We start from the raw sequence: 57671 nt of genomic DNA, 5'->3' as shown, positions 1-57671 counted from the left end.
ATGGCGTCCGCCACAATCGAAACCGATCCCGACAGCACGCCAATTGCACCCTTCGCAGCGCATAGCGCCACATTGGCGAGAATACACACCACACCCGCCAACGTGCCCACGCGCGCACGGTCGCCCTGCGCACGACGAACGATCCACTCGACCATCAATATCTGCCCCCAACAGTTTTACTCATACACCCGTTTGTCGAATAGCTCAGTAGTGTAGACCCTTTACCCCACCGATACAAAAAAGGCCGCAACCCTTAGGGCTGCGGCCTTACAAATCGCACTATCGAGCAAAAAGCTTAGAGCTTGATGTCGATGTCGACGCCAGCGGGGAGGTCGAGACGCATGAGCGAATCAACGGTGCCCGAGGTGGGGTCGAGGATGTCGATGAGGCGCTTGTGGGTGCGCATCTCGAACTGCTCGCGGGAGTCCTTGTCCTTGTGCGGCGAGCGGATGACCGTGTAGAGGTTGCGCTCGGTGGGCAGGGGGATGGGGCCGGAAACGCGAGCGCCGGTCTTCTGAGCGGTCTCGACAATGAGCTTCGCGGACTGATCGACGACCTCGTGATCATAGCCCTTGAGGCGAATGCGGATCTTCTGGGTAGCCAACTTAAACCTCCAAAGAGTGCGAGAGATGTTCTCGCGGATTACGTAACAGGGAGCTCGAACTTAGGCGTTCTTGCTCATGACCTCGTCCACGATGGACTTGGGCGCAGGCTCATAAGAGTCGAACTGCATCGTGTAGGATGCACGGCCCTGGGTCTGGGAGCGAAGGTCGGTAGCGTAACCGAACATCTCGCCCAGCGGCACCTTGGCACGGATGAGCTTGGTGTTCTTGCGATCCTCCATGCCCTCGATCTTGCCGCGGCGACCGGAGAGGTTGCCCATAACGTCGCCCATGTACTGCTCGGGGGTCTCGACCTCGACAGCCATGATCGGCTCGAGCAGCTGCGGATCGGACTTCTTGAGGGCGTCCTTGATAGCCATGGAACCGGCGATCTTGAAGGCGGCCTCGGAGGAGTCGACCTCGTGGTAAGAACCGTCGAACAGGGTGACTTTAACGTCGAGGACCGGGAAGCCGGCGATAACACCGGTGTTCAGGGCCTCCTGGATGCCCTTGTCGATGGACGGGATGTACTCCTTGGGCACGACGCCGCCGACGATAGCGTTGACGAACTCGTAGCCGAAGCCCTCCTCCATCTTCTCGAGCTTGATGACGGCGTGGCCGTACTGACCGCGACCGCCGGACTGACGGACGAACTTGCCCTCAGCCCTCTCGACGTCGTGACCAGCGGTCTCGCGGTAGGCAACCTGGGGCTTACCGACGTTAGCGTCAACCTTGAACTCACGGAGCAGACGGTCAACGATGATCTCGAGGTGCAGCTCGCCCATGCCGGCGATGATGGTCTGGCCGGTCTCGTGGTTGGTGGACACCGTGAAGGTCGGGTCCTCCTCGGCGAGCTTGGTCAGAGCCAGGGACATCTTGTCCTGCTCGGCCTTGGTCTTGGGCTCGATGGCAACGTCGATAACGGGCTTAGCGAACTCGATCTTCTCGAGGACGATCTCCTTGCCCTCGGCGCACAGGGTGTCACCGGTGGTGGAGTTCTTGAAGCCAACGCAGGCGACGATGTCACCGGCGCAAGCGTCGTCACGGTCGATACGCTCGGCGGCGTTCATCTCGAGGATGCGGCCGAGGCGCTCGCGCTGACCGTTGGAGGCGTTGACCACGTAGGAGCCGGACTCGGCGCGACCGGAATAAACGCGGACGTAGGTGAGCTTACCGACGAACGGGTCGGTCATGATCTTGAAGACCAGGCCGGAGAAGGGCTCGTCGAAGGAGGGATGACGCACGATCTCCTCGCCGGTTTCCGGATCGGTACCGGTGACGGCCTCAACGTCGAGCGGGCTGGGCAGGTAGTCGACGACAGCGTCGAGCAGCTCCTGAACGCCCTTGTTCTTGTAGGCGGAGCCCACAAAGACGAGGTTGAGCTCGTTGGCCAGAACGCCCTTGCGAAGAGCAGCCTTGAGCTCCTCGACGGTGAAGTCCTCCTCCATGAGGATCTTCTCCATGAGCTCGTCGTCAAAGCTGGCAGCGGCGTCGAGGAGCTCCTCGCGCTTGGTGGCAGCGATGTCGGCGAACTCAGCCGGGATCTCGTCCATCGGCTCGGGGTAGGTCATGCCCTTCTCATCGGCCTTGAAGTCCCATGCAGTCATGGTGACCAGGTCGATGACGCCCCAGAAGTTGTCCTCGGCGCCCATCGGGACCTGAGCGGCCACGGCGTTGGCGTCGAGACGATCCTTCATGGTCTCGATAGCGTTGAAGAAGTCAGCGCCCACGCGGTCATACTTGTTGATGAAGGCGATGCGGGGAACGTTGAAGGTAGAAGCCTGACGCCAAACGGTCTCAGACTGGGGCTGGACGCCGGCAACGGCGTCGAAGACGGCGACAGCGCCATCGAGGACGCGCAGGCAGCGCTCGACCTCGGCGGTGAAGTCAACGTGGCCCGGGGTGTCGATGATCTGGATGCGGTAGTCCTTACCGTCCTTGTTCCAGAAGCACGTGGTAGCAGCGGAGGTAATGGTTACGCCGCGCTCCTGCTCCTGAACCATCCAGTCCATGGTGGCAGCGCCCTCATGGACCTCACCAATCTTGTGGGTCTTACCGGTGTAGTAAAGAATACGCTCGGTCGTGGTGGTCTTACCGGCATCGATGTGGGCCATGATGCCGATGTTACGGGTATCGGAAAGCTTGTGCTTAGCCTTAGCCATGTTAGTTCCTTACCTTAACTTACCAACGATAGTGAGAGAACGCGCGGTTGGCCTCGGCCATCTTGAAGACGTCCTCACGCTTCTTGACGGAAGCGCCCAGGCCGTTGGAAGCGTCGAGAATCTCGTTTGCGAGACGCTCAGCCATGGTCTTCTCCTTGCGAGCGCGGGAGAAGTTGACGATCCAGCGGATGCCCAGAGCGGTGGAACGACGGGAGTTGACCTCCATCGGGACCTGATAGGTAGCGCCACCGACACGCTTGGGCTTAACCTCGAGCGTGGGCTTGACGTTGTCCATAGCCTTCTTGAAGGTAGCGAGAGCGTCGCCACCCTCGGACTTCTCGGCAACGATCTCGAAAGCGGTGTAAACGATGCGCTCAGCGGTGGCCTTCTTGCCGTCAAGAAGGACCTTGTTGATGAGCTGAGTCACCAGGCGGTTGTTGTAAACGGCGTCAGGCTGAACCTCACGACGATTAGCTGCTGCACGACGCGGCATGTGAAATCTCCTTAAGTGTCTACCGTGCGGCGCTTAGGCGGCACACGGCGAAAGTATCAAAACGTTATCTGTCTTATTTGGCCTTGGGGCGCTTAGCACCGTACTTGGAACGGGCCTGCATACGGTTCTGGACCGGAGCAGCGTCGTAGGCGCCACGGATGACGTGATAACGGACACCAGGGAGGTCACGAACACGACCGCCGCGGACGAGCACGATGGAGTGCTCCTGCAGGTTGTGGCCCTCACCCGGAATGTAAGCAGTAACTTCGATGCCGTTGACGAGGCGAACACGGGCAACCTTACGAAGAGCCGAGTTCGGCTTCTTGGGGCTCGTGGTGAAGACGCGGGTGCACACGCCGCGCTTCTGGGAGTTGTGCTGCAGAGCAGCGTTCTTGGACTTCTTGGGCGCGGAACGACGGCCCTGGCGAACCAGCTGGTTAATAGTAGGCAAAGCGTACTCCTTCTCGAATGATTCCAGCTTTCTGTAAAGTGCAACGGCTTGAATCGAGGGGTCAGCATCCCCCTACGAAACACGCAGTTCGATAGGATACGTGCCGTTAGCTGTGTCGTCAACAGACCACGCCGCCGGGCGTATCCTAAAATAGCCACATTTCCGCAAAGCCTACACAAAAGGAATCCCCTCCTGTGCGCGAGGGCGGATTCCCGGGACGGGCGGCATAGGGGTTAAGTTTGCTGTTCTACAGTCCTGCGCAAGACGGAAAGCACATTAAGTGCTTTCCTTTGCGTGCGGAACTCGCGACAAACTTAACCCCTGGGCCGCCCGTCCCGGAAATCCTACGTGCTCGTCAGGGCAACGTTCCTCAACAAAAAAGACCCGCTCCCCTGTTGGGAAGCGGGTCTTTGGAAGGGCGGTTAACGTACTGGGAAATTACTCCCCGTCGTTGTCCTTGGCCTCTTCGGCGTCGTCGGTGTCCACGAGCTGGTTGAGCAGCTCGTCGAGGGAAGCCATGTCCTCGTTGATGGCACCGTTGGCGGAAGCCTTCTTGTCGTCGATCGGGGCGCCCAGGAGCTCCTCGTCGGCATCGGCGTGATGCGTCGGAGCGGAGGTGCCCAGCAGGATGTCGTCCGGACCGTCGGGGCTAAAGACCATCTGCAGCAGCTGCGAGAGGTCTTCCTCGTCGGCAACGTCGTCGTTGTTCTCGAGGATGTAGAGCAGGTCGTGGGCCTCGAGGCCGTCGCGGAGCTCCTCGATCGCCTTGGCACCGATGCCATCGATGCGCAGCAGATCCTCCTCGGACTTGCCAACCAGGTCGCCGACCGTCTCGATGCCGACCTCGCTGAACTTGTTGGTCCAGCGCTGCGACACGCCCAGGTCGTCGAACAGGTACAGGCGAGCCTTCTCGGCGGAGATGGTGTGGCCGTTGCGGGTGAACGAACCGTCAGCACCGCCAAACTCGTCGTAGCCGGCCCAGTCGAGCTGCTGTGGGAGCCGCTCGTCCAGGTCCTTGAGCTCCACGGGAGCCCACTCGGGCAGCGACTTGGCGTTGGGCGAAGCCGGACCATCGATGTCCACGTAGCCGTCGGCCGTGCGATACGTCAGCTTGGCGTTAGCGTACGGCTTGAGGCCGGTACCAGCCGGGATCTTCTTACCGACGATGACGTTGGACTTAAGGTCGAGCAGGTGGTCGACCTTGCCCTCAATAGCAGCCTCGGTAAGGACGCCGGCGGTACGGATGAACGAAGCGCTCGACAGCCAGGAGTCGATGTTGGACGCAACCTTGAGCGTACCCAAGATGACGGGCTCAGCCACGGGAGCCTGACCGCCCAGACGGGCAACGCGCTCGACCTCGTCGGCGAACTCGTAGCGGTCGACGTACTGACCAAGCAGGTACTTGGAGTCGCCGGGGTTGGTGATCTGAACGCGACGCAGCATCTGACGTGCGAGCACCTCGATGTGCTTGTCGTTCAGGTCGACGCCCTGGCTGGTGTAGACGTCCTTGACGCTCTCGACGAAGGTGTGCATCGTCGACTCGATGTCGGTCAGCTTGCGCAGGTTGCGGAAGTTGACGAAGCCCTTGGTGATCTGGTCGCCGGCGCGAACCTCGCAGCCGTCCTCGATCTCGGGCATAAAGCGCACCGAAGCGGGGACGCGACGCTCGTCGAGGACACGGGTGTGATCCTCGGAGTCGGTGAGCGTCAGCACGTACTCGGACTTCTCGGGCTTAATCGAGAGGTGGCCGGAGTACGGAGCCAGCTCGGCCTCGCGACCCAGGATCTTCTCGTTGACGTTGCCGACGATATCGAACATACGGCTGACCGTAGGCAGACCCTGCGTAATATCGTCGACGCCAGCGACGCCGCCGGAGTGAATGGTACGCATCGTAAGCTGCGTACCGGGCTCGCCGATGGACTGGGCGGCAATAATGCCGACTGCGGTACCGATGGCGACCGGACGACGGGTGGAAAGATCCCAGCCGTAGCACTTCTGGCACACGCCGTACTTGGAGCGGCAGGTGAGCAGCGCGCGAAGCTTGACCTTCTTAAGGCCCGCATCGACCATCTTCTGGATGTCGGCGACCTTCTCGATATAGCCGTCCTGCTCAAAGAGCACGGTGCCATCGGGAGCCACGACGTCCTCAATAAAGCAACGGCCGACAAGATCGGTGTTGAGGTCGGTGGTGCCGGGGATGATGAGGTTGTAGGTGACGCCCTCGTGCGTACCGCAGTCCTCCTCGCGGACGATGACGTCCTGGGCCACGTCGACCAGACGACGGGTCAGGTAGCCAGAGTCCGAGGTGTGGGATGCGGTATCGACCAGGCCCTTACGGGCGCCGTAGGTCGAAATGAAGTACTCGAGCGGCAGCAGGCCCTCGCGGAAGTTCGCCTTAATGGGAAGGTCGATCGTCTCGCCGGACATATCTGCCATCAGGCCACGCATGCCGCCGAGCTGACGCAGCTGGGTCTTAGAACCACGGGCGCCGGAGTCGGCCATCATGTACAGCGGGTTCTCCTCGTCGAACATGTCGAGCATGAGCGCTGCGACCTTGTCGGTACAAGCGGTCCACTCGTTAACGACTTCGATGTGGCGCTCCGTCTCGTTGATGAAGCCCTCCTCGAAGTACTCGTTGATCTGGTCGACGTTGGCCTGGGCGCGGTCGAGCAGCTCCTGCTTCTCGGCAGGGATGAGAGCGTCCCACACCGAGATGGTGAGGCCGGCGCGGGTAGCGTAGTGGAAGCCGGAGTACTTGATAGAGTCGAGGATCGGGCCGACCTTGGCCTCGGGGTAACGATCGCAGCAGTCGGCAACCAGCTTGGCCACATCGCCCTTGACCATCTTGTAGTTCATGAACTCGTAGTCTTCGGGCAGGCACTGGCGGTTGAAGATGATGCGGCCGATAGAAGTCTCGAAACGTGCGGTCTTGTTACCGGTGACATCGTAGTCGACGAACTCGTTCTTGCCGTTCTTGACGCGGAAGATACGGGTGCCGTCCTCGTTGATGACGTTGGCGTTCTCGGCGGACACGCGGACCTGAATCTTGGCCTGCATGTCGACTTCGGAGCGGCAGTCATAGGCGTGCAGCGCGTCGTCGAAGCTCGAGAACACGTGGTTCTCGCCCGGCAGACCGTCGCGGACCTGGGTCAGGTAGTACACACCAATGATCATGTCCTGCGAGGGGATGTTGACCGGCTTGCCGGATGCCGGCGAGCGCAGGTTGTTCGCAGAGAGCATGAGCACGCGGGCCTCGGCCTGAGCCTGGCTGGACAGCGGCACGTGGACAGACATCTGGTCGCCGTCGAAGTCGGCGTTGAAGGGCGCGCAGACCAGCGGGTGCAGGTGGATAGCCTTGCCCTCGACCAGCACCGGCTCAAAGGCCTGGATGGACAGACGGTGCAGGGTCGGTGCACGGTTGAGCAGCACGACACGGCCGTCGATGACCTCTTCGAGGATGTCCCACACAAAGGTGGCACCGCGGTCGATAGCGCGCTTGGCGCCCTTGATGTTCTCGACCTTGCCAAGCTCGACCAGGCGCTTCATGACGAAGGGCTTGAAGAGCTCCAGCGCCATGGTCTTGGGCAGACCGCACTGGTGCAGCAGCAGCTTGGGGTCGGTAACGATTACCGAACGGCCGGAGTAGTCGACACGCTTGCCCAGCAGGTTCTGGCGGAAACGACCCTGCTTGCCCTTGAGGGCCTCGGCGAGCGACTTGAGCGGGCGACCACCACGGCCAGAGACCGGGCGCCCACGGCGGCCGTTGTCGAACAGGGCGTCCACGGACTCCTGGAGCATGCGCTTCTCGTTGTTCACGATAATCGCAGGGGCGTCCAGGTCGAGCAGGCGCTTGAGTCGGTTGTTACGGTTGATCACGCGACGATACAGGTCGTTGAGGTCGGACGCGGCGAAGCGGCCGCCGTCGAGCTGGACCATCGGGCGCAGATCGGGCGGAATGACCGGGATGACATCCAGAATCATGTTCGCGGGGCTGTTGCCGCCCTTCAGGAAGGCGTCAACGACCTCGAGGCGCTTGACGGCCTTCTCGCGCTTCTGCTTCTGAGAGTCCTCGTCGGCGATGATGGCCTTGAGCTTCTCGGCCTCGGAGGGGAGGTCGATGGCAGCGAGCAGGTCGCGGACGGCCTCGGCACCCATGCCACCCTTGAAGTACATGGAGTAGTAACGGGTCATCTCGCGGAACAGCGGCTCATCGGAGATGAGGTCGCGCTCGGTGAGCTTCATGAAGGCGTTGAAGGCGTCCGTGCGGAGCTGTTTCTCGTCCTTGCACTCTTCCTCGATGTCGACGATGCCGGAGGCGATCTCCTCGGGGGTCAGCGGCTCCTCGTCGGAGAACTCGTCAAAGTTCTCGGGGTTGCCCTGCTCCTTGAGGGACTCGATCTGGCGGGCGCACTCGGCATCGATCTCTTCCAGATCGGCGGCGAGCTCCTCACGCAGGTCGTCAGCGTCGGCCTCGCGAGCCTCGTAGTCGACCTCGGTGATGATGTAGCTGGCAAAGTACAGAACCTTCTCGAGGTCCTTGGACTTGATGTCGAGCATACGGCTCATCGGGAAGCTCGTGGGGCTCTTGAAGTACCAGATGTGGGACACGGGAGCGGCGAGCTCGATATGGCCCATGCGGTCGCGACGCACCTTGGCCGAGGTGACCTCGACGCCGCAGCGCTCGCAGACGATGCCCTTAAAGCGGATGCCCTTGTACTTGCCGCAGGAGCACTCCCAGTCCTTGGCGGGACCGAAGATCTTCTCGCAGAACAGGCCGTCCTTCTCGGGCTTGAGGGTACGGTAATTGATGGTCTCCGGCTTCTTGACCTCACCGTGCGACCAGGAACGGATCTGGTCGGCGGAGGCAAGGGAGATCTTTACCGAGTCAAATTCAGTAGCTTCGAAATCTGCCACAGTCAACTACTCCTTATCAGTGGTCGTGGCGGCGACAGCCTCGGGTGCCTCGGCGGTCTCGGCATCCTGGGCCTCGACGTCGGCGTCAACGCCGGCGAGCGCAGCCAGGTCATCGAGGGCAGAGGTCTCCTCGGCGGTCACGGGGGCGGAGGCGTCCTCGTCGGCATCGCGCATGGGCTCGATGTCCAGTGCGAGGGAACGGATCTCCTTGACGAGAACCTTGAAGGACTCGGGGATACCCGGAACCGGGACGTTCTCGCCCTTGACGATGGACTCGTAGGTCTTGACGCGGCCCACGGTATCGTCGGACTTGACGGTCAGGATCTCCTGCAGGACGTTGGAAGCACCGTATGCGTACAGTGCCCAAACTTCCATCTCGCCGAAGCGCTGGCCGCCGAACTGGGCCTTGCCGCCCAGCGGCTGCTGGGTAACCAGGCTGTAAGGGCCAGTCGAACGGGCGTGGATCTTGTCGTCGACCATGTGACCGAGCTTGAGGATGTAGGACGTACCCACGGTAATGGGCTCGCGGAACTCCTCGCCGGTGCGGCCGTCAAACAGGCGGGTCTTTCCGCGCTCGTCAAGCTGGGTGACAAACTCGGGGCGCATGTGATCGCCAAAGGCAGCGGTGGCCTTGTTGAGCATATTCTTGTTGGCACGACGGATGACCTCGGCGATCTCGTCCTCCTTGGCGCCGTCGAAGACGGGCGTCGCGGTAAAGAACGGACCGGGGACGTACTTGTCGGAATCGGCATCCTCGGTATCCCAACCGCAGGCAGCAGCCCAGCCAAGGTGGCACTCGAGCAGCTGGCCGACGTTCATACGCGAAGGAACGCCCAGCGGGTTGAGGATAACGTCGATCGGGGTACCGTCAGCCATGTAGGGCATGTCCTCGACCGGCAGAACGTTACAGATAACACCCTTGTTGCCGTGGCGGCCGGCAATCTTATCGCCCTGCTGGATCTTACGGCGCTGGGCGACGTAGACGCGCACCTGCTCGTTGACGCCGGGGGCCAGGTCGTCGCCGTTCTCGCGGCTAAAGCGGACGACGTCGATGACACGGCCGTAAGCGCCGTGAGGCATCTTAAGGGAAGTGTCGCGAACGTCATGAGCCTTGGCACCGAAGATGGCGCGCAGCAGGCGCTCCTCGGCAGTCAGAGCGCTCTCGCCCTTAGGGGTAACCTTGCCGACCAGGATGTCGCCAGGGCCGACCTCAGCGCCGATGCGGATGATGCCGTCCTCATCGAGGTTGGCAAGCATGTCCTCGGAGAGGTTCGGGATCTCGCGAGTGATCTCCTCGGGGCCGAGCTTGGTATCGCGGGCGTCGATCTCGTGACGGGTGATGTTGATGGTCGTCAGCAGGTCCTCGGCCACCAGGCGCTCGGACACGACGATACCGTCCTCGTAGTTGAAGCCTTCCCACGGCATGTAGGCCACGGTGAGGTTCTGGCCCAGTGCGAGCTCGCCGTGATCGGTCGAAGGACCGTCGGCCAGAGGCTCACCCTGCTCAACGGTGTCGCCGACGCGCACGAGCGGGCGGTGGTTGATGCAGGTGGACTGGTTGGAGCGCTGGTACTTGGCCAGGTGATACTCGTCCATGCCGCCGGCATGCTTGACGATAATCTTGGAGGCGTCGGCAAAGATGACCTCGCCGGCGTTCTTGGCCAGGGTGACCTCGCCAGAGTCCAGGGCGGCGCGACGCTCCATGCCGGTACCGACATAGGGAGCGGCGGGGTGAACCAGCGGCACGGCCTGACGCTGCATGTTGGCGCCCATGAGCGTACGCTTAGCGTCGTCGTGCTCGAGGAACGGGATCAGCGTGGCTGCGACGGAGAGCATCTGGCGCGGCGAGACGTCCATGTAGTCGACGTCCTCGACAGGCACGTCGGCGGGAGCGCCGAAGGAGCCGTCGAAGTCGCGGGTACGGGCGATCACGGAATGCGGACGGACGATCTTGCCCTCGGCATCGGTCGTGATGAACTCGTTGGTCTTGGGATCGAGCGGCGTGTTGGCCGGCGCGATAACGTGCTTCTCTTCCTCGTCAGCGGTCATCCAGTCGATCTGGTCGGTGGCAACGCCGTTCTCGACGCGGCGGAACGGGGCCTCGATGAAGCCATACTCGTTGACGCGGGCGTAGAGGGCAAGCGAGCCGATCAGGCCGATGTTGGGGCCTTCGGGGGTCTCGATCGGGCACATGCGGCTGTAGTGCGAGTTGTGAACGTCGCGGACGGCCGTCGGCACGTTGGTGCGGCGGCTGGAGCCCGACTTGTGGCCGGCAAGACCGCCAGGGCCGAGTGCGGACAGACGGCGCTTGTGGGTCAGACCGGTCAGAGGGTTCGCCTGGTCCATGAACTGCGAGAGCTGCGAGGAACCGAAGAACTCCTTGATAGAGGCCACGATCGGGCGGATGTTGATGAGCGACTGCGGGGTAATCTCGTCGATGTCCTGGGAGCTCATGCGCTCACGGACGACGCGCTCCATACGGCTCATGCCGATACGGAACTGGTTGGCGACGAGCTCGCCGACGGTGCGGATACGGCGGTTGCCAAAGTGGTCGATGTCGTCAACCTTGAAGCCCTGCTCGCCGGCAGCGAGGGACAGGAGGTAGCGCAGCGTAGCGACGATATCCTCGTCGGTGAGCACCGTGACCTCTTCCTCGGTGGTGAGGTTGAGCTTCTTGTTGACCTTGTAGCGACCGACGCGGGCCAGGTCGTAGCGCTGCGGGTTAAAGAGCAGGCCCTCGAGCAGGCTGCGGGAAGCATCCACGGTGGGAGGCTCGCCCGGGCGCAGGCGACGGTAGATCTCGATAAGAGCATCCTCGCGGGTAAGGGCGGTATCGCGCTCGAGGGTGCGCTTGATCACATCGGAGTTGCCGAGCAGCTCGATGATGTCGTCGTTGGTGACGGCGATGCCAAGGGCGCGCAGGAACATCGTGGCGCTCTGCTTGCGCTTACGGTCGATGGAGACCATGAGCTGGTCGCGCTTATCGACCTCAAACTCAAGCCAGGCACCGCGGGACGGGATGATCTGAGCCTTGTAGATCTGCTTGCCCGAATCCATCTCGGAGCTGAAGTACACGCCCGGGGAACGGACGAGCTGCGAGACGACGATACGCTCGGTACCGTTGATGATGAAGGTGCCCTGATCGGTCATCATGGGGAAGTCGCCCATAAAGACGAGCTGCTCCTTGATCTCGCCGGTCTCCTTGTTGGTGAGACGGACGTCGGTCAGAAGCGGAGCCTGATAGGTCATATCCTTCTCGCGGCACTCCTCGACGGTATGCGCAGGGTCGCCAAACTGATGCTCGCCGAAGGTTACCTCGAGAACATGGTTCTGGCTCTGGATGGGACTGGATTCCTTAAACGCCTCACGAAGGCCCTCGTCCTTAAAACGCTCAAAGGATTCTCTTTGAACAGAGATAAGGTTGGGGAGCTCCATGGCCTCCGGGATTTTCCCGAAGCTGACGCGCTTGCGCTCAGTGGCAGTGTATGCGTAGGTCACCAGGTTTTTCCTCCTTCACGGAAATGCTCGGTGGGTTGGCGAGGCATAGCTTCGCCAGTTATCGCAACCTAATAGTTTATCAGGTACCGACCGTTGGGCAAGAAAAGCCTTGACGCGATTGAGTTTTTGGAGTAGCAAAGTTTTTCGACAGAAAATGCGCAGGTAGATTGGTATGCATCGAACACCTGTTCATATATTTTCTGTGAACAGAGTTGCTGATGCGCGTCGCTGAATGGCGGAATGGCGGCGAAGGCTGATCGGGCGGAAACTGCGTCCCGTTTTGGGGCCTCAAACTGGGTCGCAGTTTCCGATTGAGCCCTGTTTGGGAAACTGTATCCCGTCCTGAGCCGATATTCTGGGATGCGCTTTCCGCTAGGGTCCTCAGCCGGAAAGCGCATCCCAAAATTCGACCAAATTGTGGGTCGCACTTTCCGGAGCTAAGCGGCAGTTCGCAAAAAAACGGGTGCAGACCGAAGTCCGCACCCGTAAGCGCTGTTTACTTGCGCATCAAGCCGCCTCGCTCGTCGATGGCATCCCAGAAGGCATCGGCAAAGCGAGGATCGCTTGCGGCCATAAGGGCGTTGGTGGCCATCCAGCCAGAAGGCGTGCCGGTGTCGTAACCCGACAGAGGATCGATGACGACGGCGTACATGGCCTCGCGGTCGAGCGAACGGGCCATGGCGTCGGTCAGCTGGATTTCGCCGCCCTTGCCGGCCTGCTGGTCGGCAAGCAGCTCCATGACCAGCGGGCTCAGCAGATAGCGTCCGACGATGTAAAGGTTAGAAGGCGCAGCCTCGGGAGCAGGCTTCTCCACCAAGCCGCCGATACGCCACACGGCGCCAGGCTCGGCATCGCCAACGCCCTCAGCGCCCTCGAGGGAGCCCACGCGCTCGCCGGCGATAACGCCATAGCGGCTGACCTCCTCGGGAGCACACGCGGCAACAGCGATAACCGAAGCGCCGCCATGCTCCTTGGAGACGGCAAGCATCTTGTCGCAAATGTCATGGTTGGGCACAACATAGTCGCCCAGAAGAACCAGGAAGTTCTCCCCCGCCACAGCATCGGCCGCCGAGCGAATGGCATGGCCGAGACCCTTGGGCTCGTACTGATAGCGGAAGTCGACCGGCATACCGCCTGCGTGGGCAACGGCATCGGCATATGCATCTTTGCCGCGCTCGCGCAGCAGATTCTCGAGCGAACGATCGGGCTGGAAGTAGTTCAACAGCTCGGGCTTGCCAGGAGAGGTGACGATGATAGCATCATCGACCTCCTCGGGAGCGAGTGCCTCCTCAACGACGTACTGGATAACCGGCTTGTCGAGAACCGGCAGCATCTCTTTGGGCGTGCACTTAGTGCCAGGCAGAAAACGCGTGCCTAGACCGGCGGCGGGGATGATTGCCTTCATATTATTCAAGGATCCTTTCGCAGGCGCAAAGCGCCCCAAGCGTGCGGCACGGCGGCCGCAGACCAAATTGCGATACCGAAGTATCTTACCGCCGGAGACATACGTCGCCGTAAGGCAAACGCAATTCTTCAGCAGGTCAACGCAAATTATTGCTCGAATGGTGCAATTTTATGCCCCAGCGGTAACGGGATTGGCACGGCGAAGACGGAGGTGTTCTGCGTGCCGAGCAATGGGAATGAGGGGCCAAAACAAAAAAGACGGGGCTCGCAATGCGAACCCCGTCTGCAAAGAAATCTGGCGAGAAAGCCTGATTACTTGAGGGTGACAGCAGCGCCAGCAGCCTCGAGCTTCTCCTTGGCAGCCTCGGCGTCCTCCTTCTTGGCGCCCTCGAGAACAGCCTTGGGAGCGCTCTCGACGACCTCCTTGGCCTCCTTCAGGCCAAGGTTGGTGAGCTCACGGACGGCCTTGATGACCTGGATCTTGTTGTCGCCGAAGCCCTCGAGCACGACGTCAAACTCGGTCTTCTCCTCGGCCTCAGCAGCGCCAGCAGCGGGAGCGGCGACAACAGCGGCAGGAGCAGCGGCGGAAACGCCGAAGGTGTCCTCGATAGCCTTAACGAGCTCGGAAGCCTCGAGAAGGGTCATTTCCTTAAGAGCATCGATGATCTCATCGGTGGTAAGCTTAGCCATTTCTAAGTCCTTTCGGTTTCCGTGTCTGTGCACGGAGATCAGTTAAAACACGGCGCGAATGCGCCAGGGGTGCGGCGTTGCCGCCGCGGGTGAAAACAGCGACTAGGCTGCCTTCTGCTCGGAGACCTGCTGGATCGAACGAGCGAGACCAGAGGAAACGCCGTTGACGCAGACAGCGATGTCGCGAGCGAAACCGGAGATGAGACCGGCGATCTGGCCGAGAAGCTGGTCCTTGGTGGGCAGCTCGGCGATAGCCTTAACATCATCAGCGGAAACGGCCTTGCCGTCGGAGATACCGCCCTTGATCTCAAGGACGCCCTTGGACTTAGCGGAGAAGTCCTTAAGGGTCTTAGCGGCCTCGACCGGCTCGGTCTCGTAGAACACATAAGCGACGGGGCCGGCGAGGATCTCGTCGAGCTCGGGCTGCTCCTGGTTCTTGAGAGCGATCTTGACCAGGTTGTTCTTGTAGACCTTCATCTCGGCGCCGCACTCGCGAAGCTGATGACGCAGCTCCTGAGCCTGCTTAACCGTCAGACCGTTGTAGTTGACGACGAACAGACCGGCATTCTCGGCGATACGGGACTCGATCTCTGCAACCTTGTCGATTTTGTACTGCTGGGGCATGAATTACACCTCCTCGAATTCTTTCCGGGCACGGTCCGCCACAAGGACGTGACGGGGGCATGTCCAAAAAGAAAGCCCCCGCGCTGCATGAGCGACGGGGGCGAGAAGACATATCTACTCGACCACCTCGGCTGGCGGGATATCCCATTGAGCTCGCGGGCAATGCCCGTTTGCACCGGCTGTCTCTGGCAGCGGATTCGTGCGTGAACCGAAAGTATTATGGCGGGGACCCCGGCGTCGGTCAACGGAAAACCGGGCTGCACACAATTCCACCATCTCGGTCGCGCCGCCAAAGGCCAGGCGCAAGGTTTCCGCTCGGTCAGGTCCTGGGCTCGCTCGGAAAGCACATTAAGTGCTTTCCGGCTCGTGCGGAATCTACGGAAACCTTGCGCCTGGCCTTCGGCGGAGCGTGCCTGCGTCAACTATGGGGCAGCCCGGTTTTCCGTTGAGCGACGCCCCCACGCATAACCCTTATGTCGGTGGGCTGATGTGTTGCGTCCCTGATGGTTATAGGGTTGAGACGAAGGTGGACAGGCGGCGGAGGCCTTCGTCCAGATCTTGGTCGGAGACGCAGTAGCTTAAGCGGACGTGGCCTTCGGTTCCGAAGCAGTCTCCGGGGACTAGGGCTACGTTGGCTTCTTTGATGGCTTTGATGCAGAAGTCTTCGCTTGTTAGGCCGAATTGTTTGATGCTGGGGAAAGCGTAAAAGGCGCCGGCTGGTTCCACTACGTCGAGGCCCATGGTGTCTAAGGCTGCGAGCACGCGTTCGCGGCGGGCTCGGTAGACTTTGAGCATGGGGGTTGGGTCGACGGTCAGGGCTCGGGCCGCGGCGTCCATCTCAAAGGAGACGGCGCTCGATACTAAGTATTGGTGGGCCTTTGCGATCTCGGCGATGACGGGGGCTGCAGCTGCGAGCCAACCCAGGCGCCAGCCGGTCATAGCCCAGGGCTTGGAGAAGCTCTCGATGACCACCGTCTGCTCGCGTAGCTCCGGGTGGCGCTGGGCAAAGCGCTCATAGCCATCCACATAGACCAGGCGGTTATATACGTCGTCGCAGATTACGTAGATGCCCGCTTGCTCTGCCACGTGTGCCACGGCGTCGAGCGATGCCGCGTCGAGGATACAGCCCGTAGGATTGTTGGGCGTGCAGATGACGATGGCCTTAGTCGCCGGCGTCACGCAGGCGCGAAGCGCTTCCTCGTCAATCTGAAATTGCGCGGGCTCCGTATCCAAAAAGACCGCTTTGGCGTGGTTGGCCACGACGATGCTCTCGTACAGGCCAAAGGCCGGCGTGGGGATAATAACCTCGTCGCCGGGGTTGAGCATGGCCATAAATGATGCCGACAGGGCCTCGGTCGCGCCGTCGGTCAGGATGACCTCGTCGGCCGAAAACGTAAGGCCCGCGTCTCCCATGTAGGTAGACAGCGCCTCGCGCAGGGCGGGACGGCCGTTGTTGGGCGGATAGTGCGTGTCACCGCGGCCCAGCGCGGCGGTCACCTCGGCGCTAATCACATCGGGCGTGGGAAAATCGGGCTCGCCAAGCGCGAGCGCGATGCACCCCGGGTGCTGGGCGGCGAGCGCGTTGATCCGGCGGATGCCGGAGGGCTTGAGCGTGGCAAGCGAGGTATTCATGGGTAGACGCATGGCGTTCCTTTCGTAAGGGTTGCACTAGGATAGCGCGCCCGCGCGCCACCAGACGGTGTAACCTAAACGTAAACCAACCGGAAAGGAGGCGGCATGGAGACAACTGCACGCGGCGATGTACCAAAAACGCTGCAAACCATTGCATATATCAGTATTCCCGAGAGCGCCGATCTTGAGTTTTTGCTTTGGGACCTGCAGGATGCCATCGCCGCCTATGCTCAGCTTTCCGACACCGCGCTCCCCCGTTCGGTCGACTTGGAGGCGGATGATGCCGGTGTAGTCGATGGCATGGTGTTCGCTGTTGATGATGCATTTGATGATGAGGCGATAATCGCTGTCGAGCAGATACTCGATCGCTTCGGGGATACAGAGACACGCGTCTATGTCGTCGTCCAGGCCCTGTCAAAAAACAACAAGCAGGCGGACGAAGTCCTCGACCACCTGTACCGGGCATGTATTCTACGCGACCTGCCATGGTGCGGTGGCGTTGTCATCTGCGCCGGCAGCGGTATTGCGGCGCTTCGCCACTCCCCGCGTATGGGCCTCTTACGCCGGCCATTTTCCGAAGCGATGGATAAGCTTGTAGGCGCCGTGCGCATGGGCTGCTCCATAGAGCATGCGCAGCTGCTTGGCGGCGGCGATGCCGATAGTGTCGATGTCGACGGCATGGTGCGCGTCAAGCCCGCCGTGCCCGCACCAATCTGGCATGCCATCATCAAACGCCTCGGCACCCATGCTCAATCAAGGATCTAGATTACCGTGCGGTCCAGTCAACTGCCTCGCGCCAGCGCTCGACAAGCCGCTCCAGGCGCCAGGCCGCGTTAGCGGGACTAGTTGACGGCAACACGACAGCGGACAGACCCGTCCGCTCCTGTAGATAGCGCTTATAGAGGCGCCCCGCCGTACCTCCGTTGCATACCACCCGCTCGATGGGCGCAGCTCCAGTGATGCGTTCGATATATGCCGGCACAACGTTTTTGATGCTCGCGTCGCTCGACCCCTTAATGTCGCAGCTCTCGACCACATCCCACAGGGCCACACCACCGTTCAACAGCATGGATCGCTTGGCGGCAATAGAGGCGTCGAGCGTCGCGGGCTCGCCGCCCACCAAAGGGTCGCCCTCGTTGGGCGGCACAGGCACACCGAGGCACGTGGCCATCACGCGCCAAAAGCGATTCTGAGGGTTGCCGTAATAAAAGGCATTGGCGCGCGAAAGCACCGAGGGAAACGACCCGAGCACCAAAACGCGCGAGCGCTGGTCAAACACGGGCTCAAACCCATGCTCAATATGTTGATAGCCCTCGTCTGACGCCGCCATGACCTAGGCCCTCAACAGATAGCGCACCTCGTAGGGCGCAAGTTCAAGGGAGCCCGGCAGCTCGACCGTGGGTGCATCGTCGGCAAGTAGGTCGACGAAGGAACCGTTGAGTTCGCCGGCTCCAAAGGTATAAGGCTCGTTCACGGCATTCACCGCCACGAGCACCGTCGCGTCGTCGCAGGTGCGCTCGAACAGCAGCTGCTTGTTCTGAATCACCACGTTGCGGTACGCGCCGTAGCTGAGAGCGCGTGCCGCCGCGTCGTCGGCCGAGCGCAGGTGCGTGAGCTGTGTGATGAACGCCGTCAGCTCGTTGGGCGCAGGCTCATCGAGCGCAGGTCGCAGCGCCCAGTCGCCATCGGGACCGCCCTTTTCGCCAGCAATTCCCCACTCGCTGCCATAGTAGACACACGGGATGCCCGGCATGCCAAAGAGCATGCCATAGGCGGGACGCAGGCAGGACTTGTCGGTGAGGATGCTCGCCAGGCGCGGCACATCGTGGTTGTCGACAAACGACAGCAGGTGCTTGCCGCGGTAGATGCACCACGGGTCGCCGCCAAACTGACGGTGCAGCGAGTGGGCGATCTCGAACATGTTGATCGAGTTAAAGCTGGAGTACAGTCCCTTGTAACACTCGTAGTTGGTGCAGGAGTCGAGCATCTCGTCGTTGACGATCTGGTTGTAGTCGCCGTGGAGCGTCTCGCCGATCAGCACAAAGTCGGGCTTGAGCTCACGGGCAAAGGCGTGCAGGCGGCGCATAAAGTCGCGGTCGAGCATATAGGCGACGTCCAGGCGCAGACCGTCGACGCCAAAGACATCGGCCCAACGGCGCACGGACTCGAGCAGGTAATCGACCACGGCGGGGTTTTGCAGGTTGAGCTTCACGAGCTCAAAATGGCCTTCCCAGCCCTCGTACCAAAAGCCGTCGCCGTAGCACGAGTCGCCGTCAAAGCTGATGCGGAACCAGTCCTTGTAGGGCGAGTCCCACTTGCGCTCCTGCACATCGCGGAAGGCCCAAAAGCCGCGACCGACGTGGTTGAAGACGGCGTCGAGCACCACGCGGATGCCGTGGGCATGCAGCGTCTCGCACACGGCGGCAAAGTCGGCATCCCCACCCAGGCGACGGTCGATGTGGCGCAGGCTGCGCGTGTCGTAGCCATGGCTATCGGACTCGAGCGGTGGGTTGATGAGCACAGCGCCAATACCTAGTTCCTGCAGGTAGTCGGCCCATTGGGCGATTTTCATGATGGGGGCATCGGGGTTGGGCGCGTCGTTGGCAGCCTGGGCAAGCTCATCCTCGGCAACGGGCGCGGCGTTTTCGCGCGGAGCTCCACAAAAGCCCAGCGGATAGATCTGATAGAACGTCGTCTCGTATGCCCACATAGCAGCCTCCCGGTAAGCCCAACACAACGACATCCATTGTATGCCCGGCAGGGTAGTCAATTTGGGACGGACTTGGCACGGCGTATGGCCGGGAACAGCACGGTGATGGCGAGATTCTTGCCAAATAAATGGTACTGCCCAGATGCCGCTGAGCGAATAGGGAGGTGTCCGCACGGGTGGCTATCCTATGATGAAGGCGGCATATTCCCACACCTGACCTACAAAGGTAGTTGAACGATGGCAGACATTAAAATCAAGATCGTCAGCAATCCATATCAAGAAACTGTTCGGTTCTTCCGATGGGATAACGGCTGGCAAGAAATAACGACATCTACAAATCCCAATAGCGCTCTCCATAGCACGAAGATCGTTAATGGTTTCTTCCCCTTTAAGGCCGAAGAGATCATCGACATCCTCGCCAAAGAGTTCGGCGGCGGCGATAAAATCGAATTGCATTTTGAAGGCGCGGATGACGAATGGCAGGAGTTGCTCGCCATCTGCACCGAAGGGCCACGCGCCAACACATACGAGGCCATACGAGACGAGCGTTATCTATCAAACGCCCGAGACGTCTTGCCAGAAATTGTCGAAGTCTTCAGGGAAATCCAGGGGCTTGTAGACGAATCAGTCTCCGAGCGAACAAAAGTCTCTGAGCAAATTAGAAAGTTCACCGATGTCTCGAGCGACATCATCCCGCTGTGTGTACTCGGCAGCTATAGTGCAGGCAAATCGACGTTCATCAACGCCCTCATTGGCATGGAGATCCTTCCCAGCGGCGACGAGCCTGTAACGGCCCGCATATTCCAAATCAAACGTTCAAAAGACCGAGATCGCTCGATGGTTCAATTCTCCTGTGGCAACAGGCGATTCTTGCTGCGCTTTAATCTTGATGGCCTCATGGAAAACAAAGAGCTTGTGGGGGAGCCCCTATACGACATGATCGCAGCCAAAGTCGCCGATTCCATGCCCGGCATGGCCTCCCATATGAACAGCGCTCTCAAGGTTCTTAACTCATATCATGCCGATGAAGACGACCGGACTATCTCCGATCTGATCAGAATCGAAGTCCCCTTTAGCGATACCGACCCGTGGCCCCATGACAGGGAGTTTGTCATCTTTGACACCCCGGGGTCAAACTCTGCCTCCAACGCCGATCACGCCCGAGTGCTCAAACAGGCAATGGAGGGCCTCTCAAATGGCCTTCCCATTTTCGTTGCGGAGTACAACTCACTCGACACGGAGGACAACAAGAACCTCTCCAACGAAATAGAGCAGATCCCCGCAATCGATGAACGCTTTGCCATGATCGTAGTCAACAAAGCAGATTCCGCCGACCTTCCCAAAGGCGGATTCGACGATGAAGCCGTCTCGCAAATCATGCGTTGGTCCATTCCGGCCAGCCTTTACGGACAAGGTATCTACTTTGTTTCTTCCATCCTCGGCCTAGGCTCAAAGAACTCCGGCGAGTTTATAAGCGACAACTATGCCGAAAAATTCGAAGACCAGCAGCGTAAATACACCGATCCGACAAGCCGCTTCTACAAAACGCTCTACCGCTACGATATCCTTCCGGGACAGATCTCGCGCAGAACCAACCGCGAATCCGAGGCTTGCAAGGACCTCCTTCTTGCCAACAGCGGACTCTTTTGTATCGAAAACGAGATACGCCTGTTTGCCGAGCGGTACTCCGCATATAACAAATGCAGCAGGTCGGAATCGCTCCTACAAGAAATTGTCAGCATAACCGAAGAAGAGATTGCCAATAAGAAAACCGACCTCGAACAAAAGAAAGCACAGCGAGAAGCCGAGCTCGAAGAGGATAAGCGCAATCTCATCAACCAGCTCGAAGACTGCAGAGAGCATGCAAGGCTGGACTCCTCGGCCAGCTATGCCGACGCCATCGACAGGAACGTTTCCGCCGAGCAGTGGAAAACCAACCTTGACACGCTTCAAGCACGTCAAGGCGCCATTACCGAAGACAAGCGAGAGCGCCTCGAATACTCAAAACGATCGAACGCAGCCGCGCAAGCGTTTGACTCAATCGCCCCTAACTTTTTCAATAGGCTCGGCGATTCGATAAAAGGAAGCCCGGCAAACACACAAAAGGACGTCGGCTCTCACCCAACATTTGGGTTAGCGGAGGTTGGCAAAGGCCTTTGTGATGACATCACCGATGCGCTCCAAAAAAGATCCGACGCAAAGGCTGCCGAAAGAACAGCCGACAAAGATGCCGCCGACCAGCTCTTTAACGAGGTCATCAATCACTATGACGAATGTACCGAGCAAATAGCTCGGACCATCGATGAGCTGTCGCAAAGCTATTGGAAGGATTGTGCGGAGCATAGCCGCGATGCCCTCTATCGCATCGCTACCAGCAGCGACAATCCTCTTTCCGAAGAGAAGCGCCGAGAGGTCGGCGATATCATTCTTAAATATCGTGGCCTCGCGCTCAATAAGACAAAGGGTCCCATTTTCAGCAAGGCAGACTTTACCGAACTGAAGCTCATGGACCGTGTCATCTTTAAATCTGACAAGCTGTTGCTTAGGAAAGTCGAAGACAAATTCAACCGCGAAATCTCACGGTGTTTCTGCGAAGCACGCGCCGAAACAGAGCGCGAGCATACCTACGGCTTTACCGAATGGCTCAACGAGCTGCTCGGCCAAATTACGAGCAATATCACCGACTACAACCCGGTGCTCCATGGCCATGTCGAAGACATCAACAGGCAAACCGCGGAGATCAACGCTCTCGAGGCAAAACTCGAGACGCTCAATAATCGAAAAGAGTACATTGCGCGCGTCATTAATTGGAAGGAATAGGCTGATCGCATGGGCATCAAAAACGCGATTATGCGCGCTGCCGATAAAGCCGGCAACGCGGTCGCAACCGTCTCGGTACTCAGCAGCTCCCAACTCGATGAGGTCGACAAAAAGCGAACAGCATACTTGTCAGAAAAGCCGAATCCGGCAGATGAGCAAGCTATCGAGCTCACCAATCGGCTCTTGGCAACTGCCGCCGTTGAGCTTCACAACGCCTATCTGCCGCAGCTACGAAATGTATACGCGCCGATTGACCCCTCTATCGAATACCCCACGGGTTTTAACGCCGACAACAACATCCGCTTCATGAATATCACGAAGTGGGTCGTCGACCCCAACGAGGACAGTCTCGAGAAGCTCGTAAATGTGTACGACGTTCTCTCTGACGAAGATTGCAACATTGCGCTGGTTTTTAATCGAACCAGCGCAAGCACCGAGGTATTCCTTGCAGTCGTCAACAGCGACAATGCCCGCGACAACATCGACGCCGATAATTTTTCCCGGCGCATGTCGGATGCCTTGAGGGGCAACTTCCCCGGTTCCGAAGTGGGACCCGCCAACCGCGGCCCCATTCCGTGTCTAGACAATCGACGCTCGTCTTCGGTTGCCGCCGTTTCGAATATTCCGGCCGAAAAGAACGAGAAGTTCGTCACGCAAACCATTGAAAAAGTTCTTGACGGCATTGTGCCTGGCAGGCCGAGCGAAGACTACACTATCGTGCTGCTTGCAACCCCGATCCATGATATCGAATCGCGCAAACTCCGTCTCGCCGAACTCCACTCACTGCTGACGCCCTATGCCTCATGGACGACCAACTATACCTACCACCAAAACGACTCCATCGGATCGTCCGCGACGGTTGGCATCAATGCAGGCGTGAGTGCCGGCAGGCAGGTGGGGAGCAATCAGGCTGTTGCTCAAAACTACAACGAAACGGACTCGACAAACGAGTCGACCTCGGAATCGAGCAGCGAGAGCGTAACCGACTCGTCCACATCGACCGAAAGCATCACGGATACGGTCACCGACGGCAGAAATGAATCCTCGAGCGGGAGCGTAAGCCTAGGTGTAGGCGCAGGCGCATCCGCAGGCGTATGCGGCGGCGGCAATCTCGGCGTATCCGCAGGCGTATACAGAGGCGGCAATCTCGGCGTATCCGCAAGCCATACCGAGGGCTCGTCACACTCCACATCTACGTCTAAAGGCACAAGTTCATCTACCGGCAAAGCCATATCAAACTCACTCGGCAAAGCCGTTACCAGCGGCGTTGGCAAGGCTGTCTCTAAGGGAGCGTCCGTAACTTCCGGCGTTTCGCAGGCCGTAAATCTTGGCGCCAACTTTGGCGGATCATTCGCGCGCTCAAGCACGGTCACCGCTACCATCGGCGCCGACGAAGGCATCACACAGACGTTCAAGAATTATTCCATCCAACACGCGCTCGAAATCCTCGAGTTGCAAATGAAACGCTACGACCTCGCCTCGGCACTCGGCATGTGGGACTTTTGCGCCTACGTGCTGTCAGAAGACCACAACGTCGCGAATAACGTTGCCCACACCTACCTCGCCCTCACCCAGGGCAAAGAGTCCTATATGTCTCAGGCTGCGGTAAACCTCTGGCGCGGAGACCTCGGAGAGCAAAGCGCCGACGCTGTGGCAGTCTGTTCCTACCTTCGCGATTTGCGCCACCCTGCTTTTGCCCTCTCCCCCGCCCTGCTCGATCAACATCCAAGTTTTTCGGTTTACCCAGCAACAGTCGATGCAACGACCGCCCTTTCGGGCAAGGAGCTTGCCTACTCGCTCAACTTTCCCAAGAAATCCGTCCCAGGGTTGCCCGTTATCGAGTGTGCCTCTTTTGGACGCAATGTCTCAACGTTCGATGGCACGCAGCCCCAACAAGGCCTTTGCATAGGCAGGGTTTTCCATATGCATCGTGAGGAACGCATCAAAACGTTCCTGTCAAAAGACTCGCTCGCCTCGCACACCTTTGTTACGGGCAGCACCGGCGCAGGAAAGACCAATACCGTCTACCGCATCCTCGATCAGGCGCTCGATCAGCAGGTCAACTTTCTTGTTATTGAACCTGCCAAGGGCGAATACAAGGACGTGTACGGAGGCCGCGAAGACGTAAACGTCTTTGGAACCAATCCAGAATTCACACCGCTCCTGCGCATCAATCCTTTTAGCTTCCCGTCCGGCATCCATGTGCTGGAGCACCTCGACCGACTCGTTGAGATCTTTAATGTTTGCTGGCCCATGTACGCCGCCATGCCCGCCGTCCTTAAAGACGCTGTCGCCAGGTCATACGAAGATTGCGGATGGGATCTTGCCGCTTCTGATAACCCGTATGGAGCCGATCTCTTTCCCTGCTTTGCAGATGTTGCCCGCAACGTCCGCGAGATTCTCGACTCCAGCGAGTACGATGCCGAAAATAAAGGCGCCTACAAGGGGTCGCTGCTCACGCGTCTCAACTCTCTCACCAACGGGCTCAACGGCATGATGCTTTCGTCGAACGAAGTCGATGCTAGCGTGCTTTTTGACGCCAACACAGTCATCGATCTATCGCGCATTGGCTCCGCCGAAACAAAATCCCTACTCATGGGTCTTCTTGTACTCAAACTTCAAGAACATCGCATGGCCGAGAAAAAGGACATGAACCAGCCGCTTCGCCATCTGACCGTGCTTGAAGAGGCGCACAACCTGCTTAAGCGATCGTCGAGCAACCAAGGCTCGGAGAGCGGCGACCTGACAGGCAAGAGCGTCGAGATGATCTCAAATGCCATCGCCGAGATGCGCACATACGGCGAAGGCTTCATCATCGCCGACCAGGCGCCCGGCCTTCTCGATATGGCAGCCATTCGCAACACAAATACCAAGATCATCCATCGCCTGCCCGATCTTTCGGACCGCGAGCTCGCCGGTCGCGCTGCCAACTTAAACGACCAACAGATCATCGAGCTGGCACGCTTGCCTAAGGGCGTTGCGGCCATTTACCAAAACGATTGGGTTGAGCCGGTGCTCTGCAAGATCGCCAAAGCAGGCGAAGGCGAGCACTTTACGTACATCCGCCCCATCGAAGACACCACAGACAACCAACACGATGACGCTCTTTCCGTAGCGCGCATGTTGGCATACGGCATCAGCATTGGAACCGAGGCGGAACTGCATAGCATTCGCGAACGGCTCGATCGCCTCCATATCGGCGCGTCCACAAAGGTCAGTATTCTGCGCACTGCCCAAAACCCGCCCAACGAACCGCACATGACCAAGCTGGCGCCCATTATGAGCGCGCTGTTCCCCGATGTCGTCAAAACGGTCGAACGTGAGCTCAAGAGCAGCAATGAAGCCGAGCAATTGACAAGAGCGGCAGAAGAGGCGCTCGGGGCTTCCATCAACCGCGATATCGACAGCCGCACCAGGCAGGTCATCATTCAGGGCATCATGACAGACATCCTGTACCTGCAAATGCAGGATTCAAAGTCATATGACGACTGGCGTAACTGGAACGAGAATTGCGAGGTGAGCTAGTGGAGCTCAGGCAAATGAAAGTCGGCGAAGCAAAGCCGAGTGATAAGCATGGGTTTAATCCCGACAAGCTTATTGGTTCCGAATCAAGAGAAGCCAAGGCTGAGATTAAAAATGTCGGCCGCAATGAATCCCTCGATCCCGACAAATTGATTAAGCCTTCGGTGGAATCGTGCGACTATCCTTCGACTTATAAGGAGCGGCTGGGCCGTACTCCAACTACGGAGAATCCCCATGGCAAATGGTCGGGCGATCGAGGGGAGTCGATGTTTGTTCCCACAGTCGATAGGGTTTGCGAGATTCTTCGAAACAAAGGTCTTGAGGGCATCAATTACAAAGATGCTATTCCCGATTTCGGCCCCATCGCCGAAGCAAAGGTAACCATACAAGGTATGAGCCAACATAGGCATTCGCTGATAGGCGAAAATGGCGAGCGCATAGTCGGCAACTATGAAAAGGCAGACATTGAATGCGCAAAAGCTTGGAACCTTGAGCAGCGCGATGGCAAAGATGATTGGACGCACGAAGATGTCAAGAATTGGCGCGAGGCAAATGGGTACACCTGGCACGAGCACAATGACATGAAAACGTGCTACCTTGTTCCGACCGAAGTTCACGACGTATGCAGGCATCTCGGCGGCGTAAGCGAAATCAAAAACATACTGAATCAGATTGGCGGCTTCGATGACTAACGGCATGAATCTGTGGGGCAGGGATTTCTCGCTCCCCGTCTATTACGAGTGCGACTCGGACCAAGGCGTCCTCGACATTCAAAAGGAAGCAAAGGACGCCCTGCTTGCAAGCTGGAATACCGTTGAGGACAGCAAGGAAGCGATCGAAGATTATTGTCTCGAAAGAGACGGCGATCAGATTGAGGGCCCCATTACAAACATCTTTAGATACGTTATTCCGACCAGCATCGTGGTACTGCGAAGCGATGATGCTCGCAAAGCAGCGCTCATGTGCAACTATCGCTTTGACCCCGAACACGGACTTGCTGCGGTATTTGAGAACGAAAAACTTACAGCCGTCGTCCCCCAAGACGAGCTCTAGGTCGATCATACGCAGACAGAAAAACGAAAACCGAGGCCACTCCAGTACATACCGGAGCGGCCTCGGCCTCTTTTACGTATACTCAGCGAGGTAGCTAAAATAGCCCCGTCCCAAATTAGCTACCCCAGACCCTTTCTAAGCCGCGGTGAAATACGGACTGTTTGCCGGGTTTATTGGGCCCAGCAGTCCGTATTTCACCGCAACTGATGAGGGGACGTGATTAGGCGACGGGCTTTGCGCGGCGTATGGCCGGGAACATCACCGTGATGGCGAGGATGACGCCCACGACGGCAATCGCCCCGCCCGCGAAGCCGATCCAGGCGATACCGGGGCCCGAAACCACGCCGCCGCCGATCGCGGTGCCCGTGCCGATACCCAGATTAAACAGGCCCGAGAAGATCGACATGGCGACAGCCGACGAATCCGCGGGCGTGTACTTGATGAGCTCGGCCTGGAACGCCACATTGAAGGCCGTGGCGCAGCAGCCCCACAGCACGCAGACGGCAAGCACTGCTGCGAGCGACGATGCGGCCGAACCTATGAGCAGCAGGGCCGCTGGCACGCCGGAGAGCGTGATAGCCAAAAACGGGAAGCGATGCCCGTCGAACAGGCGGCCAAACAGCCAGCTGCCCACCAGACCGGAGCAGCCAAACGCCGTCAGCGTCATGGTAATGGCGCCCGCGTCGACGTGCGCGACCTGCGCCAGGAAGGGCTCGATATAGCTGTAGCCTGTGTAATAGCCGGTCGCCATAAAAACCGTGACCGCGTAGAGCGCGATGAGGAACGGGTTCTTGAGCAGCTCGGGCAGCTGTTTAACGGCAAAGCGCTCACCCGCCGGCATGGCCGGAAACACCGCTGCCTGGTACACCACCGCGGCGGCAGAAAAGGCCCCGACCACGGCAAACGTCATGCGCCAGCCCACGGCCAGGCCGATGGCGCGGCCGATCGGCAGGCCAAAGATCTGTGCGATGGACGAGCCCGTGGCGATCATGCTGATGGCGAGCGCCCCGTGACGGGTGTCGACCAGGCGCGAGGCCATAATCGAGGCGACCGACCAGAACACGGCATGTGCGCAAGCGACCACCAGGCGTGCACAGACCAAAATAGGATAGGTGGGCGCCACGGCGGACAGGAACTGACCCAGAGAGAACACGGCGAGCACGCCGAGCAGCATACGCTTGAACTCAAAGCGCGAGGCAAACACCATAAGCGGCAGCGACAGCAGCATGACGCCCCAGGCGTAGACCGAAATCATGATGCCTGCCTGGGCCTCGGTGAGCGAGAACGATACGGCAATATCAGTCAGAAGGCCGATGGGCATGAACTCCGATGTGTTGAACACGAACGCGCAGCAGGCGAGCCCGATAAGCGGGAGCCACTGCTTGAGCGAGATGCCATCTTGTCTTGCCTGAGTCATGTAGGAAACCCCTCCGATTGTCTTGGGCGGTGGGCGATTATATAGCAACGGCCCCGCATCCGTCAGTACAGATGCGGGGCCGCAATCAACTCAATACACAGAGGTTGCGCCGTCAATAAATTGCTAAGCCAACCCCAGCAATATGCCCACCGAATGCACGACAAACGCCACGATCCAGGCGACCGTCACCTGAAACGCGAACACGGCAACGGCATAGCGCGCGCCCAACTCGCTCTTGACGGCGCCGATGGACGCCACGCAAGGCGGGTACAGCAGCGTAAAGACCAAGAACACGTAGGCGGTAAACGGCGAAAACATGGTCGATAGCGCCGCGGGTGACGTTGCGCCCAAAAGCACGGTGAGGGTCGAGATGACGCTCTCCTTGGCGATAAGTCCGGTGACGAGCGCCGTGGATGCACGCCAGTCGCCAAAGCCAAGCGGCGCCAACGCCGGCGCGATGATGCTACCCAGACCGGCAAGTAGACTCTGCGACTGATCGGCGACCACATTAAAGCGGATGTCAAACGTCTGGAGGAACCAGATGACCACGGTGGCGGCAAAGATGATGGTAAAGGCCTTGGTAATAAAGTCCTTGGCCTTATCCCACGCCAACATCACCGTCGTCTTGATGCTCGGCAGGCGGTAGTTGGGAAGCTCCATGATAAACGGCACCGGGTCGCCCTTAAATGCCGTGCGGTTGAGCACCAAAGCCGCGATGCAACCGACCGCAATGCCAATCAGATAGAGCGAGACCATGGCGGGGACCGTCGCCTGCGGGAAGAATGCTCCGCACAGCAAGCCGTAAACCGGCAACTTGGCCGAGCAGCTCATGAACGGCGTGAGCATGACCGTCATCTTGCGATCATGCTCGGATGGGAGTGTACGGGTCGACATGATAGCCGGCACGGTGCAGCCAAAACCGACGAGCATGGGCACAAAGCTGCGGCCCGACAGGCCAAAGCGACGCAGCACCTTATCCATGACAAATGCAACGCGCGCCATGTAGCCGGAGTCTTCCAGAATGGAGAGGAACAAGAAGAGCACGACGATAATCGGCAGGAAGGTCAGCACGCTGCCCACGCCCGTAAGCACGCCGTCGACAGCCAGCGAGCGCACCACGTCGTTGGTTCCAAACGCCTTGAGACCCGCATCGGCCGAGGCGATGATGACAGCGATGCCGTCCTCCATAAGTCCCTGCAACGCCGCGCCGATCACGCCAAACGTCAGCCAAAAGACGAGGCCCATGATCACCAGAAACGCCGGGATGGCCGTGTAGCGACCCGTCAGGATGCGGTCGATCTTAACGGAGCGCACGTGTTCGCGGCTCTCGTGCGGCTTCACCACGCAGCGCCCACACACGTCGCCGATAAAGCTAAAGCGCATGTCGGCCAGCGCGGACAGGCGGTCGGTGCCAGCCTCGCCCTCCATCTGGGTAATGATGTGCTCGATAGCTTCGAGTTCGTTGCGATCCAGGTGAAGCGCCTCGGTCACCAACTCGTCACCCTCAACCAGCTTGGTCGCCGCAAAACGCACCGGAATGCGGGCCATCACGGCATGGTCCTCGATCAGGTTGGCAATGCCGTGGATGCAGCGATGCAGCGCACCGCCGTCCGAGCCATCGGGCGCGCAGAAGTCCAGGCGACCGGGGCGCTCGCGGAACCGCGCCACATGCAGAGCGTGATCCACCAGCTCGCCGATACCCTCGTTGCGGGCAGCGCTAATGGGGACAACAGGCACGCCCAACAGGCTCTCGAGCAGGTTGACGTCCACGGCGCCGCCGTTGGCTGTCACCTCGTCCATCATGTTGAGCGCGATGACCATGGGGCAGTCGAGCTCCATAAGCTGCAGCGTCAGGTAGAGGTTGCGCTCGATATTGGTGGCATCGATGATGTCGATGATGGCGTCGGGATGCTCGTCAAGGATGAATTGACGGCTGACAATCTCCTCGCCCGTGTACGGCGACAACGAATAAATACCGGGCAAGTCGGTAATGCTCGCCTCGGGGTGGTTACGGACAGTACCGTCCTTGCGGTCGACCGTCACGCCGGGAAAGTTACCAACATGTTGGTTGGAACCCGTCAGCTGGTTGAACAGCGTGGTCTTGCCGCAATTTTGGTTGCCGGCGAGGGCAAAGTGCAGCGGCGCGCCCTCGGGCACGGCCGTTTTTGCCGCGCGGGGCGAATACGTCCCCTCACCGAGCGCCGGGTGCTCCGTCGTGCCGATTGCGGCGTTAACGCGCGGGCTCGTATCGGTGTCGTGAATACCCACGAGCTCAATGCGAGCAGCATCGTCTTTGCGCAGCGTCAACTCGTAGCCACGCAGGCGAATCTCGAGCGGGTCGCCCATGGGGGCGTACTTCATCATGGTGACTTCGGTGCCCGGCGTTAAGCCCATGTCCAAAATATGCTGTCGGAGTGCCTGATCGTCCGATGCCACCGATGCGACAACGGCGTCCTTTCCAATCTCGAGTGTATCGAGCTTCACGTCCGTGTTCCTCCCCCGACGCCCACAGGGCGTTGCATTTATGTTCACCATTGCTAACCGTTTACCTTGGCTAACCAATTTTAACCATGCATGATAGCGCGAACATGCATCGACGTTCAATCAACAGATTGTTGCAATGGGGATTCCGGACCCCGGTTTTCCAGACGAGCCTGCTGCGGAAACTGCATCCCACTACTCAGGCGAATTCCGGTCCCCGATTTCCCGATGGGGCCTCTCGGGGAAACCGCGTCCCACTCTGAAGCTGGGACTGCGGACAAAACTGGGACGCAGTTTCCGGTCCGGGCATCAAAACGAAGTTGCGGTGGAATAGTTCCTGTTTGGGGCTTTAACCAGCAAAAACAGGAACTATTTCACCGCAAGTTATGAGGGACGGGAGGGGCTGGCCCTCTTACTCTTACAGATGGCGCTCCAGGAAGCGGAAGGCTAGGCGAATCCAAGGGCGAACCGCCACCTGCTTGTCCTCGTTGTCGACCGCGGTATTGGCATTGCCGAGCGAAAGGCCGTGACCGCCTTGGTCAAAGACGTGCATCTCGCAAGCGACGCCCTCCTCGGCCATGCGCTGAGCAAACGGATAGACCTGCGCGATCGGCGCCGTCTTGTCATCGGACACGCCCCACACAAAGGTCGGCGGCATCTGGCGCGAAACATGCGTGGTAGGGCAGATATCGGCCAGGTGCTCTTCGGTGGCCTCGCCACCCGTCACCATCGACAGGTAGTCGTTGAGCAAATCGCGCCCCGTCTTGCCACCTGTCTTGGGCACGCGCAAGTCGATGCGCGGATCGCGCGTCTGCATGTCGCGGACATAGGCAAGGTCGAGCAACGGATAGCCCAGCACCACGGCATCGGGACGAATGTCGTCCGGACGCGCCCCGGCAAGTGCCGCGAAGGGGCCGGTCTTCCACTGCGTTGCCAGCGAGGCGCAAATCATGCCGCCCGCCGAAAAGCCCACAACGCACACGCGCTTGGAATCGACATGCCACTCGTCGGCATTCGCACGAACCGTGGCGACCATCTTGGCAAGATCTGCCTGGGGGTGCGGAAAGCTCACGTCACCCGTGCCACTCGTGACATAGTTGAGAACAAAGGCCTGGTACCCGTGATCCAAAAAGGCAAACGCCACCGGATCCTGCTCATGCGGGGCGATGTGCGTAAACGCGCCTCCGCCGCAGATGATCACTGCCGGGCGACGACCATTGGGCTTGCCGGGCAGCGGTTCGGCCCCCATATAGGTAAACGTCGCCGGATATTCCTCGGTCGGCTCCTCGCCCCACAGCGCATGGCTCTCGACAATCATATATGCTCCCTTCGCGCGATTCGTGCGCACGTTATGTATCGCCTTCAAGCGTACCCCACTTGGACGCACGGCATCGAAACGTATCCGCAATAAGTTTCCCTTCAACTGATATATCACATAATCCCAGCTCAGGGCCGTTGTTGAGCAGCGTAAAATAGAGACGCTGACCGAGCCGGTAACACACACGAAACGTTTCCGGCAAAACTACGCGTGCGCTACATGCGCACTTGATACGTTGGAGGCATCTATGGGTCTACTCGATTCGCTCAAGTCCACGTTCAACTCGTCGGGCGAGGCGTCCGTACCGCCCGCAGCAAGCTTCGCCACCCGCGAAGGCGTCATCTACGCTCCCGTTAACGGTGTGCTCGTCAATCTAAACGAGATTCCCGACGAGACCATCGCCTCGGGTATGCTCGGCCAGGGCTACGGCATCGAGCCCATCACCGGCACCATCTATGCGCCCGCTAACGGCCGCATCGGCGCCACCACCGTCACCAACCACTCTATTGGCATGATCACCGAGGACGGCCTTCGCGTGTTCATCCATGTCGGCCTGGGCACCGTACAAATGAACGGCAAGGGTTTTGCCCGCTTTGTCGAGATGGGCGATGTGGTCAAGGCAGGCCAGCCGCTCATCAGTTTCGACCGCGATGCCATTAAGGCCGCTGGCCACGAGGACATCGTGACCGTCATCATCTCCGAGCTCGATCGTCTTAAGAGCATCGACCATGTCGGCGAGTCTGGAACGCTTATCGGCGGCAACCCGCTCGTCAAGCTGGGCGACCCGCTGCTGGTGGCTAAGACCAAGTAACGAGTCCTGCGCCGTACAGCCAATAGGCAACACGCAAGCGCCCACGACCATCTGGCCGCGGGCGCTTTTCGTTTGAAAACCGTCCCGTCAATGCCTTATCTGTATAGCCCAAATGAGCCGAGCTGCTAGAATATCGAACTATATGGATAACTATCATTCAACCGTTATGGGAGGATACGTGAACCGCACCAAAATCGCGCAGCTCTATGCCGATGCCGAGTCGCTCGGCGGCAAGACCGTCACTGTCGCCGGCTGGGTCAAGTCCGTCCGCGACATGAAGAACTTTGGCTTCGTCACGCTCAACGACGGCAGCTGCTTCCGCGACCTGCAGGTCGTCATGAACCGCGAGACGCTCGGCAACTACGACGAGATCGCCCACCAAAACGTCTCGGCTGCACTCATTTGCACCGGCACCGTCAAGCTGACCCCCGATGCGCCCCAGCCTTTCGAGCTTTCTGCCACCTCCATCGAGGTAGAGGGCACGAGCGCCCCGGACTACCCGCTGCAGAAGAAGCGCGCAACCGTCGAGTTCCTGCGTACCCAGCAGCACCTGCGCCCGCGCACCAACCTGTTCCGTGCCGTGTTCCGCATCCGCTCTATCGCGGCTGCCGCCATCCACCGCTTCTTCCAAGAGCGGGGCTTTGTCTACGTCAACACCCCCATCATCACCACGAGTGACTGCGAGGGCGCCGGCGAGATGTTCCGCGTGACCACGCTCGACCCCAAAAATCCGCCTCTCACCGAGTCCGGAGAGGTCGACTGGAGCCAGGACTTCTTTGGCAAGCACGCAAGCCTTACCGTGTCCGGCCAGCTCAATGCCGAGAACTTTGCCATGGCCTTTGGCGACGTGTACACCTTTGGCCCCACCTTCCGCGCCGAAAACTCCAACACCACGCGCCACGCCGCCGAGTTTTGGATGATCGAGCCCGAGATGGCCTTTGCCGACCTGAACGACTACATGGATAACGCCGAGGCCATGCTCAAGTACGTTCTTAAGGACGTTATGGCCACTTGCCCCGACGAGCTCAACATGCTCAACAAGTTTGTGGACAAGGGCCTGATCGAGCGCCTGAACCACGTGGCCAACTCCGACTTTGCCCGCGTCACCTACACCGAGGCCGTCGAGATCCTGGAGCAGGCCGTCGCCGCCGGTCACAAGTTTGACTATCCTGTCAGCTGGGGCATTGACCTGCAGACCGAGCACGAGCGCTTCCTGACCGAGGAGCACTTTAAGCGCCCGACCTTCGTGACCGACTACCCGGCCGAGATCAAGGCCTTCTACATGCGCATGAACGACGACGGCAAGACCGTCGCCGCCGCCGACTGCCTGGTTCCCGGTATCGGCGAGATTATCGGCGGCTCCCAGCGCGAGGAGCGCCTGGATCTTCTCGAGGCCCGCATCAAGGACCTTGGCATGGCCCCCGAGCAGTACAAGTACTACCTTGACCTGCGCCGCTACGGCTCCTGCAAACACGCCGGCTACGGCCTGGGCTTCGAGCGCTTGGTCATGTATCTGACCGGCATGGGCAACATCCGCGACGTCCTTCCGCACCCCCGCACCGTGGGCAACGCCGATTTCTAATCGCCACAGCTCCGTCCCGCGCGTTACAGCGTGTCGCACCAGCGCCTCTCGGCAAGCCGAGGGGCGCTTTTTTCAACAGCATCCGTCAGGCTTTTGTCAAGTTTTTGGTCAGCTGAGCAGGGCTGTTGAAAACTCGACCCGCCGCTTGCCGACGACTACCGACCACCCAGAGCGCCCTGCGCCCCTAAGCAAACCCCGTGTCCTAGGCTCCGTAGCATCATCACCCAAAAACGGAAAGGACGTGAACGCAATGGCCAAACCCGCTGTTGAGAACTATGAGGCCACGACCAGGGGTGCTGCTTCCATGGCAGCCTATCGCGCTGTGCGCATCCTGCAACTCTTAAGCGAGCATACCGGTGAGGACAAAGCGCTTCCTCCCGATGAGCTGATCGAGCGTCTCGCCCATCCCAACGACCCCGCTCGCATGCCCATCTCGGCAGCGCGGCGCAGTATCCATACCGCGATTTCCGCCCTGCGACATGCCGGATACGAGATTGAGTACAAGCGCGGCGCGGGTTACCGGCTTCTCACCCGACCGCTCTCCGACGAGGAAATCATTCGACTCCATGGCATGGTCATGCGCAACCGCTCCACACCCATCGCGACCAGAAAAAGCATAGCGCGCCATCTGGTCGCCATGGCAAGCGCCGACGTTCGCGGCTACCTCGATACGTCCGAGCCGACACCAAGCGCAGAAGGCAAACCCGCCAAGACCACGCGACCGCCCGCCAAACGCATCGATACCTGCGAGCTCATCGAGCGGGCCATCGACCACGGAACCACGGTGAGCTTTGACATTTCAAGCGTCACGACACATGACAAGATCGAAGTGACGAGGATGACCGTTCGGCCTTTTGCCATCAAACAGCGAGACGGCGTCTCGTATCTGCTGGGAACGGTCGTCGACGGGCACGGCTCCGACGACACCCTACGCACCGTCGAGGTCAGCCGCATGAGAAACGTTAGCACGCGCCTGCTCGACGGCAAGAAGCTCTTTGCCGCGCTGGACGAGGGGGAGCGGCCCGCGCCCGCCGCCTAAGTCTTGCCGTTGCCCGCCAAATCCCCCGCCGTCCATCCGGTTCAGTATTAAAAAACCCGACAGGTTGTTGAAAAAATGGGCATCGGCGCTACTATAGACCCACTTGCACTTTGTTTGAGTGCAGTGTTTCCAGCAATTTCTATACTGGGGGTAATGACATGAACGACATCACCATCAGCCGCAGGAGCCTTCTGGTCTCCGCCGGCCTGCTCGCACTGGCCCCGCTCGCCGGATGCGGCGGCAACTCTGGTTCCGGCTCTGCAGCCGCCGGTTCCGACTACACCATCGGCGTTCTGCAGCTCACTGAGCACTCCGCGCTCGACGCCGCCAACGACGGCTTTGTCAAGGCCATCAAGAAGAGCGGACTCAAGGTCAAGATCGACCAGAAGAACGCCCAGAACGACCAGTCCACGTGTAAGTCCATCGCCGACAAGTTTGTGGGCGACAACGTCAACTTGATCTACGCCATCGCCACGCCTGCCGCACAGGCTGCCGCCGGCGCCACGGCCGATATCCCCATCGTGGGCTGCGCCATCACCGACTACGCCGCCTCCGGCCTGGTCCAGGACAACGACAAGCCCGGCACCAACGTCACCGGCGCCTCCGACCTCACCCCGGTCGCCGAGCAGCTCGAGATGATGCAGAAGGTCCTGCCCGACGTTAAAAAGATCGGTCTGCTCTACTGCACCGCCGAGTCCAACTCCGACGTCCAGATCAAGGCCGCCAAGAAGGAACTCGACAAGCTGGGCCTGGAGTACACCGATTTCACCGTCTCGAGCTCCAACGAGATCCAGTCCGTCGTCGAGTCTGCCGTAGGCAAGGTCGACGCGCTCTACTCCCCCACTGACAACACTATCGCCGCGGGCGCTTCGCAGGTCGGTCAGATCTGCAAGGAGAACAAGCTTCCCTTTGTGACCGGCGAAGAGGGCATGTGCATGGCCGGCGGCCTGTTCACCCTTTCCATCAACTATGAGGACCTGGGCTACGCCGCGGGCGAGATGGCCGTTAAGATTCTGAAGGGCGAGGCCAAGCCCGAGGATATGCCGATCAAGCACCTCCCAAGCAAGGATCTGGTCGTCATCAAGAACGACGAGATGGCCGAGGCCCTGGGCATCGACCTTTCCGCTCTAGACGAGTAGCGCCATGCGCGGTAACGCAGCTAGGCACGCGCTTGCGCCATAGCTGCGTTATTCAATATCTGAGTCATTGGGGCGAACGCTAAAGACCGGCGTTCGCCCTGCTTGTTTTTGGTAAAACAAAATGTCCGTCCGCTGCTCTTTTATGCATTGGTACCGCTATTATGGAAAATCACGTGTCCACCCTATCCTAGGAGGTATGAAGCATGCTCATTGCGTTGCAGGGCGCCGTTTCGCAGGGTGTCCTCTGGGGCATTATGGTGCTTGGCGTGTTTATCACGTTCCGCCTGCTCGACATCCCCGATATGACCTGTGACGGCAGCTTTGCCCTCGGCGGCTGCGTCTGCGCCGTGCTCATCGTCAACAACAATGTCGACCCGTTGCTCGCCGTTTTGGCCGGCATGTGCGCCGGCGCCATTGCGGGCGCGGTCACGGGCATTCTGACCACCGTCTTTGAGATTCCCGCGATCCTCGCCGGAATCCTCACCCAGATCAGCCTGTGGTCCATCAACCTGCGCATCATGGGCAAATCCAACACGCCCATCCTTGCCAAGGGCACCGTGTTCTCGGCCGTCAGCAATATGACGGGCCTGCCGCAGTCCACCGTTGCCATCATCCTGGGCATCTTGCTCGCCGTGGCTATCGTTGCCATCCTGTATTGGTTCTTTGGCACCGAGATCGGCTCGGCGCTGCGCGCCACCGGCAACAACGAGTACATGATCCGTGCCCTGGGCGTCAACACCAACTCCACTAAGATGATCGCCCTCGTGCTCTCCAACGCCCTCATTGGCCTTTCGGGCGCGCTCATCTGCCAGAGCCAGAAGTACGCCGACATTGGCATGGGCACCGGCGCCATCGTTATCGGTCTCGCCGCCATTGTTATCGGCGAGGTGCTCGGCCGCCTGCTGCCCGGCGGTCTCACGCAGTTTAGCGTCCGTCTTGCCTCCGCCGTCTTTGGCTCCGTGGTGTACTTCCTCATCCGCGCCATCGTGCTGCAGCTGGGCATGGACGCCAACGACATGAAGCTGCTCTCCGCCGTGATTGTCGCCGTGGCCCTATGCGTGCCCGTGGTTTGGGAGCGCTATAAGCTCCGCAGCTCCTACACGAAGGGGGATGAGGCAGATGCTTAAGCTCTCGCACGTCAAGAAGACCTTTAACAAGGGCACCGTCACCGAAAAGCGCGCTCTTACCGGCGTAGACCTTACCCTCAACGACGGCGACTTTGTAACCGTGATTGGCGGCAACGGCGCCGGCAAGTCCACGCTGCTCAACATGATCGCCGGCGTGTATCCGCTCGATTCGGGCGTTATCGAGCTCGACGGCACCGACATCTCGCGTCTGAGCGAGTCGCAGCGTGCCAAGTACCTGGGCCGCGTGTTCCAGGACCCCATGCGCGGCACCGCAGCCGACATGCAAATTGCCGAGAACCTGGCACTCGCCAAGCGTCGCGGCCAGCGTCGCGGCCTTTCGTGGGGCGTCACCAAGGCCGAGAAGGACGAGTACGTCAAGCTGCTCAAGCGTCTGGACCTTGGTCTGGACACGCGCCTCAACGCCAAGGTCGGCCTGCTCTCGGGCGGCCAGCGCCAGGCACTCACCCTGCTCATGGCCACGCTCACCAAGCCGCGCCTGCTGCTGCTCGACGAGCATACCGCAGCACTCGACCCCAAGACGGCCTCTAAGGTGCTCAATCTGACCGAGGAGATCGTCGACGAGAACCACCTGACCACGCTCATGGTCACGCATAACATGAACGACGCTATCCGTCTGGGCAATCGCCTGATCATGATGCACGAGGGCCACGTAATCTACGACGTGGCGGGCGATGAGAAGAAATCGCTCACCGTGGCCGACTTGCTTCAGAAGTTCGAGGAGGTCTCGGGCGGCGAGCTCGCCAACGACCGCATGCTGCTGAGCTAAACCTACCAAAAAGGGACAGGTTTATTTTGGCAGGTTTTATCTGCGCAGACGTCAAAACCGCCGCAAAGGGACAGACACCTTTGCGGCGGTTTTTGTTAAAGAGTAAGGAGACCGCCATGAAAAGACTCCCCCGCCTTGCGTTAGCTGCCGCGTTGTTTGCCGGCGCGCTCACAGGCATCCCAAGCCTCGCTTTCGCGGGGAACCTGCCCGCCGCTATTGACGGCTCCGTGGCCGTCATGCACACCAATGATATCCACGGCAGCTACAAGTACAGCTACAACGCAAGCAAGGGTACCGGCACTGTCGGCTTTGACGGGCTGGCAGTTCTCTATAGCGCTCAAGGCAGTGCCCCCGATCTTTTGCTCGATGCGGGCGATACCTTCCACGGGCAATCCTTCGCCACTATGAGCGAGGGCAAAAGCATCGCCGAGCTCATGGACACCTTTTATGCGAACGGCTACGACGCGACCACGCCGGGCAACCACGACTGGAGCTACGGCGCGGACAAGCTCCGCACCATGACCGGCTACAGCACCACCGGCACGCCCTTCGCCATGCTCTGCGCAAACGCGAAGTCTACGAGCGGCGTATGGAGCTCGAGCATCACCAAGACGCTCGACCGTACCTGGGAGGACAGCGAAGACCACTCCACATTCGACTACAAAATCAAGGTCGGCGTCGTGGGTGCCATGGATGAGTCGCTGGGATTCTCACTGCGCGAAGGCCTTGTCCAGGACACGTCGTTCTCGGATGCGGCAGCCGCCATCAATGCCGAGGCTAAGCGACTGCGCGAGGATGAGGGCTGCAACGTTATCGTCTGCATCGCGCACACGCTCAACGCCAAGGCCTTTGCTGCAAAGCTCGTTGGGGTCGATGCACTGGTCGCGGGCCACGAGCACATCAACTTAGACGAAAACGTGACGGGGGCCGACGGCAAGCCGGTCCGCGTCGTCGAGGCGGGCAGCGCCTTTGCCGAGGTCGGCCTGCTTTCCATTCCGTACAAGTACGACACGAATGGCACCGTGACGACCGACGATGACACGGTCACGATCCCCGCAGACGACAGCGACGAGAAGCTCTACACCGCCAAGAACGTCAACGACCTTTTGGCAGACCCCGACAAGGGCGCCTTCTACCAGAGTCAACTCGATGAGGTTCGCAATAACAAAATCAAGCCACTCGACGACGCCTTTAAAATCGAGTCGAACAAAGTGATCGGCACATCCGCCACTGACTATTTCTACGGCGAAGACGCCGCGGGTACGCATGGCTGGGAGATGGTGCGCACCACCGATCTGCGTCCCAGCAAAGCGAGCGACACCACCAAGGCCCAGACCATCGGGCATGTGATCTGCGGCTCCTATCTTGCCCTGACGGGGGCAGACCTCGCCATCGAAAACGCGGGCGGCATCCGCGGCGGCATCGCGGCGGGCGATGTGACCGCCGGCGACGTCATCGCCATCTCGCCTTATGGCAACACCGTGGAGACCTGGACCATGACCGGTGCAAACTTCCTCGCAGCGCTTGAGCACTCACTGCAGATCAGCGACGATTGCAATCACAGCTACGAGCTTCAGCAAGCCTACGTGGCAGCCGGCCATACCGAGCAGGAGGCGCAAGACAAGTACAAGTGGCGCGATGACTCTGGCAGCGTTCTCTCCTTTGGCGGCATTAACGTGACGATTGATTGGACGCAGCCCGAAGGCAAGCGCATTGTGAGCGCCACACTCACCAAGGATGGCAGCGCGCTCGACCCCGCCAAGAACTACGCCGTCGCCACCAATAACTACATCATTACCAACACGACCGTCTTTCCCACCTTTGCAAAAGCTAAGAAGTGCGCCGAGTGGAGTACGTGCGAGGCAGCGCTGAGGGCACTGATCGGGCAGGACGACTGGGAGAACAAGATGGCCTCGCTCGCGGGCACCATCAGCTTTGGCTCCGCCGAGAGCCCCGCACCCCATCCGACCCCAACGCCTGAGCCCTCATCCAACCCCGGCACGACGACCACGCAGATCACCACCAAGAAGACGGCCGGTAAGCTTGCCGCAACGGGAGATCGTACGCTGACCGTGGTCGGTGCATGCCTCATCGGCGGCATCATCGTCATCATGGTCGGCATTATCTGGAAGCGCCGCCGCTAAGCTACACCGCCGGGCCTTGCAGCCCCGCCGTACAAACCTTATATCGAGCGCAAAAGCCCGTCCGTTTTGATCGGACGGGCTTTTTGGTGGGTATCATGGTTGAACGATCTTGAGGAGGTTTTCCCTACATGGAATTGTTTGAGCCGATTCTTCATTTCTTTGAGCAGCGGTGGGTCCACAACATCATCTGGGCTGGCATCTTGGCGATAGGCACCGCCGTCGCCGCCAAAGTCGTTTCCAAGACGCTGCGTCACCTGCTCAACCGCGACGATAACCCGCTTCCGGCATCGAGTATCTTCATCAACATTGCGCGCGCCGTCATCTGGATGATCGGCGGCAGTTTTATCCTCGACAACTGCTTTGGCATTAACGCAAACGCGCTCGTCGCCGCTCTTGGCGTCGGCGGCATTGCCATCTCGCTCGGCTTTCAGGACACGCTGTCGAACCTTATCGGCGGCATGCAGGTGACCTTTATGGGCATCATCAAGCCCGGCGACAATATCGAGGTCGGCGGCGTGTCGGGCGTGGTACAGGACATCACCTGGCGCCACACGACCATCGAGGATGCCAACGGGCAGACCATCATTGTGCCCAACTCCAACATCTCCAAGGACACGCTCGTGCATCTGATGCCCTTTGGGCGCGTGGCCGTGCCCGTTGCCGTAAAGGACACGTCTAAATGGGCTTCCCTTGACGCGCTGGCAGACGAGCTGACCAGCGCCACCAAGGCCGCCGTGCTTCCCATCTCGGGCTTTGACCAGGAGCCCTACGTGCTCTTTAGCGAAATCGGCGACTTTGGCATCAAGGGCAAGATCATCTTTATCGTCAGTGACGACAGCACCACACTCACCGCTGCCGACGCCTGCATCCGCGCTATCGCTCCCATCATCGCCTAAAGCACCACAAAGGGGACAGTGAACTGCCTCCCATTTCTTTGACATCGGAAAATGGGAGGTTTTCATTCGTGGTACCATAGTTCATACAGTTGTTTAAACGACTAAGGGAGCAAACTATGGAAGAGGCCTACCGTCAAGCACGCAAGCGCGGCGAGCAAGGACGTCGACGCGCCATTAGCCAAAGCGAGCATCCATACCTTACGGACCTCGACAGTTTGGTTGCCCAGCTCCCTCTAGGTCAGCGAGAGAATGTCGGCCTGCGGGATATTCCGCTCGAAATGGTTGTCGGCACGGTTACCAAGGGCCGTCAGTCCGCCTTTTCATGCAACTTTATGCCCCTGCTGCCGTTTAGCACCGAGTTCGCCCGCAAGTGGTCCAACCTCTACGACATTCAGGTAACCGAGGGCTATCGCGACCCCATCATCGTCACCGAGTTCATGCATCGGTTCTATGTCCAGGAAGGCAACAAGCGCGTCAGCGTCCTCAAATTCCTGGACGCCCCGACGGTTTCGGCCAAGGTCACCCGCCTCTACCCCGGCAAATGGGATTCCGTCGAAAGTCGCCTGTACGGCGAGTTCTGCGCGTTTTGGCGCGTCTGCCCCCTATACGAGATCGAGTTCTCGCGCGAAGGAAGCTACGAAACGCTCGCCAAGATGCTCGGTCAGAACCTTATCGAAAAATGGCCCCAGAAAAAGGTCGACTACCTGCGCCACACCTTCCTACTCTTTAAGCGCGCCTACCTTCGCGCGGGCGGCGACCACCTGGACATTACGCCCGCCGACGCCATGCTCGTCTACCTCAATGTGTACAACCAGGACCGCCTGCTGGATACGCCGACGGATATCGTCGTAAACCGCCTGTGCAAGATCTGGCGCGAGCTGGTCATTGCCGGGAAAAGTGACGAGGACAAGGTCAATCTTGTCGAAGCGCCAAACGTCGATGAGGAGGAGTCGCCCGCCAAGTCCACCTCCGGCATGCTCAACTTCTTTATGGGCAAGACCGTCTATTCGGCGGCCAACCCCCTGCGCATCGCCTTTATCCATGAATTCACCTGTGCGACGTCGAGCTGGGACAGCCTGCACGACCAAGGGCGTCAGTATCTCGATGAGCATTTTGGCGGTATCGTGCGCACCGAGGCGTTTGAGGACTGTCACGATCCGGACGTGTTCTATGCCGCCGTGGAAACGGCTGTCAAACATGGAGCTAACGTCATCTTCTCGACCTCGCACCGCCTGATGGAATACACGCTCAGGGCTGCCGTTGAATATCCCCGGGTTCTGTTCCTTAACTGCTCCATCGGCCTTCCCCACCAAAGCGTCCGTTCGTACTTTGGCAAGATGTACGAGGCCAAGTTTCTCCTGGGCGCCCTTGCCGCCAGCATGGCGGACAACCACCGCATCGGTTACCACGCGTCGGTCTTCGCCTCGGGCGCACTCAGCGAGATCAATGCCTTTGCGATTGGCGCCTCGCTGCTCGACCCCCGTGCGCAAATTATCCTAACCTGGGGCGATGTGCCCGCCGGAGGCCTTGCCGAGGCCATGCGTCGCGAAGGTGTGAGCGTCATGACCGGCGCCGACATGTCAAAGTCGCTCGAAGACCCCACGGCCTACGGACTCCACCGTCTGGTCGATGGCAAGGTCGTCGGCATCGCCATGCCGGTGTGGAACTGGGGCCGATACTACGAGCTTATCGTGCGAAGTCTGCTGCATGGCACCTGGGACGAGACCAGTGACGACAGCCAGGTCCGCGCCGTCAACTACTGGTATGGCATGAGCTCGGGCGTTATCGACATTCGCTACGCTCCGGGCCTGCCCTATCAGACGCGCAAGCTTGTTCAGCTCCTCCGCAATGGCATCGTCGAGGGCTCCATCAATCCATTTGGCGGCGAGCTCCATAGCCAAGACGGCGTGGTGCAGATTGAGGGCTTTCCCCCACTGCCGAGCACGCAAATCGTCGAGATGGACTGGCTGGCCGACAACGTGGTGGGCACCATTCCGCAGCCCGACGATGAGCCGAAGGTCCGTGCTCTATGAAAATCCTTGCCATAGCCGATACCGAAGAACGATGCCTATGGGAGTGCTTTCGCAAGGAACGCTTTGAGGGTGTCGACCTAATTTTGTCCGCTGGCGATCTGGACCCGGACTATCTTGAGTTTTTGGTTACGGTCATCAACAGACCGCTCATCTATGTGCGTGGCAATCACGATGACCGCTACGCGCGTCATGCACCGGGCGGCTGCATCTGTGTCGAAGACACCGTATACGTGTATCGCGGCGTCCGCATTGCGGGGCTTGGCGGCTCCATGCGCTATCGAGATGGCGCTAACATGTACACCGAGCGCGAGATGGCCAAGCGCGTGCGCAAGCTGTCCCGCAAAGTGAGGATGGTCGGCGGCTGCGACATCTTGCTCACCCATGCGCCCGCCGCCGGCATGGGCGATCTGGACGATCTGCCGCATCGGGGATTCGAATGCTTTAACACAGCGCTCCAGACATGGAATCCCGACTACATGGTGTACGGGCATGTGCACCAATGCTATGTTCGCGACTTTCAACGCGAACGCCAGCACGCATGCGGGACGACGATTATCAACGCCTGCGGCTATACGCAGTTTGAGCTGGACGAGGCGCGCTACCCCATCCGTGGATGGCAGGCAGCCTGGCTCAATTCGCAAACCATGCGCCGCGAGCTCAAGCGCCACGAGGCAATCGAGTCCTCAACCGCCAGAACCCCCTGGTAACCACCACAAAGGGGACAAGCACCTTTGTGGTGGTTCCGGACATCTCGACGCTACAGCGCGGCGATGACCTTATCGCCCATCTGGGTCGTGCCGAGGATCTTATCGGCAGGGGTGCTGGCATCGGCGATGTCGCGGGTACGCCAGCCTTCGTCAAGCACACGTGCCACGGCATTTTCGATCCAAGCAGCCTGCTCACCCATGTCGAGCGCGTACGTGAGCAGCATTGCCGCCGACAGGATCTGCGCGAGCGGGTTAGCGATACCGAGCCCCGCGATGTCGGGCGCGCTGCCGGCGCTCGGCTCAAACAGCGACACACCATCGCCCAGCGAAGCCGAGGCAAGCATGCCGAGCGATCCGGTAATCTGCGCCGCCTCGTCGGAGAGAATGTCGCCGAACATGTTCTCCGTAACTACGACGTCAAAGTCGGCCGGTCGGTTAATGAGCTGCATGGCGGCGTTGTCGACGAGCAGGTCCTCAAGCTCTACATCTGGATACTCCTCGTCATGCACGCGATGCACGACCTCACGCCACATGCGGCTCGTCTCCAATACATTGCGCTTATCCACGCTTGTCACCTTGCCGCGGCGCTTGCGAGCTGCCTCGAACGCCTGGCGGGCGATGCGCTCAACTTCGTACTCGCGGTACTCCATTACGTCAACCGCGCGCTGGCCAGCCACACCGTCGGTGCCCGCACCGCCCTCGTCATAAAAGCGCTCGTGCTTGCCAAAGTAAATGCCACCGGTAAGTTCGCGGACGAGTACCATGTCAACGCCCTTGATGACTTCGGGTCGAAGCGTCGATGCGCTGGCAAGTGCGTCGTAGATTTTTACAGGGCGAAGGTTGGTATAGAGGCCGAGTTCTTTGCGGATACGCAGCAAGCCTTGCTCGGGGCGCGGGGCCGCCGGATCGGTCGAATCCCACTTTGGGCCACCGACGGATGCCAACAGCACGGCGTCCGACGCCTTTGCCGCCACAAGAGTTTCATCGGGCAGCGGATTGCCGCACGCATCGATCGCCGCGCCACCAATCAGGTGATCCTCAAAGGCAAACTCTACGCCGGCGCGCTTGCCCACGGCAGCCAGCACCTTCTTACCCTCGGCAATAACCTCGGGCCCAATGCCGTCACCAGGAAGACAGCAGATCTTATAGGTCTTCTTCACGTTGCAGCTCCAGCTCTCGCTACTCGGCCCGTTTGCAAACGGATTATCCAGCTTGACCGTCATAATCGCTTACGCCTCCTGACCCTTTGCCGCGACAATCTTGGCACGCGTGCGCGCAACCAAACCGCCGGCCTCGATAATCTCGGCAATAAATGGCGGGAACGGCTCAGCTGTAAAAGTCTCGCCAGTACGCTCGTTGGTGATGACACCCGCATCGGTATCGACCTTCACGGTATCGCCGGCACAAATCGCATCGACAGCTTCGGGGCACTCCATAATGGGCAGGCCCACGTTAATGGCATTGCGATAGAAGATGCGTGCGAAGCTCTTGGCAATAACACACGACACCCCTGCAGCCTTAATGGCAACCGGGGCATGCTCACGCGAAGAACCGCAACCAAAGTTCTCCTCAGCCACAATGATGTCACCGGGCCTCACGGCAGAGGCAAACGCGGGATCAATATCCTCCATAGCATGCGCCGCCAAGTGCGCATGATCCGACGAGTTCAAATACCGAGCAGGAATGATGACATCCGTATCAACGTCACGACCATATCGAAAAACTGAACCTTCAAAGTTCATATCATTCTCCGTTCAAACATGGAATGCGGGGGATTTGATATTTACTTACTTACTCGGACAGTCCTGCTCGCACGGAGAGCACATTAAGTGCTCTCCGGCTCGTGCGGAACTCGACGCAAGCAAATATCAAATCCCTCGTTCGCGTTTCGGCTACAAAAAAGCTAATGGAAAGTTAGCGTTCGCCTTCGGCGAACAAAAAGGTGCCAGGACTGTCCGCAGTAGCGAGCAAAGGTCGAAGGACCCCGTAGCCCCTACAGGTCAGACGGCAAGCATATGTGCCCCGCCACGGCAGAAGCAGCCGCCACGGCCGGCGAGGCCAGATAGACCTCGGACGTGGGGTCGCCCATACGGCCGACAAAGTTGCGGTTGGTCGTAGAAACGCAACGCTCCCCTGCCGCCAAGATGCCCATGTAGCCGCCCAGGCACGGACCGCACGTGGGCGTGGAGAACACACAGTTGGCATCTAGGAAAATGTCGGTCAATCCCTCCTTCATGCACTGGCGGAAGACCGCCTGGGTCGCCGGAATCACGATGCAACGCACCCCGTCGGCAACCTTATGGCCGCGCATGACTTCGGCCGCAGCACGCATATCCTCGATACGTCCGTTGGTGCACGAGCCGATTACCGCCTGGTCGATCATGATGTGACGGCTCTCGCTCACCGGATGGGTGTTGCTGGGCAGATGCGGCCACGATACACACGGCTTAATGTCGGCCGCGTCAATGGCAATAACCTGGGCATACTCGGCGTCTGGATCGGCGTGATACTCAACGTAATCACGTTCGCAGCGCCCCTTGAGCCAGGCGCGGGCAACATCATCGACCTCGATAATGCCCGCCTTGCCGCCCGCTTCGATCGCCATGTTCGAAATTGTCATGCGACCTTCCATCGACAGGCCCTCGATGGTGCTGCCGGCAAACTCCATGGCCTGGTACAGGGCACCGTCCACGCCGATCATGCCGATAATGTGCAGGATGATGTCCTTGGCGGTGGCACCGTCCTCAAGCTCGCCGTTAATCTCAAAGCGAATCGTCGGCGGCACCTTAAACCATGCGCGCCCCGTGGCAATGCCCACGCCGGCGTCTGTTGAGCCCACACCGGTCGAAAACGCACCCAAGGCGCCATACGTACAGGTATGCGAGTCAGCACCGATAATCAGATCGCCCGGCACCACCACGCCGCGCTCGGGCAGCAGGGCATGCTCAATGCCCGCGCAACCTTGCTCGTAATAGTGCGTCACATGCTGCTCGTGCGCAAAATCTCGCATCTTTTTGGTCTGCTCGGCGCTCTTGATGTCCTTGTTGGGCGCATAGTGATCGGGCACCAGGCAAATGCGATCGCGATCGAACACCTCGGTGGCACCCAGCTCACGAAAGACATCGATTGCAATGGGCGCGGTAATGTCGTTGGCGAGCACGATGTCCAGGTCGCATTCGACCAGCTGGCCCGGCTTTACCTCGTCCAGGCCTGCGTGTGCCGCCAAAATTTTCTCTGCTACGGTCATGGGACGTGCCATGTGATTCCCCTCTCAAGCGGGCTTTGCCCTGCCGAATATCGTTACTTGCCCGCCTTGGAACGGTTGGTCTGAATCATGCGGTTAATAGCGTTGATGTAAGCCTTGGCCGAGCTCACGATAATGTCGGTATCCGCGCCGCGGCCGGTGTAGATCTTGCCGTCCTCGGCGGTGATGCGCACCGTCACCTCACCGATGGCGTCGATGCCACGCGTGATGGCTTTAACGTTGAACTCCGTCAGCTCGCCATGGGCAGAGATGGCCTTGTCGACCGCCTTGTAGGCCGCATCAACCGGACCAGTACCCGTCGAGCAAACCACCCGTGTCGCGCCGTCCTCGTCCGTGATGGTTGCCGTGGCCGTAGGAATAAGCGGGTCGCCGCAGGAAACCTGGAGCGCGTCGAGGGTGTAGATCGCCTTGACCTCGCGCTGGCGCTCCTGAATCATCGACTCCAGGTCCTCGTCAAATACTTCCTTCTTTTGATCTGCAATCTCCAAGAAGCGCTGGTAGATCGACTCGAATTCCTCATCGCCAAACGTATAACCCAGCTCGGCGAGACGATGGCGCAGTGCCGCATGGCCCGAACGTGCCGAAAGGATAATCTCGGATCCCGCTGCACCCACGTCCTTGGGATCGATAATCTCGTAGGTGTCACGCGCCTTGAGCACGCCATCCTGGTGAATACCCGAGCTGTGGGCAAACGCATTAGCGCCCACAATGGACTTGTTGGGCTGCACGTTGATACCAGTAATTGAACTGACGAGCTTGGATGCGCGCGTAAGCTCGGTCGTCACGATATCGGTATGTGCATCCAGATCCTGCTCGTGCATCCTCATGGCCATGACGACCTCCTCGAGCGCCGTGTTGCCCGCTCGCTCGCCCAAGCCGTTGACGGTGCACTCGATCTGCGTCGCGCCATTGCGGACCGCCTCGAGTGCAAGGGCTGTGGCCATGCCCAGATCGTTATGCGTGTGGACCGAAATCGTAACGTCCTCGATTCCAGCCACGCGCTCGCGCAGATCGCGAATACGCGCACCAAACTCCCAAGGCATGTTATAGCCCGTGGTGTCCGGAATATTCACGACCGTAGCGCCGGCCTTGATCGCTGCCTCGATAATGCGGACCAGGAACTCCTGATCGGAGCGGCCCGCATCCTCGGCATAAAACTCGACATCGTCGACAAACTTACGAGCGTGCTTTACGGCGTGAATAGCGCGCTCGATAGCCTCATCCTCGGTCATATGGAGCTTGTCACGCAGATGGCTGGGGCTCACACCCAGACCGGTATGGATGCGGGGCCTCTGAGCCGTCTTGAGGGCTTCTGCGGCCACTTCGATATCCTTATCGACCGCACGGGTGAGGCCACATACCGTACAGCGATCCCCCGCAATCTTGCCGATCTCCTGCACGCTGCGGAAGTCGCCGGGGCTCGAAATAGGAAATCCCGCCTCGATCACGTCGACATTCATACGTACCAGCTGGCGCGCAATGACGAGCTTTTCCTCAGTATTCATGCTGGCACCGGGAGACTGCTCCCCGTCACGAAGCGTTGTGTCGAAGATTGCGATTTTGCGGCTCATGATTTCCTCCTGACCGGCTAAAGATACAGTTGGCTTTCAGGAGAGATGGAGTGCCTCAAGATAGAATAATACCCGTGTCGCTCATCACGCCCAAAAGCGGCGGAAGATAGCGCACCCGGGTACAACTAATCGTTATAGCGAAATTACAACCCTAGCGCGCTATCCAATCTAGTAGCGCTAGGCCTAGGAGCTGCTGTTTGTTATAGAACATGTCTGGCTCCTTTCAGCCTCGGGTATTCACTACACTAGGTTAAAGTGTAACACAGGCAAAACGACGCGCAACGGGGATTTTGAACCAAAACCACCACAAAGGCGCCTATCTCCTTCGTGTTGGTTTTGGCCCGAAACAGCAAGGAACCCGGTCCTGCACGAGACAGAACCAGGTTCCTTTAGCAATGCTTGCTTTGCTCAGGCAGTAACTAGAAGTTACTCAGCCAGGAAGTCACGCTGGACAGCGGGATCGACCTTGACGCCAGGGCCCATGGTGGAAGACACAGAGATGGACTTGACGTACTTGCCCTTAGCAGAAGAGGGCTTGACGCGCAGGATCTCGGTGTACAGGGCAGCGTAGTTCTCAACGAGCTGCTGCTCAGAGAAGGACTTCTTGCCCAGGGGCACGTGGCAGATGCCATAACGGTCGGCGCGATACTCAACGCGGCCGGCCTTGAGCTCGGAGACCATCTTGGCGACGTCCATGGTCACGGTGCCGAGCTTGGGGTTCGGCATGAGGCCACGGGGACCAAGGATCTTACCGATGCGGCCAACCTTGGCCATCATGTTCGGCGTAGCGATAGCGGCGTCGAAGTTGATCTCGCCCTTCTGGATCTGGGCGACGAGCTCGTCGGAACCGATGATGTCGGCGCCGGCAGCCTCGGCCTCGCGGGCCTTCTCGCCCTCGGCGAAGACGGCAACACGAACGGTCTTGCCGGTGCCGTGGGGCAGGGAGATGGAACCACGGATGTTCTGGTCAGCCTTACGAGTATCGATGCCCAGACGGAAGTGGGCCTCGACGGTCTCGTCGAACTTGGCGGTGTCGAGCTCCTTGATGAGCTTGGCAGCCTGAAGGGGGGTGTAGAGCGTGGCGCGGTCGACCTTCTCGGCAGCGGCGTTATAGCTCTTACCATGCTTAGCCATGTGCATTACCTCCTGTGGTTAAACGGGCGTGAGCCCTCCCACATCGTATCGTGTGCCCTATTGCACACATTTAACGGGCGCCCCGGTCGGAGCACCCGTCGTTACCTAGAAAAACGCTACTCAGCGATGGTGACGCCCATGGAACGGGCGGTACCGGCGATGATCTTCTTGGCGGCGTCAATGTCGTTGGCATTGAGGTCCGGCATCTTGATCTCGGCGATCTTGGTGAGCTGCTCCTGAGAGAGCTGGCCAACCTTGTCGGCCTGGGGCTTAGCGGAACCAGACTTGAGGTTCAGCTCCTTCTTGATGAGGTGAGCCGCCGGCGGAGTCTTGGTGATGAAGGAGAAGGACTTATCCTCGTAGACAGAAATCTCAACGGGGATAATGTCGCCCTTCTTGTCCTGCGTCTCGGCGTTAAAGGCCTGGCAGAACTGCATGATGTTCACGCCAGCAGCGCCCAGGGCGGGGCCGACGGGAGGAGCGGGGTTAGCGGCACCAGCAGGAATCTGGAGCTTAATGACGTTGGCAACCTTCTTCTCAGCCATGGTCATTCCTTTCGAATCACGAGTGTGAAGTACTTGCTATATCGTAAGCACGCACGTGTTAGAAGCACTCCTGAGATGAGCAGTCACAGAAGAAGCACGCTCGCGCGAACGGACGAAAACTTAAGCGATGACAGCGACCTGGTTAAAGTCAAGCTCGACCGGCGTCTCGCGGCCAAAGATCATCAGCGTGACCTTGAGCTTGCCTGCCTCGGCGTTAACCTCGGAGACCTTGCCATCAAAGTCGGTAAGCGGGCCATCGGTGACGCGGACGGACGTACCAACCTCAATATCAACCGACGTACGCTTGGTCGAATCGCCCTTACCGGGACGACGAGTCATCTTATTGTACTCGTCGCGGGAAAGCGGAGCGGGCTTGCCGTTGCCGCCCAGGAAACCGGTGACGCCAGGCGTGTTGCGAACACACGTCCATGCATCGTCATCCATCTCCATGCGAACCAGGACATAACCCGGGAAGATCTTAGAATCCTTGGTCTCGCGCTTGCCACCCTCTTTGATCTCGGTGACGCGCTCCATAGGAATCTCAATATCAAAGATACGATCCTGCATGCCCATGGTCTCGATGCGATGCTCGAGATCGGACTTAACGCGGTTCTCGTATCCAGAGTAAGTGTGGACGACGTACCAACGCTTAGACATGGTTTAGCCCCTCAATCCAGAGAACAGAGCAAGAGCCTCGCCAAAGCCAGCATCGAGCAGAGCGATGACGACGCCGACGACGATCAGAGAAGCGCAAACGACGACCGAGTAGTTCACGAGCTCCTTCTTATCGGGCCACGTGACACGCTTCATCTCGGACTTCACCGAAGCAAAATACTTCTTGGTGCGGGCGAAGAAACCGGGCTTCTCGTTCTTCTTGGACTTCGCAGCCTTCTCGCTCTTCTTGGCAACGGCCTTCTTGGCCTCAACCTTGGAGTTGGCGGCAGCTTTGTTGGCAGGCGCCTGCTGCTGTGCCTTCTTCTTGTTCTTCTTGTTGGCCATTTGGGTTACCTCCGCGCAATGCGCTTATACATGAGTAAACCGTAAGCCCCCAAATGGGAGCTTACGGAATAATGACTGGCACGCCAGGAAGGACTCGAACCCTCAACACTCGGTTTTGGAGACCGATGCTCTACCAATTGAACTACTGGCGTATGTGACTAGAGACTAGCGAGTCTCTTTGTGCAGCGTGTGGTGACGGCACCAGGGGCAATACTTCTTGATCTCCATACGATCAGGCATGTTCGCCTTGTTCTTAGTGGTCGTATAGTTGCGGCGCTTGCACTCAGTGCACGCAAGAGTAACTAGAGTACGCATGTATCCTGAACCTTTCATATCCGCCCCGTACGGGCACGAGTTGGTACTTTATCAGCTCTACGTAAGTGCTGTCAATGAAAACCTCGCATCAATTGGTTCTCGGTAGATCCATTCATATTTGGAACACATCAATGGAGCCAACGAGATCTAATCGATTCCTCACGCTCAACTTAAGAGCGAGCTAAGCGTAATCATCAGGCAAAAAGACCCACGTAGAAAAGAACCCGGCACCCATATAAGTGCCGGGTTCTCTAAGTCAGCTGTATCAGAGAGCTAATTTACTCAATGATCGTGGAGACAATGCCCGAACCGACGGTGTGGCCACCCTCGCGGATAGCGAAGCGCAGGCCCTCCTCCATAGCGATCGGGTGAATGAGGTCGCCCTCGATGGTGATGTGGTCACCAGGCATAGCCATCTCGGTGCCCTCGGGGAGCTTGACCGTACCGGTAACGTCGGTGGTACGGAAGTAGAACTGAGGACGATAACCATCGAAGAACGGGGTGTGACGGCCGCCCTCCTCCTTGGTCAGAACGTAGATCTCACCGGTGAACTTGGTGTGCGGGGTAACCGAACCGGGCTTGCAGAGAACCTGGCCGCGCTCGATGTCCTCGCGCTTGATGCCGCGGAGCAGCAGACCGACGTTGTCGCCAGCCTCGCAGAAGTCCATGGACTTACGGAACATCTCGATACCGGTAACGACGGTGTTCTGGGTATCCTTGATGCCGACGATCTCGACAGGCTCGTTGAGCTTGAGCTCACCGCGCTCGACACGGCCGGTAGCAACGGTACCACGGCCGGAGATGGTCATAACGTCCTCAACGGCCATCAGGAACGGGAGGTCGTTGTCACGAGCAGGCGTCGGGATGTACTCGTCGACGGCAGACATGAGCTCGCGAATGGCGTCCATCCACTTGGCGTCGCCCTCGAGAGCGCCCAGAGCGGAACCACGGATGACGGGGATGTCGTCGCCGGGGAACTCGTACTCGGAAAGGAGCTCACGGGTCTCCATCTCGACGAGGTCGATGAGCTCGTCATCGTCGACCATGTCGCACTTGTTCAGGAAGACGACGATGTAGGGAACGCCGACCTGACGGGCGAGCAGGATGTGCTCGCGGGTCTGAGCCATGGGGCCGTCGGTAGCGGCGATGACCAGGATAGCGCCGTCCATCTGAGCAGCACCGGAGATCATGTTCTTGACGTAGTCAGCGTGGCCCGGGCAGTCAACGTGAGCGTAGTGACGGGCAGCAGTCTCGTACTCGACGTGGGAGACGGAGATCGTAATGCCGCGCTCGCGCTCCTCGGGAGCCTTGTCGATGTTCTCGAACGCAGTGAAGTCAGCCTTGCAGCCCTCGGTCTCGGAGAGAACCTTGGTGATGGCAGCGGTCAGCGTGGTCTTGCCGTGGTCGACGTGACCAATGGTGCCGATGTTAACATGCGGCTTAGTGCGCTCAAACTTCTCTTTGGCCATAAAGCCCTCCTCTAAACAGGTCGTCCCCGGACGGGACTATGCCTTTATACCATAGTGGCCTCTCAACATACTATTGAGAAGCCACCGTGTTACCTATGGTAGCGGTGACTGGATTCGAACCAGTGACGCCACGGGTATGAACCGTGTGCTCTAACCAACTGAGCTACACCGCCGGATGGAGCCTGCAACCAGACTTGAACTGGTGACCTCTTCGTTACCAACGAAGTGCTCTACCGACTGAGCTATACAGGCACTTGACGGGTGGGAGCTATAGGATTCGAACCTATGTAGGCAGAGCCAACGGGTTTACAGCCCGTCCCCATTAACCACTCGGGCAAACTCCCAATCGTTCAAGTATCCGCAGGTTCTTTGGTCTTTTGGGCCTCCGCCCCCGCGAACGAAAAAGATAATACGATGCAACCTTGGGGGCTGTCAACGAAAACCTCTAAATACACGGTGCCGGGCGTATCTATATACCTTTGACCTGCGGTTTTGCTGAATTTAGATATGAAGGACGGTGGATTTGGCTGCGCTGGCGACATTTCCCGAGGGAACACTTTGGTGTGGTGGAGTACGCTTGCGGCATCGACTTTCGATAACGATCTCGTGCGTCCGAATATCCTCGCTCAACCAGGATGACTGGGACCGGTCCGGCCTTTGTCTCGATCTGTAACATTTAGAGAAAATTTTCTCCCCTATCTGTTACAGATCGAGATGTTTCCCTGGCGGTTTCCCATTTATCTAAATCTGTAACAACAAGAACGGTTTTCCTTCCCTAGTTGTTACAGATTGAGACACTTCTCAGCTCGCCCCCAAACTGTCTAAATCTGTAACAACTGGGAGCTGAATGCTCGTCCTCGTGTTACAGATCGAGACAAACCTGAAGCTTGGTGGGAGTCAAACCCGCTTACATATCGACATAAATAGAAACGGACCCTGTCCCACAAGGAACAGAGCCCGAAACTCTCATGGAGCCAGTGACAGGAATCGAACCTGCAACCCACTGATTACAAATCAGTTGCGCTACCGTTGCGCCACACTGGCACACTTGGCGCTTTCGCGCGAAGCTAGATAAGAATAAAGGAATTAGAGGCACGGCGCAACAGGTCTGCGACACGACATGCGCACGTGATGCACGTTTAGCCTGTTTAATTAACCCGGCATATTCATTCCGCACTGATAACTGTATCAAAGCGCACAGACTTTTATGAAAGCGCCTAATAGCAGCGTGCGCGCTGAACAGTGATTACGGCAACACCGCCGCACAAACGGTAATTTTATAATCTGCTTGTCGGGAACTAGCAAAAGGAGATTTGCCATGCTGCAAACACAACCCATGTCTCGCAAGGCCTTCGTTGCCACCGGCATCGGTGCACTTCTGACCCTCGCAGGCTGCCAACAGCGCGCATCCAATTCAGAGCCCAAGGAGACAGAGGGCGAAAACACCCAGGAATCCAAAGAGACTGAGGGTGAAGCAGAACCCAAAGACGTCTTCACGATAAGCGGTGTTGAACGTGGTGAGGACGATGATTACGGTTACTGGGAAATGTATGTCACCGTCGTGAACAACAGCAAGGAACCCCAGCAGTTCCTTGGTTTCCACATCGACGAGCTAGATATGGACGGAAACATCATCGACTCCTACATGTCCTATAACAAGAACGCTGCCTACACCACTGTGGAACCCGGGCAGTCCTATACGATCGACCTCACCGAGGCCGTCGATGACAACGTCGCCGGCATGCAGAGTCGTTACTGCGAGTATGGGGACGAGGACGACCCCACGCGCAGCGATTACAGCACACCGTATAAGCAGATGTTCTAAGAAAGAAGATCAGCCGTGAACGATATCGACTCAACTCCACTCGGCCAGTTCCGAAAGAAGACCGTCATCACGACCCTGGCGCTCATCGTCATCTCGGTGGTATTCGTCATTATTGCCGTATCAGTCCAGTCGGATGCACAGAGCAACTACTCAGAGTACCTGCGTATTACGTCAACGTACGAATTTCTCGACGGGAGCGACTACCTGGATAAATACAACAACGCGACCTCAACCGCCACATTTTGTATAGGAGTATCCGCACTGGCAATTTCCGCTGCCGTCGTTTCTGGCATCGCATGGATCGGAACGAATCTCCTCATTGCCAATAAGCGCACCATCCTCGCAGTCCAGAAGGCAATTGACACGCCTATGGAGCTCGAAGCCTGTACCGGCGCCGTAGATGCCCCCATTGGTTCAAGCATTACGTTCCAAGAGGAGGGAGACACGCTCGTAGCCACTAACCTTGTGGGCGAGCCGGTCGGCGCCCTCAACAAGGAGTTCGCTGATCGAATCAAAGCGGCGGAACAAAATGAAACTGCCAAGGCGTATGTCACCTCATACCGCGGCAACCATCCCGTAATCGAGGTCACAGCGAACGCATAGACGTTACTCTCCGGGGCGAGCTTCGGCTTGCCCCTTTCTTTTACGTAATTACCCGCATCGCTCACCATCTTAGCCAGATAAAAAGTCTGCATGTTATCTGGACAGCTTCAACAACCGTGCCAAGCAATCAACCCCCTTGTCCGCTAAGAAGCTACCGTGCGTTGCGGTTGATCTTCCGCAGGCATTTAAAATGCGTAATTCTCTACAATCGTTCAGCCAAAAGCCCATTCATTTCAGCCATTTCGACCTCAATTTCAAAACTATTCGTCAGAACGAATAGTATTAATTACAATAGAATAGATAAAACTATTCGTTCTGGCGAAGGGTTTCGCGATGTTGACCACGAAGGAAGCTGCAGAGCTACTCGACATCACCCCGCGCAGGGTGCAAGAGCTCATAAAAAACGGAGCACTTGAGGCACGCAAGGCTTCTGGTGTATGGCTCATCGACAAAGGCAGCGTCAACGCACGACTCCGCTCCGTGACCAAAACGGGGGGACGCCCCCGTCGAGGCCATGGAAAAAGCGAGATTACGTTTACCCTCATGAACCGCACGCACGAAGTCGCCCAGCTGGTCTACAGCACATCGCGAAAAGACTTTACCCACATCGGTGCCGACATCGATTACGCTCACGCCCCTATTGGAGTACTTGGCCCCAATAATCCCGTGTCGCTCGACTCTTTCCGCATTTGGTGGCGAGGCCGCGGTATCCCGCTCGCGCGCATTGGGCTTGCATCCCTGTTGGCAGAAGCAGCAGTCGATGTTCCCGACGAACTCATCCAGCGAAATCTCGGCCTCTCCCTATCCGACCAGTATTGGATTAGACCCCAAGATTCCGGTCTCGCGTGGGAGGATATTAACTTCTTCAATAATGCTTTTGACGACGTCTCTCTGTCCATCGCACCCTTCGCCCCAGAGGGCAAAGCAGCCGCCGCAAAGCCCGATAACACCTCGGACGGCAACCTTCAGAAGTATTGGACATGCGAGGGCGGGCGTCGAATTCTGCATAAGGCAGGAGCGCACCTGAACCAAGAACCATATAACGAGCTGGTAGCGACCGCGCTCCATCGTCGCATCCTAAACGCCTGCGATTATGTGCCTTACTCGCTCGAGGGCACGGGCACTTCCGCCCTGAGCAAATGCGATGTCTTCTTAACTGATGAAGAAGAGTATGTCCCTGCGTTTTATGTAAACCAGTACGCAAACGCAGATGAAAGACTAACCGACTACGAGCGATATGTAGCAAACTGCGAGAAGCTCGGGGTAACAGGCGTCAAGGATGCCCTTGACCGCATGATCGTGTGCGACGACATCATCGCCAACTATGATCGTCATTGGCGTAACTTTGGCCTTGTGCGAAACGTCAACACGCTAGCCTGCAGACCTGCCCCCATCTTCGATTCGGGCTCATCGCTCTGGTGCAACGTTTCTCTAGAGGAGCTTAAGGCAGGGGAGCACAGTTTTACCAGCGCGCAGTTTCATTCAAGCCCCGCGAAACAAATGCTGCTCGTCGAGGATATGAGCTGGTTTGACGACGACAAGCTCGAGGGTTTCGTTGACGAGGCAATCGAAATCCTATCCAAAAACGACGCTCTTACAGCAAGACTGCCTTATCTAAAAGAGGCGCTAACATGGCGCCTCGAAAGAATGATCGACATCGCTGAATGGAGTTAGCGAAACAGTATCGCCCCGCCAACTCCCCTACCTCCCGCGCAGGGCCTTGAGCTTGGCCAGTGCCTCGGGGCTCAGGCGACTGCCCAGAGTCATCTTGATCTGCGGAGCTTCCTCTGCCTCGCGGACGTCGTTATCGATCTGTTTGATCTCGTCCACCAGCATGCGGCTCGAGATGCGCGTAACGCCCTTGCCCATGACGACGGCTTGAATTGTGC

45 protein-coding genes and 5 tRNA genes (2 of these 50 only partly in view) are annotated in these 57671 nt (G+C 58.9%); 18 read left to right on the top strand and 32 right to left on the bottom strand.

Annotation, left to right across the window (positions count from 1 at the left end):
• The 11 genes from FYJ40_RS01485 to FYJ40_RS01435 form a co-directional block, all read right to left on the bottom strand.
• Positions 1-155, bottom strand: partial view of a cation diffusion facilitator family transporter gene (locus FYJ40_RS01485; RefSeq protein ID WP_154514693.1) — the beginning only. Its footprint begins 1000 nt before the window's first position; the window shows 155 of its 1155 coding nt (coding positions 1-155); the start codon lies at positions 153-155; its stop codon lies off the left edge, out of view.
• A 140-nt stretch (positions 156-295) separates the two neighbouring features.
• Positions 296-604: a 30S ribosomal protein S10 gene (rpsJ, locus tag FYJ40_RS01480; RefSeq protein ID WP_154514695.1), complete on the bottom strand. Its 309-nt coding sequence runs from the start codon at positions 602-604 to the stop codon at positions 296-298.
• A 60-nt stretch (positions 605-664) separates the two neighbouring features.
• Positions 665-2764, bottom strand: a complete 2100-nt coding sequence (gene fusA / locus FYJ40_RS01475; protein WP_154514697.1) for an elongation factor G — start codon at positions 2762-2764, stop codon at positions 665-667.
• Between the two features lie 19 nt (positions 2765-2783).
• The gene (rpsG, locus tag FYJ40_RS01470; RefSeq protein WP_006235013.1) at positions 2784-3257 is read right to left on the bottom strand and encodes a 30S ribosomal protein S7; all 474 of its coding nucleotides are present in this window, start codon (positions 3255-3257) and stop codon (positions 2784-2786) included.
• Between the two features lie 73 nt (positions 3258-3330).
• Entirely contained in the window at positions 3331-3708 is a 378-nt protein-coding gene (gene rpsL, locus FYJ40_RS01465) for a 30S ribosomal protein S12 (protein WP_154514699.1), read from the bottom strand.
• 438 nt (positions 3709-4146) lie between these two features.
• Positions 4147-8622, bottom strand: a complete 4476-nt coding sequence (locus FYJ40_RS01460; RefSeq protein ID WP_370450532.1) for a DNA-directed RNA polymerase subunit beta' — start codon at positions 8620-8622, stop codon at positions 4147-4149.
• A gap of 6 nt (positions 8623-8628) precedes the next feature.
• Complete coding sequence (locus FYJ40_RS01455; protein WP_229770619.1) at positions 8629-12057, bottom strand: DNA-directed RNA polymerase subunit beta; 3429 nt, start codon at positions 12055-12057, stop codon at positions 8629-8631.
• Between the two features lie 559 nt (positions 12058-12616).
• The gene (locus FYJ40_RS01450) at positions 12617-13525 is read right to left on the bottom strand and encodes a UTP--glucose-1-phosphate uridylyltransferase (protein ID WP_154514705.1); all 909 of its coding nucleotides are present in this window, start codon (positions 13523-13525) and stop codon (positions 12617-12619) included.
• Positions 13526-13836: 311 nt separating this feature from the next.
• Positions 13837-14214 carry a 50S ribosomal protein L7/L12 gene (gene rplL, locus FYJ40_RS01445; protein WP_154514707.1) on the bottom strand — a complete coding sequence of 126 codons (378 nt, stop codon included), beginning with the start codon at positions 14212-14214 and terminating at the stop codon, positions 13837-13839.
• A gap of 102 nt (positions 14215-14316) precedes the next feature.
• On the bottom strand, positions 14317-14838 hold the full coding sequence (gene rplJ, locus FYJ40_RS01440) for a 50S ribosomal protein L10 (RefSeq protein WP_117646079.1): 522 nt from the start codon (positions 14836-14838) through the stop codon (positions 14317-14319).
• Positions 14839-15345: 507 nt separating this feature from the next.
• Positions 15346-16482: a pyridoxal phosphate-dependent aminotransferase gene (locus FYJ40_RS01435; protein WP_154514709.1), complete on the bottom strand. Its 1137-nt coding sequence runs from the start codon at positions 16480-16482 to the stop codon at positions 15346-15348.
• Positions 16483-16575: 93 nt separating this feature from the next.
• Here FYJ40_RS01435 and FYJ40_RS01430 point away from each other — a divergent pair, with 93 nt between their 5' ends.
• A complete protein-coding gene (locus FYJ40_RS01430; protein ID WP_154514711.1) occupies positions 16576-17235 on the top strand; it encodes a hypothetical protein in 660 nt (219 codons plus the stop codon).
• A 1-nt stretch (position 17236) separates the two neighbouring features.
• On the opposite strand, the gene FYJ40_RS01425 is transcribed toward FYJ40_RS01430, so the two are convergent.
• Both FYJ40_RS01425 and FYJ40_RS01420 read right to left on the bottom strand, forming a co-directional pair.
• The gene (locus FYJ40_RS01425) at positions 17237-17800 is read right to left on the bottom strand and encodes a uracil-DNA glycosylase family protein (protein WP_154514713.1); all 564 of its coding nucleotides are present in this window, start codon (positions 17798-17800) and stop codon (positions 17237-17239) included.
• Positions 17801-17803: 3 nt separating this feature from the next.
• The gene (locus tag FYJ40_RS01420) at positions 17804-19180 is read right to left on the bottom strand and encodes an alpha-amylase family glycosyl hydrolase (protein ID WP_154514715.1); all 1377 of its coding nucleotides are present in this window, start codon (positions 19178-19180) and stop codon (positions 17804-17806) included.
• Between the two features lie 237 nt (positions 19181-19417).
• On the opposite strand from FYJ40_RS01420, the gene FYJ40_RS01415 reads away from it, so the two are divergent.
• The 4 genes from FYJ40_RS01415 to FYJ40_RS01400 are packed head-to-tail and all read left to right on the top strand — an operon-like array spanning position 19418 to position 26575.
• Positions 19418-22000, top strand: a complete 2583-nt coding sequence (locus FYJ40_RS01415) for a dynamin family protein (RefSeq protein ID WP_154514717.1) — start codon at positions 19418-19420, stop codon at positions 21998-22000.
• 9 nt (positions 22001-22009) lie between these two features.
• Complete coding sequence (locus FYJ40_RS01410; protein ID WP_154514719.1) at positions 22010-25525, top strand: ATP-binding protein; 3516 nt, start codon at positions 22010-22012, stop codon at positions 25523-25525.
• A 14-nt stretch (positions 25526-25539) separates the two neighbouring features.
• On the top strand, positions 25540-26214 hold the full coding sequence (locus tag FYJ40_RS01405; protein ID WP_154514721.1) for an HNH endonuclease: 675 nt from the start codon (positions 25540-25542) through the stop codon (positions 26212-26214).
• Positions 26207-26575, top strand: a complete 369-nt coding sequence (locus tag FYJ40_RS01400; RefSeq protein ID WP_154514722.1) for a hypothetical protein — start codon at positions 26207-26209, stop codon at positions 26573-26575. The genes FYJ40_RS01405 and FYJ40_RS01400 overlap by 8 nt, the downstream gene beginning before the upstream one ends.
• A 220-nt stretch (positions 26576-26795) precedes the next feature.
• Here FYJ40_RS01400 and FYJ40_RS01395 read toward each other — a convergent pair whose 3' ends face one another.
• From FYJ40_RS01395 to FYJ40_RS01385, 3 genes are all read right to left on the bottom strand, one after another.
• Positions 26796-27992 (bottom strand): MFS transporter, encoded by a 1197-nt coding sequence (locus tag FYJ40_RS01395; RefSeq protein ID WP_154514724.1) that lies wholly within the window; start codon positions 27990-27992, stop codon positions 26796-26798.
• A 123-nt stretch (positions 27993-28115) separates the two neighbouring features.
• Complete coding sequence (gene feoB, locus FYJ40_RS01390; protein WP_154514726.1) at positions 28116-30527, bottom strand: ferrous iron transport protein B; 2412 nt, start codon at positions 30525-30527, stop codon at positions 28116-28118.
• Between the two features lie 364 nt (positions 30528-30891).
• On the bottom strand, positions 30892-31791 hold the full coding sequence (locus FYJ40_RS01385) for an alpha/beta hydrolase (RefSeq protein WP_154514728.1): 900 nt from the start codon (positions 31789-31791) through the stop codon (positions 30892-30894).
• Between the two features lie 247 nt (positions 31792-32038).
• On the opposite strand from FYJ40_RS01385, the gene FYJ40_RS01380 reads away from it, so the two are divergent.
• The 10 genes from FYJ40_RS01380 to FYJ40_RS01335 all read left to right on the top strand — a co-directional run bounded on the left by FYJ40_RS01380 (position 32039) and on the right by FYJ40_RS01335 (position 44056).
• On the top strand, positions 32039-32602 hold the full coding sequence (locus FYJ40_RS01380) for a PTS glucose transporter subunit IIA (RefSeq protein ID WP_154514730.1): 564 nt from the start codon (positions 32039-32041) through the stop codon (positions 32600-32602).
• Between the two features lie 178 nt (positions 32603-32780).
• Positions 32781-34184, top strand: a complete 1404-nt coding sequence (gene asnS, locus FYJ40_RS01375) for an asparagine--tRNA ligase (RefSeq protein ID WP_370450533.1) — start codon at positions 32781-32783, stop codon at positions 34182-34184.
• A 250-nt stretch (positions 34185-34434) separates the two neighbouring features.
• On the top strand, positions 34435-35223 hold the full coding sequence (locus tag FYJ40_RS01370; protein WP_154514732.1) for a helix-turn-helix domain-containing protein: 789 nt from the start codon (positions 34435-34437) through the stop codon (positions 35221-35223).
• A 158-nt stretch (positions 35224-35381) separates the two neighbouring features.
• On the top strand, positions 35382-36362 hold the full coding sequence (locus FYJ40_RS01365; RefSeq protein WP_154514734.1) for an ABC transporter substrate-binding protein: 981 nt from the start codon (positions 35382-35384) through the stop codon (positions 36360-36362).
• Positions 36363-36565: 203 nt separating this feature from the next.
• Complete coding sequence (locus FYJ40_RS01360; RefSeq protein ID WP_006234992.1) at positions 36566-37489, top strand: ABC transporter permease; 924 nt, start codon at positions 36566-36568, stop codon at positions 37487-37489.
• A complete protein-coding gene (locus FYJ40_RS01355; RefSeq protein WP_117839998.1) occupies positions 37482-38276 on the top strand; it encodes an ABC transporter ATP-binding protein in 795 nt (264 codons plus the stop codon). Before FYJ40_RS01360 ends, FYJ40_RS01355 begins: the two co-directional genes overlap by 8 nt.
• Before the next feature lie 116 nt (positions 38277-38392).
• Entirely contained in the window at positions 38393-40420 is a 2028-nt protein-coding gene (locus tag FYJ40_RS01350; protein ID WP_154514736.1) for a bifunctional UDP-sugar hydrolase/5'-nucleotidase, read from the top strand.
• A gap of 128 nt (positions 40421-40548) precedes the next feature.
• Entirely contained in the window at positions 40549-41316 is a 768-nt protein-coding gene (locus FYJ40_RS01345) for a mechanosensitive ion channel family protein (protein WP_154514738.1), read from the top strand.
• Positions 41317-41432: 116 nt separating this feature from the next.
• Positions 41433-43349 carry a BMP family ABC transporter substrate-binding protein gene (locus tag FYJ40_RS01340; RefSeq protein ID WP_154514740.1) on the top strand — a complete coding sequence of 639 codons (1917 nt, stop codon included), beginning with the start codon at positions 41433-41435 and terminating at the stop codon, positions 43347-43349.
• The gene (locus FYJ40_RS01335) at positions 43346-44056 is read left to right on the top strand and encodes a metallophosphoesterase family protein (RefSeq protein ID WP_154514742.1); all 711 of its coding nucleotides are present in this window, start codon (positions 43346-43348) and stop codon (positions 44054-44056) included. Before FYJ40_RS01340 ends, FYJ40_RS01335 begins: the two co-directional genes overlap by 4 nt.
• 50 nt (positions 44057-44106) lie before the next feature.
• Here FYJ40_RS01335 and leuB read toward each other — a convergent pair whose 3' ends face one another.
• The 15 genes from leuB to FYJ40_RS01260 all read right to left on the bottom strand — a co-directional run bounded on the left by leuB (position 44107) and on the right by FYJ40_RS01260 (position 54398).
• Positions 44107-45216, bottom strand: a complete 1110-nt coding sequence (gene leuB / locus FYJ40_RS01330; RefSeq protein ID WP_370450534.1) for a 3-isopropylmalate dehydrogenase — start codon at positions 45214-45216, stop codon at positions 44107-44109.
• Between the two features lie 69 nt (positions 45217-45285).
• Complete coding sequence (locus tag FYJ40_RS01325; protein ID WP_154514746.1) at positions 45286-45798, bottom strand: 3-isopropylmalate dehydratase small subunit; 513 nt, start codon at positions 45796-45798, stop codon at positions 45286-45288.
• A 251-nt stretch (positions 45799-46049) separates the two neighbouring features.
• Complete coding sequence (gene leuC / locus FYJ40_RS01320) at positions 46050-47315, bottom strand: 3-isopropylmalate dehydratase large subunit (RefSeq protein WP_195838496.1); 1266 nt, start codon at positions 47313-47315, stop codon at positions 46050-46052.
• A gap of 41 nt (positions 47316-47356) precedes the next feature.
• Entirely contained in the window at positions 47357-48892 is a 1536-nt protein-coding gene (locus FYJ40_RS01315; RefSeq protein WP_154514748.1) for a 2-isopropylmalate synthase, read from the bottom strand.
• 426 nt (positions 48893-49318) lie between these two features.
• Positions 49319-50026, bottom strand: a complete 708-nt coding sequence (gene rplA / locus FYJ40_RS01310; protein ID WP_154514750.1) for a 50S ribosomal protein L1 — start codon at positions 50024-50026, stop codon at positions 49319-49321.
• Between the two features lie 116 nt (positions 50027-50142).
• Complete coding sequence (gene rplK, locus FYJ40_RS01305) at positions 50143-50571, bottom strand: 50S ribosomal protein L11 (RefSeq protein WP_022093893.1); 429 nt, start codon at positions 50569-50571, stop codon at positions 50143-50145.
• Positions 50572-50691: 120 nt separating this feature from the next.
• Complete coding sequence (nusG, locus tag FYJ40_RS01300) at positions 50692-51228, bottom strand: transcription termination/antitermination protein NusG (RefSeq protein ID WP_154514752.1); 537 nt, start codon at positions 51226-51228, stop codon at positions 50692-50694.
• A 3-nt stretch (positions 51229-51231) separates the two neighbouring features.
• Complete coding sequence (secE, locus tag FYJ40_RS01295; RefSeq protein WP_154514754.1) at positions 51232-51570, bottom strand: preprotein translocase subunit SecE; 339 nt, start codon at positions 51568-51570, stop codon at positions 51232-51234.
• 76 nt (positions 51571-51646) lie between these two features.
• Positions 51647-51722: transfer RNA gene (locus tag FYJ40_RS01290), tRNA-Trp, on the bottom strand.
• 13 nt (positions 51723-51735) lie between these two features.
• Complete coding sequence (rpmG, locus tag FYJ40_RS01285; protein ID WP_102372646.1) at positions 51736-51885, bottom strand: 50S ribosomal protein L33; 150 nt, start codon at positions 51883-51885, stop codon at positions 51736-51738.
• A gap of 278 nt (positions 51886-52163) precedes the next feature.
• Positions 52164-53354: an elongation factor Tu gene (tuf, locus tag FYJ40_RS01280; RefSeq protein WP_154514756.1), complete on the bottom strand. Its 1191-nt coding sequence runs from the start codon at positions 53352-53354 to the stop codon at positions 52164-52166.
• 96 nt (positions 53355-53450) lie between these two features.
• A tRNA-Met gene (locus FYJ40_RS01275) sits at positions 53451-53527 on the bottom strand.
• Positions 53528-53530: 3 nt separating this feature from the next.
• A tRNA-Thr gene (locus FYJ40_RS01270) sits at positions 53531-53606 on the bottom strand.
• A gap of 10 nt (positions 53607-53616) precedes the next feature.
• Positions 53617-53698 (bottom strand) — tRNA-Tyr (locus tag FYJ40_RS01265).
• Positions 53699-54323: 625 nt separating this feature from the next.
• Positions 54324-54398: transfer RNA gene (locus tag FYJ40_RS01260), tRNA-Thr, on the bottom strand.
• Between the two features lie 274 nt (positions 54399-54672).
• Here FYJ40_RS01260 and FYJ40_RS01255 point away from each other — a divergent pair.
• The 3 genes from FYJ40_RS01255 (at position 54673) to FYJ40_RS01245 (ending at position 57456) form a co-directional block, all read left to right on the top strand.
• Positions 54673-55179 carry a hypothetical protein gene (locus tag FYJ40_RS01255; protein ID WP_154514758.1) on the top strand — a complete coding sequence of 169 codons (507 nt, stop codon included), beginning with the start codon at positions 54673-54675 and terminating at the stop codon, positions 55177-55179.
• Between the two features lie 15 nt (positions 55180-55194).
• The gene (locus tag FYJ40_RS01250) at positions 55195-55782 is read left to right on the top strand and encodes a hypothetical protein (protein ID WP_154514760.1); all 588 of its coding nucleotides are present in this window, start codon (positions 55195-55197) and stop codon (positions 55780-55782) included.
• A gap of 333 nt (positions 55783-56115) precedes the next feature.
• Positions 56116-57456 carry a DNA-binding protein gene (locus FYJ40_RS01245; RefSeq protein WP_154514762.1) on the top strand — a complete coding sequence of 447 codons (1341 nt, stop codon included), beginning with the start codon at positions 56116-56118 and terminating at the stop codon, positions 57454-57456.
• A 27-nt stretch (positions 57457-57483) separates the two neighbouring features.
• Here FYJ40_RS01245 and FYJ40_RS01240 read toward each other — a convergent pair whose 3' ends face one another.
• Positions 57484-57671: the 3' portion of an NYN domain-containing protein gene (locus tag FYJ40_RS01240; protein WP_154514764.1), read on the bottom strand. The gene runs 490 nt beyond the window's last position; only the last 188 of its 678 coding nucleotides appear in the window; its start codon lies off the right edge, out of view; its stop codon occupies positions 57484-57486.

This window comes from Collinsella sp. WCA1-178-WT-3 (M1), from assembly GCF_009696325.1.
Lineage (GTDB): Bacteria > Actinomycetota > Coriobacteriia > Coriobacteriales > Coriobacteriaceae > Collinsella.
The sequence above is the reverse complement of the archived record's forward strand: the minus strand, read 5'-3'. Positions and strand labels throughout refer to the sequence as shown.

What these genes read in the sequence shown, in the direction of transcription:
- FYJ40_RS01400 (WP_154514722.1), top strand. Translation starts at nt 26,207, where the DNA reads ATGACTAACGGCATGAATCTGTGGGGCAGGGATTTCTCGCTCCCCGTC.
- leuC (WP_195838496.1), bottom strand. Translation starts at nt 47,315, where the DNA reads ATGGCACGTCCCATGACCGTAGCAGAGAAAATTTTGGCGGCACACGCA.
- FYJ40_RS01340 (WP_154514740.1), top strand. Translation starts at nt 41,433, where the DNA reads ATGGAAGAGGCCTACCGTCAAGCACGCAAGCGCGGCGAGCAAGGACGT.
- rplL (WP_154514707.1), bottom strand. Translation starts at nt 14,214, where the DNA reads ATGGCTAAGCTTACCACCGATGAGATCATCGATGCTCTTAAGGAAATG.
- fusA (WP_154514697.1), bottom strand. Translation starts at nt 2,764, where the DNA reads ATGGCTAAGGCTAAGCACAAGCTTTCCGATACCCGTAACATCGGCATC.
- FYJ40_RS01405 (WP_154514721.1), top strand. Translation starts at nt 25,540, where the DNA reads ATGAAAGTCGGCGAAGCAAAGCCGAGTGATAAGCATGGGTTTAATCCC.
- FYJ40_RS01435 (WP_154514709.1), bottom strand. Translation starts at nt 16,482, where the DNA reads ATGCGTCTACCCATGAATACCTCGCTTGCCACGCTCAAGCCCTCCGGC.
- FYJ40_RS01385 (WP_154514728.1), bottom strand. Translation starts at nt 31,791, where the DNA reads ATGATTGTCGAGAGCCATGCGCTGTGGGGCGAGGAGCCGACCGAGGAA.
- FYJ40_RS01255 (WP_154514758.1), top strand. Translation starts at nt 54,673, where the DNA reads ATGCTGCAAACACAACCCATGTCTCGCAAGGCCTTCGTTGCCACCGGC.
- FYJ40_RS01380 (WP_154514730.1), top strand. Translation starts at nt 32,039, where the DNA reads ATGGGTCTACTCGATTCGCTCAAGTCCACGTTCAACTCGTCGGGCGAG.
- FYJ40_RS01430 (WP_154514711.1), top strand. Translation starts at nt 16,576, where the DNA reads ATGGAGACAACTGCACGCGGCGATGTACCAAAAACGCTGCAAACCATT.
- rpsG (WP_006235013.1), bottom strand. Translation starts at nt 3,257, where the DNA reads ATGCCGCGTCGTGCAGCAGCTAATCGTCGTGAGGTTCAGCCTGACGCC.
- rplK (WP_022093893.1), bottom strand. Translation starts at nt 50,571, where the DNA reads ATGGCTGAGAAGAAGGTTGCCAACGTCATTAAGCTCCAGATTCCTGCT.
- rplJ (WP_117646079.1), bottom strand. Translation starts at nt 14,838, where the DNA reads ATGCCCCAGCAGTACAAAATCGACAAGGTTGCAGAGATCGAGTCCCGT.
- FYJ40_RS01395 (WP_154514724.1), bottom strand. Translation starts at nt 27,992, where the DNA reads ATGACTCAGGCAAGACAAGATGGCATCTCGCTCAAGCAGTGGCTCCCG.
- FYJ40_RS01420 (WP_154514715.1), bottom strand. Translation starts at nt 19,180, where the DNA reads ATGTGGGCATACGAGACGACGTTCTATCAGATCTATCCGCTGGGCTTT.
- FYJ40_RS01415 (WP_154514717.1), top strand. Translation starts at nt 19,418, where the DNA reads ATGGCAGACATTAAAATCAAGATCGTCAGCAATCCATATCAAGAAACT.
- rplA (WP_154514750.1), bottom strand. Translation starts at nt 50,026, where the DNA reads ATGGCTAAGCATGGTAAGAGCTATAACGCCGCTGCCGAGAAGGTCGAC.
- FYJ40_RS01245 (WP_154514762.1), top strand. Translation starts at nt 56,116, where the DNA reads ATGTTGACCACGAAGGAAGCTGCAGAGCTACTCGACATCACCCCGCGC.
- FYJ40_RS01360 (WP_006234992.1), top strand. Translation starts at nt 36,566, where the DNA reads ATGCTCATTGCGTTGCAGGGCGCCGTTTCGCAGGGTGTCCTCTGGGGC.
- FYJ40_RS01425 (WP_154514713.1), bottom strand. Translation starts at nt 17,800, where the DNA reads ATGGCGGCGTCAGACGAGGGCTATCAACATATTGAGCATGGGTTTGAG.
- FYJ40_RS01335 (WP_154514742.1), top strand. Translation starts at nt 43,346, where the DNA reads ATGAAAATCCTTGCCATAGCCGATACCGAAGAACGATGCCTATGGGAG.
- rpmG (WP_102372646.1), bottom strand. Translation starts at nt 51,885, where the DNA reads ATGCGTACTCTAGTTACTCTTGCGTGCACTGAGTGCAAGCGCCGCAAC.
- FYJ40_RS01355 (WP_117839998.1), top strand. Translation starts at nt 37,482, where the DNA reads ATGCTTAAGCTCTCGCACGTCAAGAAGACCTTTAACAAGGGCACCGTC.
- secE (WP_154514754.1), bottom strand. Translation starts at nt 51,570, where the DNA reads ATGGCCAACAAGAAGAACAAGAAGAAGGCACAGCAGCAGGCGCCTGCC.
- FYJ40_RS01350 (WP_154514736.1), top strand. Translation starts at nt 38,393, where the DNA reads ATGAAAAGACTCCCCCGCCTTGCGTTAGCTGCCGCGTTGTTTGCCGGC.
- FYJ40_RS01345 (WP_154514738.1), top strand. Translation starts at nt 40,549, where the DNA reads ATGGAATTGTTTGAGCCGATTCTTCATTTCTTTGAGCAGCGGTGGGTC.
- nusG (WP_154514752.1), bottom strand. Translation starts at nt 51,228, where the DNA reads ATGTCTAAGCGTTGGTACGTCGTCCACACTTACTCTGGATACGAGAAC.
- feoB (WP_154514726.1), bottom strand. Translation starts at nt 30,527, where the DNA reads ATGGTGAACATAAATGCAACGCCCTGTGGGCGTCGGGGGAGGAACACG.
- FYJ40_RS01325 (WP_154514746.1), bottom strand. Translation starts at nt 45,798, where the DNA reads ATGAACTTTGAAGGTTCAGTTTTTCGATATGGTCGTGACGTTGATACG.
- FYJ40_RS01365 (WP_154514734.1), top strand. Translation starts at nt 35,382, where the DNA reads ATGAACGACATCACCATCAGCCGCAGGAGCCTTCTGGTCTCCGCCGGC.
- FYJ40_RS01370 (WP_154514732.1), top strand. Translation starts at nt 34,435, where the DNA reads ATGGCCAAACCCGCTGTTGAGAACTATGAGGCCACGACCAGGGGTGCT.
- FYJ40_RS01450 (WP_154514705.1), bottom strand. Translation starts at nt 13,525, where the DNA reads ATGAAGGCAATCATCCCCGCCGCCGGTCTAGGCACGCGTTTTCTGCCT.
- FYJ40_RS01455 (WP_229770619.1), bottom strand. Translation starts at nt 12,057, where the DNA reads ATGGAGCTCCCCAACCTTATCTCTGTTCAAAGAGAATCCTTTGAGCGT.
- FYJ40_RS01410 (WP_154514719.1), top strand. Translation starts at nt 22,010, where the DNA reads ATGGGCATCAAAAACGCGATTATGCGCGCTGCCGATAAAGCCGGCAAC.
- tuf (WP_154514756.1), bottom strand. Translation starts at nt 53,354, where the DNA reads ATGGCCAAAGAGAAGTTTGAGCGCACTAAGCCGCATGTTAACATCGGC.
- FYJ40_RS01315 (WP_154514748.1), bottom strand. Translation starts at nt 48,892, where the DNA reads ATGAGCCGCAAAATCGCAATCTTCGACACAACGCTTCGTGACGGGGAG.